Origin of the sequence: Phocaeicola plebeius DSM 17135, assembly GCF_000187895.1 — a bacterium.
Taxonomy (GTDB): domain Bacteria; phylum Bacteroidota; class Bacteroidia; order Bacteroidales; family Bacteroidaceae; genus Phocaeicola; species Phocaeicola plebeius.
Window position 1 is genome coordinate 519,043 of record NZ_DS990134.1, and the last position, 57,671, is coordinate 576,713.

Consider the following 57,671-nt stretch of genomic DNA (forward strand, 5'->3'; position numbering starts at 1 on the left):
AATAGTCGTGCCTTATCCATCATCCCCCGTTTTTCGAACAGACGAACCACTTCCTCCGTGTGACTTTCAGTGCGTGTGTAGGGAATATCGGCCGCGATGATTTCCTGCATTTTCTGTTTGATGCGCTGCACATCATCCAGTCCGATGGTACGGTCAATATGCAGTTTGCAGAAATATCCCTTTGAGATGGGATGTTCCAGCGAAATACTACCTTGCGGATAGAGTTCTTCTACCGCTTTGACCAGGATGAAAAAGAGCGAACGGACATAAGTTCGCATGCCGGAAGAACTGGTAATGTCAAGAAATTCAATATCTTTATTGTAGTACACCCGGAAGTCGAGACTCTCTACCTTATTGTTGACTTTGGCGCTGACCGGACCGTAGGGCATGGCCAGATTAAAACCGTTATAAATATCCAAAAGTGAGCTTCCCTCCGGGAATTCTCTTGTCGAATTATTATTTTTGCAATATATTTGTAGCATAAATGTAATATGTGTTACTAACCTTGTGAATAGGCAGTTAATTTACTCATTAAACAATTAAAAGCCTCTTTCCAACTTAACTAATTACAAATGGAATATTCTTTTTATGATTTTTTAGCGCTTCTTGGATCACTGGCGCTGTTCCTTTATGGAATGAAAATCATGAGTGAGGGACTTCAGAAGTTTGCGGGCGACCGCCTTCGTAGTATTTTAACCGCAATGACCACAAACCGTGTGACGGGAGTGCTGACAGGTATGTTGATTACCGCTCTGATTCAGTCCTCTTCGGCTACAACCGTAATGGTGGTCAGCTTTGTAAATGCCGGCTTGCTGACACTTTCTCAGTCTATCGGGGTGATTATGGGAGCGAATATCGGAACCACGGTGACGGCGTGGATTATTTCAGCTCTCGGTTTTAAAGTAGATATATCTGCATTTTCTCTGCCGCTTCTGGCGATTGGTATTCCACTGCTTTTCTCTCAAAAAAGTTCACGTAAATCTGTCGGTGAGTTCATCTTCGGGTTTGCTTTTCTGTTCATGGGATTAAATCTGCTGAAAAGCAATGCGCCCGATTTGAGTCATAATCCTGATATGCTGGCCTTTGTCCAGAATTATACGGACATGGGCTTTTTCTCTGTCCTGCTGTTCGTATTGATTGGTACGCTGCTGACCATGATTGTGCAGGCTTCGGCGGCTACCATGGCTATTACGTTGATTATGTGTGCCAACGGATGGATTAGTTTTGAACTGGGAGCAGCTTTGGTATTAGGTGAGAATATCGGAACTACCATTACGGCTAACCTGGCTGCGTTGACTGCTAATACGCAGGCACGCCGTGCAGCTTTAGCTCATCTTATGTTTAATGTTTTCGGTGTGCTTTGGGTACTGATTTTATTTAAGCCTTTCCTGTCGATGGTAGACTGGATTATTTCTGACTTTATGAACGTGAGCGAGGCAGACGGAGTGGCTGTATCTTTCAAATTGTCTGCTTTCCATACTTGCTTCAATGTGTGCAATGTGCTGCTTCTGATATGGTTTGTACATTTTATCGAGAAAACGGTTTGCAAAATTATTCCTCAGAAGGAGCAGGAAGAAGAATACCGTTTGCAGTTCATTACGGGCGGTATGCTTTCTACGGCCGAATTGTCCATCCTTCAGGCACGGAAAGAAATCAATCTGTTTGCTGAGCGTATACAGCGTATGTTCCGCATGGTACGTGACCTGTTGCATACGGAGAATGAAAATGATTTCAACAAGTTGTTCAGCCGTATTGAGAAGTACGAGAATATCAGTGACAACATGGAAGTGGAGATTGCCAATTACCTGACATTGGTATCGGAAGGTAGACTAAGCTCTGAAAGTAAGGTACAAATTCGAGGTATGCTCCGCGAAGTTACAGAGATAGAAAGTATTGGTGACAGCTGCTATAATTTGGCTCGTACCATCAACCGGAAGCGTCGTGGAAATGAGGACTTCACGAGTGCACAATATGAACACATCGCACAAATGTTTCAGCTGACAGACGATGCTCTGACACAGATGATTGCTCTGGTGAAAGATGTGCATCAGCAGGTAGATGTCAACAAGTCGTTTAATATTGAAACGGAAATCAATAACTATCGTAACCAGTTGAAGATTCAGAATGTGATTGACGTCAACGAAAAGAAATATGATTATCAGATGGGTGTACACTACATGGACATTATCGCCGAATGTGAGAAGTTAGGCGATTATGCAGTGAATGTGGTAGAGGCCCACCGGGATGTAAAGGAAAAGAAAGCCTGAAAAAAGAACCTCGACGTTCCCTAAAATTGGATAGGAACGTCGAGGTTTTTTGTATCAAATTGGAATATAAAAGCAAGGTTCCTGATTATTTAAAAACTTGCTTCATTGGGCGACCAATCCATGCTTGTGGCTGTTTGAGTCCAAAGATGTAGGCAATGGTAGAGGCCGTGTCGAACTGCATCATACATTCTTTAAATTCTCCGTATTGTTTTACATTCTTACCTGCAATGATAAAGGGGATTTCCATTTCTTGCAAGGTTTTTCCTCCATGTCCTTTCTTGATACCTCCGTGGTCGGCTGTGAGTATGATAATGGTGTCATCATAAATGCCGGCTTTTTTGATAGCTTCTACAATGCGTCCTACATAAGTATCCAGTTCCTCGAGCTTTTGATAATAAGCTGGAGTGTCGTGCCCGTCGTGGTGCCCTGTATGGTCAAGCTGATCAAAGCAAACAGCAAGGAAAGTTGGTTTCTTGTTCATAATATATGTTTCGGCCATACTGCATAGCAAGTCGGGTTGTTTGTCATATCCGATAGCCTGTGCATAATGAGTAATTGCCAATGTGTCAACCAGGTATTTGATACCTTCCCATTCATACATACATCCTGTTTCAGCGTTTGGCTTTGCTTCTCGCAGAACAGAGTATATGGTCGGAAAGATTCCGTGTTCGTTAGTAACCATGGATGGTATTTCGGGGGTGCGTGATCCCCATTCGGTGTAGCCATGGATTTCAGGGCCTGCTCCATTGAACATGGAAGCCCAGTTTACCGCAGAAGAAGATGGTAATACGGAACGTTTTTTTAGGGTGTAGCATCCTTTCTGCATCACCTCTTTAATGTGAGGAATAGAGGCTTTAGGTACACTGTAAGCACCCCATCCGTCAATGCCAATCATAACTACATGCTGAGCTTTCCATTTGGCAGCCTGGCATGGAAAAACTGCTGTAAAAATCAGACAGCTTAGAATAAAAAATAGTTTTCTTTTCATATTAAATAACATTATAATAATCAGATTCCCGTATCCACCGGATTCTTGTCTGGGAATAACGGACTGTATAGTATAGTACGTTTCAGTATTTGAAGTTTTCCATCCTTCACGAACTCTTCTCCGCGTTCAGACAAATGACTGATCATTGCCTGGCGAAGTTCCTGTAATTTTTTGCGATATTTCTTTTCATGTACCACATTCTTCAATTCATGAGGGTCATTTACCAGGTCAAACAGTTCTTCTTCTCCGGTATGGAAACGCCATACATATTTTATTTTACCGTCAGTCAGGGCACACCAGTAATTATCCGGACTATAGCAAGTGGCATGTTCCAGGTCGATGTATGTACGCCATGTTTCCCCTTTCATCAGACGGAACAGAGATTGTCCGTCCATGTCATTAGGAACTGTACCACCGGCAGCTTCCAGAAAAGTGGGAAGTAAATCGCGAAGTTCAACCGGTGCATCTATTTTTCCTCCTTTATCAAACTGATATCCAGCGGGCCATTTCACAATATAGGGGATGTGTACGGAACCTTCATAAGGATAAGTCTTGCGCCAGTGGAAATGGTCGCCCAGCATATCGCCATGATCTGATACGTAACAGATGAGTGCATTGTCATACATACCTTCTTCTTTCAAGGCTTCGATTACTTTCCCGATTTCTTCATCAATGAAAGTCACATTGGCGTAATAGTGACGGCGTGAGTTCTTTGCATATTCTTCACCAAAGTTTCCGAAGGCAGCATCCTTGGGGGTATCTTCTACTTTTGTCAGACGGGCATAGTCTTTCTTTTTGCACCACTCTCCAATGAATGGAGCCGGTACGTCACGTCCTTTGTATAAATCAGACAGACGCTGGGGCGGATCATACGGACTATGCGGGCGGGCAAAAGAAACCTTCAGGAAAAGAGGCTGTCTGTTGCCCTTCTTATGGTTATGAATCATTTCACAGGCCATCTCTCCGGTCCATACGGTAGGATGAAGTTTTTCGGGCAGTTTATATTCTGCTGCGCCATGGTCATTCCATCCGATACCTGTACTGTCTGGGTTAAGTCCCGGAGCCTGCATCTGAAACCACAGGCGGTAATCGCTGATAAAGTCTTTTGTTTCTACGCGGCCGCTTTCATCGACGAGTGTACCATGGAATCCATGTAATGCTTTTTGCGGGAACCAGTGCATCTTTCCGATGCCGAAAGTAAAATAATTCAAGTCGCGTAACATTTGGGGCATTTCATAACGGTACTGGCTGCCTACTCTTCCATATCCCAGCATGCCATGATGCCAGGGAGACAGGCCTGTGAGCAGACCGGAACGGGCCGGTGTACTGCTGGGAGCAGAGGAGTAGCCGTTAGTAAACAAGGTACCATCTTGCGCCAGTGCATCCAGATTCGGGGTGATGACGGAGGGATTACCCATGCAGTTCAGGGCGTCACCTCGATGTTGGTCCGATATTATCAGGATGATGTGTGGCTGTTGCTGGGCCATAAGGGCATGAGGAAGACTGCATGCTCCTGTGCCCAGTATGATTGCGGAAGAGAAAATTCGGTTCATAATGGATTGGTGAAGTCTTTTTATGGTATAAAGATAATAAAATGAGGCTGCACTTCAAAACTTTCATTTGTAAGTACAGCCCCTATAAAAATAAAATGTAGATATCAGATTGCATGGTCTGCTTCTACTTGTTCTCCATTCCATGCTTTTAATGAAGTCCAGGGGGTAAAGTTTGCGCTCCAGAATGAATCTGTAGATGGTAAGCCTAATGCTACAAATCCAAATGTACATAAGTAAGTGCTTCCTGTATTGATGTATGTTTCAGACATTCTGATTTGACTTCCTGCGAACCCAATACGTAGCCATCCTTTGGCATCAAATGTATGTGGGGCGTTGAACTGGCGTTTAATAACTGTAGTAAGTGCACATCGTACTTGTGCAGGTGTTACAGTTTTAGGAAGTTTATGTAATAATGCAGCATGGGACAATGCGTGGAAAGCTCCTACTCTGTAAACAATGGAGCGTCCGATAACAGGATATGCTCCTTCTGGTGAGATTAATCGTTCTTGTTGTTCTGCGTAGCGGGTGAAACGTTTTATTTGTGTGGGTAGGAATTCGGCTCCTTTTACGTGGTGTTTTTCCATGATAAGGAGTGTCTCGGTCAGCATGGGGTGAATGACAAAACTGTTGTAATAATCTGCATGATATTGTGGCCCATCTCCATAAGTTCCGTCTCCTACGTACCATTTGTCACGAAATGTTTCTACGCCGTGTAGTAGCCTGTCTAGTTCACATTCTCCTGTAAGCTCAAGTAAAGTAGCTTCTATCGTGGATGCGAAAAGTAGCCAGTTGCTATTGAAAGGTTTAATACAGCGTGTTCTTTTTAACTCAGTTATTAAGTTGGTCTTTGTCTCTTTATCTAGATTTCCCCATAGCTGGGTTGGAGCTCTTAATATGCCTAGGGCTAGAAAAGCTGCATCTACTAGAGGCTGATAGGGAGTTTTAAAATTTAGGTAGTCAGCTGACTTTGGATTAACGGCATTCGATAAGGCCTTGAGTGTAAGGTTTATATATTTGCTTCTTAGTTTCCCCTCTTCTGTATTGTCCGGTCCTAGTTCCAGCCAGGGAGCAATACCACATATAGTTCGGCCGAAAGCTTCTAGATGAGAAAACTGATGTCCTCTTTTAGGATCCAGTGATTCTTGTGGCATATTGGTCTTCAATGTTTCATTAGCTAGATTAGTCAGTACTGGATCACAGATTTTAACTAATGTGTTGACCCATATCTTTCGTTCCTCATTTCCAGATTGTGATGATGAGTCGTAAGATGCATGTACGGATGATGTAAAACATCCTAACAGGAGAAATAAGAATAATTTGAATTGATTAGTCATGTAGCTGCAAAAGATTAATGTTTGATTATAGACTAAAAAATCTCCTTACAAGAAATTTCCTGTAAGGAGATATTGATAGAAGTATAGTGATTAATAACCTGGATTTTGAGGGAATTCAGCTCCTGTATTTAGGTCTATGATATACTGAGGAATTGGGAGAAGTAGATGGTGCTCATCCATGTGAGCAGAATAGCTGTTGTATTTCTTTACCCGTTCCAGCCATTTACCTGTTCTAGCCAATGTGAATCTGCGTAATTCTTCTCCAACAAGTTCACGTATGCGTTCGTCTAGTAGGAAATCCATGGTAGCCTGACTTTCGGAAATTTCTGTAGCGCCTGCACGTTTTCTTACTGCATTGATGGCTTCTTTAGCTCCTTTAGTATCACCTAACTGGATACAAGCTTCTGCTTTCAGCAGATAGGTTTCAGCTAAACGGAATTTCATACGGTCTTTATTGTTTCCTTCGTATGTTAAATTATCTGCTTTTCCATAAAAGAATTTGGTTATTACTGGATAAATTTGATTTTTTTCTCTTGTTTCTTTTGTAATAGGAGCCTCTTTTCCCACTTTATCAGGGTATTGAGGGTCATTGTAGTACCAATGACGTTTAATATTATATTCTGAATTACGAATGTCATTTGCATCGTAAAAGTCAGTTTGATCTTCAATCCACCAAGTTAGTGGAACTATTTGTGCTAGTCCACGCCCACCTAAAGAGTCTGCTAGAGTGAATCCTTCTAATTTATCCCAGTATCTTGGATTCCATGCACGACGTGTCCAATCATCATAAGCACCACCTCCTCCATCTGTTTGATATTCATATTGCATTACCCAAATAGACTCCATGTTACCGGAAGTCCTATTTTGATTATTTTCAATAAACATGTCATGGAAAACATCTCCTGGCTTATCTTTTTCTGCTCCGAAACGTTCATTCTGTTGCATTAAGTGGAAGTATGGGCTTGTTATGACCTCATCGGCTTTAGTTTTAGCTTCCGTGTATAGCCCTGCCATCAGATAGACTTCGCTTAACAGATGTTTTGCTGCCCATGTAGTAAGTTTACCAGTTTCTACCTTGTCTGGGTTTTCAGGTAGATTTTCTTCTGCGAACTTCAGATCATTAATCATCTTTTCCAATACCTCAGCTTTGGGAGTGCGGGTAAAGTCTGTACGATAGTTAGTTTCAATGGTTTCTACATAAGGAACGTCACCATAAAGATAAACTAAATATCTGTAAGCATATGCTCTGAAAAATCGGGCTGTAGCTTGATACAGCGCTTTGTCTGTATCATTATCCCAATTTGTATTGATATCTGCATATTTTAATAACTCATTGGCAGATGAAATCAAGCCATATCCCCAGTTCCAATATGATACAACGAATGTTGTAGAAGGGGTGTAAGATAAAGATTCAAAAGGCTTTAATGAACCATCCATCTGTTGGCCTTGATGTACTATATCAGTAGCGATTTGGAACATTTCGTAAGGGCATGCTTGACCCTGTGAAGTTGTAGCTTCTCCCCAGGTGTTAAATTCAGAACGAGCCCATCCGTATAGTCCTGTAGCAGCAAGCTCAAAACCATAGCTACTAGTATATGTATTATCTGGACCTAATGTGCTTTTCATTTCTTCATCTAGAAATCCAGAACATCCTGTACTTATTAGTGTGACAGCGGATAAAGCCGCTGATATAATAATATGTTTCATGTGTTTTTGGTTTTTAGGTTTAATAAATTAGGTTAGAAAGTTACGTTTAATCCAAGCATGTATGAACGGGCGGTAGGATAACCAACGACAACTCCTTTTTCATCGTCATTTGCTTTGGCATTATCGTAATTTAATGCATTTTTTATGTTGCTGAAAGTACAAACATTATTAACACTGACATCTACACGTGCTGAAGTGATGCCCAGTTTCTGTGTAAATGTTTTTGGAATGTTATATCCAATAGTAATGTTTTTTAGTTGTACGTAATTCATCTTTTTATAGAATGAGTGTTTTTCGTATGGTACGTAGGATGGAGAAGTCATTTCATTGGTTGGATTACTTTCTGTCCAATAATTCATACCACTTAAGTAATTGAACTCAGGCATCCATCTATCAAAGTTTTGGTCATGCATTTGTCTCCATTGCCCGAAAACACCGTTCAATACAAATGACATATAGAAATCCTTATAAGTAAAGTTGTTTGTCATTGACATAAGGAAGCTGGGCAACTTGGATCCAATGATTTTTTTATCATCAGCTGTAATAACTCCATCTCCGTCCACATCTTCCAATTTTGCTGAGCCTGGTTCTGCTCCTTTCTGAATTTCTTTCCAGTCATCAGTATAATAGCCCCATTTTTCACTGATAATGTTTCCTGCATTATCCTTTTCTACTAAACATTTCCAACGTGGATCATCCGTTTGCCATGTACCAATTACATTGTAATCATAGTAAACGTTGGTTGGTTCTCCAATAAACCATTTGTTAGTTATATCATCTTTCCCGTTTTCTTGTAATTTGATAATCTTATCTCGGTTTAGAGAGAAATTGACATTTGTTTTCCATAAAAAATCTTTTGTTTCAATATTTATTGAATTTAATGCAAATTCTACTCCCACATTACGAGTTTGTCCGATATTGTCAAGGATACTTCTATATCCATTCATATAAGGTACGGTTCGGTTCATCAACAAATCTTTGGTGTTTGCGATATAGAAGTCAATGTTACCACTAAGGCGTCCGTTAAAGAGACCAAAGTCAATACCAGTATTGAATGTATAAGTCGTTTCCCATTTTAGATTGGGATTTCCTACTCCGTTAGTAGGTAGATATACTCCATTGACTGTGTTGCCTCCATCTCCCCAGATATATTGTGTCAGGCTCAGGCGGTCTAGGGTTTGGTATGCGTTGATACCTTGATTACCGTTAGCACCGTATGATACGCGTAGCTTCATCATGTCCAGCCAGTTGCGGGTGTTTTCCATAAATTCTTCTGAAGAAATATTCCATGCAGCAGCGGCAGATGGGAAGAAGGCATATTTGTTGTTGGCTCCAAAAGCAGAATATCCATCGGAGCGTCCGGTCAGAGTTAACAAATATTTGCCTGCGTATGCGTAGTTCAATCGGATCATGTAAGAGAGTAGTGCTGTTTCTGTGAGCGAAGAGGATAGTGATTTATTTTTTTCTCCTCCAGCCATATTGTGATAGCCTCCTTCATCGTTAACGAAACTTTCTGCAGATTGTTTGGAATATTGTTTACTCGTTTCTTGTATGGAGAACAAGCCGGTAGCATCGATTTTGTGTTTTCCGAATGTATTTTCATATTTGAGAATGTTTTCCCATGTATAATCCCAGTAATGTGTATTTTCAATGGAAGCAGCTCCATCTACTTTACTACCAGTAAGAGTATTTCTTCCATAATATGTGCCGACAAAATTGTTGCGATAGTTGTATCCAAAGTTTGTGCGGAAACTTAACCCTTTTACAGGGAGGGTTATGTCAGCAAAAGTTGAAATAAATACGTTTCGGTTTGTCTTGTCTTCTATGGCATCACAATCTGACATAGGGTTATAGAATAAAGTATTGCGGCTCATCGGGTAATATTCCAGGTTACCTTCCTCATCTGAATATGTACCAAATGGGCTCATTTTAAGACCTGCTTCCAGATAAGGAAGTTCTCCTCCATATTCTTTTTGTATGGCTTGCATACTCATACCGATTTTCAACCATTTGCCTAAATTCTGGTTAATGTTAAGTGAAATGTTGGTACGTTTCATGCCAGTGTTCCGTACAACTCCATCTTGGCGCAAGCGAGAAATTGAGGCCATATATGTGGTGCTTTCTGTTCCTCCAGTTAGAGATATTTGATGATTAGTCACCAAAGCTTGGCGGAACATTTTGTCTTGCCAGTCAATAGTACGTCCAGCTTTGTAATTTGCTAATTCATCTGCTCCTAGTACGCTCTCAGGAGTGAGTTGGTCGTAGGGAATCCCATTTTTTAAATGATTATAATCATAAAGGTATTGTAAATACTCATCTCCACTCATCATGTCAAGACGTCGCTCAGTTTCAGCCATACCAACCTGTCCTTTATAGGTGACAGTAGCTTTACCTTGTCTTCCTTTTTTAGTTTGTATTAAAATAACTCCATTAGATCCTCTTGAACCATAGATAGCGGCAGAAGATGCATCTTTCAATACAGACATACTTTCAATAATGTCCGGATCAATATCACCTAACGAACCACTATAAGGGATACCATCCATTACAATAAGAGGGTCATTACTAGCCGTTAATGAGTTATTTCCTCGGATGCGCAAAGTTTGGTCTTCTCCAGGTTGAGCATTACCAGTTGAGATATTTAATCCGGGAATTTGTCCGGCTAATTTATCCATCAAGTTATTGGTGGATACCAATCCGAGTTTGTCTTCTCCAACAGCAGTTACACCACCTGTTAAATCAGATTTTCTTTGCGAACCATATCCTACAACCACAACTTCCTCTAGGGATTGAGTATCTTCATCTAATTGTATATGTAAATTGTTATTATTTGAGATTTTTATTTCCTTAGTGGAATACCCTATAAATGAAACTTGAAGGATATCTCCTTTTTTGACATTTTCAAGAGTAAAATTTCCATCAATGTCTGTAATGACTCCATTTGTGGTGCCTTTTATAATCACATTGGCTCCGATAATAGGACCTGTTTTGTCAGAAATTGTACCCTTTATGGTTAGATTTCCTTGGTTTGTACGTAAAACAGATAATGTTTCATTGATTGCATTATTAGTGCTTTCAGCCATAGCATTCAAGCTTGTAAATCCTATGGCAGAGCATAGCAATACATGATTTAATTTTAGGTAAGCAATAGGTTTTTTCATAGATTTAGACATTTAATTTAATGTATAAAATCGTTTTTTTCTCTAGTGGCGAAAATATGTACCCCAAACAAAATCTCCAATTATAGAAGTCTTATTTGCGGTAGGTAAATGTGTATATGGAAAATCCTACCACCTTACTAGGACATTTTTACCCTATTTCTCTTTCTTGCTTCGTATACTTTGAGGAGCTACGCCAAAATATGCTTTATATAATTTACTGAAATAACGGGGAGAAGAAAATCCTAATTGGATAGATATTTCAGATATATTGAATTCTGGATGTTCTTTTAAGAGTTTCATGGCTTCCTCCAGTTTGATTTTTAGGATGAATTCGTTTGGGGGGATTCCTACTAGTTGCTTGAATTTTGTGTACAGCTTGCTTCTGCCCATGCAAAGATGATTCGCTAAAACCATTACATCAAACTCTGGGTTAGTAAAATTCTCACGTATAATGTCTATGCATTTTTTTAATAGTTTTCTATCAGCTTCACTAATCGCATCCGCTTCTGTTGTTACGGGAACAGAAGGATTATGGGTGTAATAATCCTTCAGGCGCTTTTTGTTCTTTAACAAACTACGGCAGCGAGCTAAAAGAACTCTTATGTCAAATGGTTTAATAATATAATCGTCTGCCCCAAACATAAATGATTCTATCATGTTCTCAACAGACATTTGTCCAGTCATTAAAATGATGGAAATGTGGGATAGTTCTATATTATTTTTAATCTTGTAACAGAGCTCTTTCCCTGATAAACCGGGAAGTAGGAGGTCACTAATTATTAAATCAGGATTGAGTTCCTGAGCTAGGTTTAGAGCTTCTTGTCCGTTGTGTGTAATATGTAGTTGGTATGTATGTTGAAGCACTTCTTTTAAGATGTTACATAATTCTTCATTATCTTCGACCAAAAGTAGGACAGGGTTGTTTATATTTTCTTTTTCTTGCTTTTCTTCTATTTCGATTTCTTCGTCTTTTTCAGGAATGTAGAATGTTGAAAGCCTAATTTCTGAATCTGTAGGTAAAATAGCTTCAGTTTGACTCGCATATGTTAATATTTCTTCTTTAAAATGTTGTTTTCCAAGAGGGAGTGATACTGTGAAACGAGTGCCCTTCTGTAAAGTGCTGTGAACTATAATATTGCCGTGATGTAGTTCTACAATATTTTTTGCAATAGAGAGCCCGATACCAGTACCTGGAGTTAGTGAGTTCGGCTGAGATTCTACTTGGTAAAACTGATTGAAAATTTTCTGTATATCTTTTTCTGAGATTCCAATACCTGTGTCAGACACTGTTATTATCGCATCTTTATTGTTCGAATAAATTTCTATGTTTATGCAGCCATGTGTGGGAGTATATTTAAAAGCATTTAATAAAAGATTAGAGAATACTTTGTGCATTTGCAGTTCATCAAACCAGACTGGCAGATTTTCCGTTGAAGCTTGAAAATGGTATTCAATCTCCTTTTGAGATGCGATTTCGTGGAAGGAAGTATATATTTGATGGACAAAACTGACCATATTATGCTCTTCTACTTTTAATTTTAGACCTCCTTCCTCTTGCTTTTGGAAGTCAAGCAACTCTGAAATTAATTTTCTCATATTCCATGCGTTTTTATATATACGCAAGATTCGGTTATGAATGGCTGTACTTAAATAATCAGTTTGTAGCAATGTTTCCAACTGGCTTAAGATAAGGGTTAGAGGTGTGCGAAACTCGTGTGAAATATTTGTGAAAAAATTTATCTTTAGTTGATTTAATTCTTCTATTCTTTCTTTTTCCTTTCTTTCGAATTTTAATGATGAGCGTAAAGACGTTTGTTTGATTATGAAATTAATAATCACTAAAATGACTCCTAATGTAAGAAGAATATATATGGTATATGCCCATGAACTTGCATAAAATGGTGGGGCTATATGAATGTTTAATTGTGCTTCTTGTATTGTTGACTGATTTTGAGCAACAGGACGTAGCCTTAGTTTGTAATTTCCTGGGGGGAGGTTAGTATAAGTAATATTTCGTCCATGCGTCTGATTCCAGCTGTTATCAAAGCCTTGGAGAAAATATTCAAATGATTGATATAAATCGTTGAAGTGATTAAATGTTGAAAATTCAATAGTGATATTATTTTGATTATATGAAAGGTCTAACGTATTTGTTTTGTTTAATATATGTGATAATATCTTTGTACTGTCACCTGGAAATACTTCTTGATTATATACAAATAATCTGTCAAAAGAAACAGTTTGTGATTGTGGAGTATTGTCGAGAGTTTGTTGTTGAATAACAGCTAATCCATTAGTTCCACTTATATAAAGTCTACCTTTGGAATCTTTAAATAGGCTTGAGCCTAAACTGTAGGTCTGATTAAAAAAACGGAATGTGTTTTCTGTTTTTCCGCTTTGTGTATTAAATATAGATAATCCTTTCCCGTGAATCAGGTACAAATTATTGGGCTTATTTGAATTACATAGATAGTAGCAAAAATTATTAGGTATACTTTGGTTGCCAACATTGTATGCTTCAAAAAAGTTTTTATGGTTTAGATAATGAAATATACCTGATCCAATAGTGCAGATATAGATTTCTCCTTGAGAATCTTCAAAAATCTGTGACACGCCACTTTGTTTGAGTGAATCAAGCTTATAATAAGTTAATTGGTTGTTTCTGAGGTTGATAGATGTGACTCCTCCTTTTACATGTCCTAACCATAATCGTTCTCTGCTATCAATTAGGAAAGTTTCATAGGCAAACTTTTGGTTTAATACTTGATTTATTTGGGGGGCGTTTGAGAGAGGAAGGAACTTTTCATTGTGAATATCCATGAAGGTAACCCCTCCTTGTGTTAATACAATGAGTCCATCTTTATATTTTTGAATTTCATTGACAATGTCGTAAGGTAGTGATTGTATATCATCGGTTTTATGAGTAAGACGATGTCCTGTTTGAGTCTTTAAATCTAAGATGTACATTCCTCCTAAATGAGTTCCTATATATAGTTTTTCATTTTGGGTATTATATAATATTGATTTTAGGTTGTTGCTTCCCAAACTTTGATTATTTCCTGATTGATGGGTATATTGTGTGAATTTTCCTGTGGTACGGTTCAAGCTATGTAGCCCTCCTCCTTCTGTACAGATCCATAAGTTCCCTTTTTTGTCTTCTGCCATTTTCCCAGTTACAGGAAAGTTAAGCCAGTTCTTTTTTAAAGGATCTGCATGGTAAAAGTAGTCACTAGACGGATTGGGGTTAAATACATTGACACCTCCATAATACGTTCCTGCCCAGATATTACCTTGTATATCTTTACATAATGAAAGTATAGAGCAATGGCTTAGTGTATTGGGAGATACTCCATATTCTGTGTAATGTGTCCAGAATTTAGATTCTGGGTGGAAACAATCGATTCCTTTGAAGGAACCAATCCATATATTCCCATAATTGTCTTCAATAATATCACGTATTTGGTTATGTGATATTGTTTTTGGGGTGTCATTACTTGTGTAATGAATCAGAGTTTGTGAGGGGGTGAAACGGTATAATCCATTCCATCCTCCAATCCATATATTATGTTTTTTGTCTACAAAAATGCAACTCCCATTATTAAAGTCTGCAGCTTTTGTTATATCATTAGGATTCTTTCTTGAAATACGATATAGTGCTGTTGAATTGATAGCCCATATAGTATCATTGTCAATATATAAATTGGTTATTTTATTAGGTTTCTGAGTAAATAAAGAAAGTTTCTTTTCTTGTTGTGTATAATAATATATGCCATCAGTACATGTTATCCATAATGTATCTTTTTCGCAGAAAAGATTATATACCCCTTTATCTCTTATTTTTTTTACTTTTTGAGTATATAAGTTAATATCGAGCAAGTCTCCTTCAGAGATAATATACAATGTCCCATTTCTATTGCCACTTATTCTCCCTATATTGCTGTTAAATATTTTTTTTTCAGCATTAGTCAAGGGAAAAGCTAATACGTTATTTCCATTATAACGATTTAGCCCTTCGCTTGTACCAATCCATACAGCTCCGAATTCGTCTTGAAAGATAGTATGTATACAAACCTGAGACAATCCATCTGGAATTCCGAGGTGTTTGAAGTATAAATCTTGAGCTTGTATTGTTATGTATGCAATGAAGCAGAAAATAAGAATGGCAAAGTTTCTCATATATTTAGTAATTTTCTAGGTACAAAAATAGAGAAAAAAACGAATGGACTATTGTATTAAATGGCAAATACGTCCGAATAAAGTGTACAAATCTTCCAAAAAGAGAATAGGTGGAGGATTGAGAACTAGTGATAATATGTGGATTTATATATTCCTTCTATTTTTGTTACAACTAAAAAAATTATATTATGAGAAACCGAATATTAACTTTCGTATTATTATTGGTTGCTTGTGGCAATTTATGTGCTCAGCAAAAAAAATCATCAGATTTGTTACCTGCAGAACAGGAGATAATGCTTAAATATGGTGCAGATCGTTTAGGCAAACGTCACGATGCGGCAATGGAACGTTTTCGTAGTCATCGTTTGGGTGCTTTTATTCATTGGGGATTATATGCTATTCCTGGAGGTGAATGGAACGGAAAGGTCTATAATGGGGCAGCAGAATGGTTAAAGAGTTGGGCAAATGTTCCTTCTGAAGAGTGGATGAAATTAATGAATCAATGGAATCCCCAAAGATTTGATGCTACTAAGTGGGCTAGAATGGCTAAAGAAATGGGAGTAAAGTATGTGAAAATTACAACTAAGCATCATGAAGGATTCTGTTTATGGCCTAGTAAATATACTAAATATACAGTGGCAAATACCCCTTATAAAAAAGATATTTTAGGAGAACTGGTAAAAGCTTATAACAAAGAAGGCATTGATGTGCATTTTTATTTCTCAGTCATGGATTGGAGCCATCCTGATTACCGTTATGATATAAAGTCAGAAGATGATGAGATTGCTTTTCGACGTTTTCTCGAGTTTACAGATAATCAATTGAAAGAATTAGCAAGTCTTTACCCTACTGTGAAAGACTTCTGGTTTGATGGTACATGGGATGAAAGTATCAAAAAAAATGGATGGTGGACAGCTCATGTAGAACAAATGTTGAAAGAGATGCTTCCCGGGGTTACTATTAATAGTCGTTTGCGTGCAGATGATTATGGTAAGCGTCATTTTGATAGTAATGGCCATTTGATGGGGGATTATGAGTCGGGGTATGAACGTCGGTTGCCAGATCCGGTAAAAGATTTAAAAGTGACAAAATGGGACTGGGAGGCATGTATGACTATTCCTGAAAATCAATGGGGGTATCATAAGGATTGGTCATTGAGCTATGTAAAGAACTCTGTAGAGGTGTTGGAACGAATTGTACATGCTGTATCTATGGGCGGTAATATGGTCGTGAATTTCGGCCCGCAACCTGATGGTGATTTCCGTCATGAAGAAAAAGAGTTGGCTGAGGTTGTTGGACGTTGGATGAAAAAGAATGGTGAGTGTGTTTATGGTTGTGACTATGCAGGCTTAGAAAAACAAGATTGGGGGTACTATACCCGTAATGGAAATGATATCTATATGGTTGTATTTAATCTGCCTTTCTCAAAATGGTTGACAGTGAAGACACCAAAAGAATTAAAGCCGGTAGAGGCTGTTACACTAGATGGGCAGAAGGTGAAAGTGGTGGAAACTACAAATAATGAATATAATGTTAAAGTACCAGAGAAGATAATAGGTGATCCATTCGTCATTAAATTAAAAGTAGAAATAGTAAATGGCTCTGTGGATAAATATAAGGCTGCTTTGACTTAATCATAGAAAGAAAAACTATGAAACATTTTTGGATGTGTGCCTGTCTGTTGTTTTCAACCCTCACAGTCTGGGGACAGACGAATTTCAGGAAATCGGAAATAAAGGAAGTTATGAAGCGTGTGGCCGATTGGCAAATTGCTAATCCGGACAAACGCCATGAGCATGGTGACCTGGACTGGACCAATGCGGCGTTGTACATGGGTATGATAGACTGGGCAGAACTGGCAGAAAAGGAGGATGGTAACCGGGCATATTATGACTGGCTTCTGAAAATCGGAAGACGCAATCATTTTCAGATGGGGAAATGGATGTACCATGCCGATTTTATAGCCGTGGGGCAGCCTTTTATTGATTTGTATCAGAAATATAAGGAACAGAAGATGATTACACCTGTAATGGCACGAGCCAACTGGGTGGTAGAGAATATGCCAATGGCTTCCATGCAGTTGGATTATGGCAAGATGGAAACCTTGACACGCTGGTCATGGTGTGATGCGCTGTTTATGGCGCCTCCTGTGTATGCCAAGCTTTACGGGCAGACTTTAGACAGAAAGTACCTTGATTTTATGAACCGGGAATACAAGGCTACCTACGATTTGCTTTTTGACAAAGAAGAAAATCTCTTTTATCGTGACACTCGCTATATAGGTAAACAGGAAGCAAACGGGAAGAAGGTATTCTGGGGCCGTGGAAACGGATGGGTACTTGGCGGATTGGCTGAAATTCTGAAAGCATTGCCTGCGGATGAGCCTTCCCGGAAATTTTATCAGGAATTATTTGTGACACTGGCTACGAGAGTAGCCGAATTGCAGAGTGCTGACGGTTACTGGCATGCCAGTCTGTTGGATCCGGCATCTTATCCTTCACCGGAAACCAGTGCGACAGGATTCATCGTATATGCACTTGCTTATGGGGTAAACCAGCATTTGCTGGACAGAGATGCTTTTTTGCTGGTTTTGGAAAGGGGCTGGAAAGCTTTGACTGATGCGGTAGAAAAGAATGGGAAGTTGGGATATGTACAGCCTATTGGCGCCGACCCCAGGAAAGTGACTCGCGACATGACGGAAGTGTATGGCGTGGGAGCTTTCCTGATGGCCGGATGTGAATTGTATAAAATGTCAGAAAAATGAAACTACATAAGATTATAGGAGCGTGCCTGTTGTCTGGTCTGTGTGCGACAGGCGCTTTTTCAAGAGAGGTAATCAGCTTTAATGATGGCTGGTTGTTTAAAAAAGGGCCGTTTGCAACAGACGTGATGAAGGCAGCTGCCCAGTGGGAGAGTAAATGGACAGAGGTGACCATCCCTCATACCTGGAATGCGCAGGATATGCAGGTGAAGACAAACTCTTTTTATGAGGGAGCGGCTTATTATCGTAAGACTTATGTGATTCCCGAGACCATGAAGGGGAAGCGTTTGTTCTTGCGCTTTGAAGGTGTGGGGACTTGTACGGAAGTGTATGTCAACGGTTATCTGGTGGGTACACACAAGGGAGGATATTCCGCCTTTGTCTGTGAGATTGGTGAGCAGGTAAAATATGGGGAGAGCAATGAGATTGTAGTGAAGGCTGACAATACAGCTCGTCCGGATGTCATTCCGGTGAACCATAGCCTTTTTGGAGTATACGGAGGTATCTATCGCCCGGTGTCGTTGGTAGTGACAGAGCCTTGTCATATTGCGGTGGAAGATTATGCTTCTCCAGGGGTCTATATTACCCAGAAAAATGTGTCGAAAAGTGCAGCGGAAGTAAATGTGAAGGTGAAACTGGACAACGCTTCCTTGCAACCGGAAACACTGGAACTGGAGAATGCAATCTATGATGCGGAAGGCAAACTGGTGAAGAAGCATGTACGCAGTTTGGAACTGACTCCGCAAGGAATGCAGTCGTATACGGCTTCTTTCCAATTAAAACGTCCGCATTTGTGGCAGGGACGGAAAGATCCTTATTTATATAAGGTAGTATCCCGTCTGAAGCAGGAGGGACGGGTGATTGATGAAGTGGTACAGCCGTTGGGTATCCGTAAATATGAAATTGTGGCCGGGAAAGGCTTCTTCCTGAATGGAGAGAAATATCCTATGTATGGAGTAACTCGCCATCAGGACTGGTGGGGAAAAGGTAGTGCGTTGACAAATCAGGAACATGACGCGGATTTAGCCATGATTATGGATATTGGAGCTACTACCATTCGCCTGGCACATTATCAGCAGGCAGAGTATATGTATGCTAAATGCGATAGTCTGGGACTGATAGTCTGGGCTGAGATTCCTTTTGTAAATCGGGTGACGGGGCAGGAATGGGATAATGCCCATCAGCAGATGAGAGAATTGGTTCGACAGAATTTTAATCACCCTTCCATTTATATTTGGGGAATTCATAATGAGGTGTATCATCCGCATGGTTACACAGCTGCATTGACCCGTTCGTTGCATGATGTATGTAAGACGGATGATCCGGACCGTTATACGGCTGCTGTAAACGGGTATGGACATGCTGAACATCCGGTGAACCAGAATGCAGACGTTCAAGGGATGAACCGCTACTTTGGCTGGTATGAAAGGAAGATACAGGATATCAAACCTTGGGTGGAAGGTTTGGAAAAAAATTACCCCTGGCAGAAACTGATGTTGACAGAGTATGGGGCGGATGCGAACTTGGAGCATCAGACTGAATATCTGGGAGATGCCTTGAATTGGGGAAAACCTTTTTATCCTGAGACTTTCCAGACAAAAGTACATGAGTATCAGTGGAGCGTGATTGCTGAACACCCTTACATTATTGCTTCTTACTTGTGGAATATGTTTGATTTTGCTGTGCCTATGTGGGAGCGTGGAGGAGTTCCTGCACGTAACTTGAAGGGAATGGTAACTTTCGACCGTAAGATTAAGAAGGATTCCTATTATTGGTATAAAGCTAACTGGAGTAAGGAACCTGTACTTTATCTGACACAGCGTCGTAATGTGGACAGAGAAAGAAAAGAAACTTCGGTAACCGTGTATTCTAATATCGGAACTCCGGTGGTATATCTGAACGGGAAACCTTTGGAAGGTATCCGTAAAGGATATACAGAGGTGCACTATGTATTTGATAAAGTGACGCTGGTTCAGGGAAAGAATATATTGAAGGCTGTAGTCAGCTATCAGGGAAAAGAGTACGTAGATGAGATAGAATGGAACTATACTGGTGAAAAGAATAGGGGGACTGTCGTGCATGAGAATAAGAAGGAGCATGCAGGATGGTAATAAAGAACGGGGCTTTTAAGGCCCCGTTCTTTTTAATGCTATTCGGTAATTTCTACCCGGTTTACTTTTTCCAGTAAGAATCGGTTTTGGTTCCAGTGAAAAGGTAGGTAGGCGTTATTTGTTGTAATCTTGTTTTGTTTAAAGATTAGTCCGTCTACAGACTTGGCATATAGAATAGGTGCATCGAATGTGTCAAATTCATTGTCTGTAATCTGGATGGCACCTGGTTTCCCTCCGTGGAAATATTTTACCTGATGCTCCAAATCGGGAATTTCCGGATAAATGGAAATCACGGCGTTGGTAAACTGGAACATATTGGTCAGTGCATTAATGAACCGATTGTGACGGATGATTACTTCCTGGCAGGCACCGGTTTCATACCAGCCGTTGCAGTCACCACACAACAAAATAGCTGTTCCTGAAGTATGGTCAAACAGGTTGTTTTCTACGATTGTTTTTTTAGGTGTGCTGAACAGAGAACCTCTGGCGCGGTTGTTGCGGATGGTATTACCGGCAAAATAAACCTCAGGTGTCCATGTCAGGTTTTCAATCCCGAAATCAGTCTGTTCGGCTAAAGTTTCAGGAAGTGGCTGAGTGAAACGGATGATAAACTCACGGGCACCGTCTGCTGTCGGTTTGTCTGAGGCTGTAATGCGTTCTATACAATTCTTTCCATCCAGCAGTTCCATGGTTCTTGAACGGATGAACTGTACGCTGTCGCCTGGGAATCCCCAGTCAAATCCCCAAGCTTGGTCGTGCATATAGCGGGCTTTGAGAGTATGAGTGTCAATTTGTTGGAGCACTTTCAAGTAGGTTCCGTGCACATTGATGGCATCGTCCATCATACCTTCATACAATCCGTTGACAGAGGTGATTTTTCCTTTACACTGAGAAAAATGGGTTGCATCGGCCTGAGTAGTGAAATAGCGGGAGTCGTTTTCTCCTTTCAAACATACACCAAAACCATCCATCGTGATGTCATCGCATAGCTGGGCTAACAGTCCCATGCCTTGTGCATAGTGTACCTTGACATTCTTTATTGTGGTTCGGGTATTATGTGACAGGAAGATACCGGGAGTCGGACGGTCCCATGAGCGCATGGCGACAATAGTCCCTGCCGGAAGTCGTTTGTCTTTCCATTTAGGGGCATGTATCAAATTCTTTCCTACCAGGGAACAGCCTTTGGTCGGGCAGCTGATATCGCTGGTGTTGTATACAATATGTCGGCTGGCCTTTTCAAAAGCTATACCCGACATCGGGCGAAGTTTCCAACCTTCTCCCTTTGTTTCGAAAACAGAGTCTTTTGTCAGGTGGTACTCTACCCATGGAGCAGGTTGAAAGGTGATTCCTTTTTCTCCTTCATTTTTTATAATTTCCACTTGAGCTATGTGTGGATTGGCAAAATCGATGCTGAAATTTTGCAAGGTACAGTCTGTACTTCTAAGCAGAGATATCGGAATCATTTGTCCATGGAAGATAAACTCTGCTCCGTTTCCTTCTATTGTCAGCGATTTCATATCCTCCAGTGCCAGACCTACTTTTTTAGGATTATCCTGGTCGTGGTTGGAAATGTAGTAAGTGCGTTCTGCAGCTCCTTCAGGATAGAAATGATAGGTTCCGCTTTGAAAGCGTAAGGTTACTGCTTCGCCTTCTTTTACTTCTTTTTTAATTTTTGCAAGTACCTTTTCCATTCGGGCAGACATGTTGCTTTTCTTTCCTGGTTGAATACCGAAATGAGACATGTCATACACGTGTTGTGCGCATAGAGGAAGACATAATGCGGCAAACAATGCCAGGCATTCTAGTTTCATTTTCATAGTTTGTGAATTAAGTGTTTAGAAATGATGATTGATGACAAAGGTAAATGTTTTCTGCTTTTATTGTGAATTTTCGTGGGATAGTTTATTGGCATGGTGGGAAAGATATGAGTGATTTCTGTTATAGTTGATTGACTTTTAGGCTTGATAGAAGAGTGCATAAATAGTGATGGATAATAAATTATTTCACTAATTTCATTTGTAATACATGCTTGAAACAAAATAGAATAGTTAAATATTAAAATGTTTTAGAGTTATTATGGAAGTATTTGATTTTTTTCTATAAATTTGCGAGGATTAAATATAAGTCTATTCTATTAATCTCAATTTTAATATTATGAAAATGAGAAAAACAAACAATGTTAGCCGGCTGATGGTGTTAGCAAGTGCTTTATATTGCGCATCTCTTCCAACATTTGCAACATCCACTGTACCGGAATCAATGGCTTCAGTTGTTCAACAAACAACGAAACTTAAGGGTGTTGTATTAGATGCAAAGACAGGTGAGCCGATTATCGGAGCAAATGTGTTGATTAAAGGTACGGCTGTCGGTACAATTACTGACTTTGATGGAAATTATGAGTTTGAAGGTACGGTAGGTGCCAAACTGGTTATTTCTTTTGTGGGTTACAAATCCATTGAAGTGACAGCGACGGCTCATAACCAGACTATTAAATTGAGTGAAGATTCGGAAGCACTCGATGAAGTAGTAGTTGTGGGTTATGGTATGCAGCGCAAAAGCTCTATCACTGGTTCTATTTCTTCTGTTAAAGCGGATAAATTGAAAGACATTACTACACCGAGTGTAGCTAATATGCTACAGGGTAAAATTGCCGGTGCGGTAGTAGTTCCTACTTCTGGTCGTCCGGGTGACGGAGTGAGCATCCGTGTGCGTGGTATTGGGTCTATCCGTGGTAATGTAGAGCCTTTGTGGGTAATTGATGGGGTTGTGGGAGCTTCTTCTGCCGATTTGAACCCCAATGATATTGAATCTATTTCTATTTTGAAGGACGGTTCGGCTACGGCCCTTTATGGTTCGCGTGGTGCTAACGGTGTTATTCAGGTGACTACCAAACGTGCCACTTCGGGTCCTTCACAGATTGATTTGTCTGTTAAGTTCGGTGTATCTCAGTTGCAGAAAGGTAATTTGGAGATGATGTCTGGTGCTGAATATTACGATTATGTGCGTACGGCTTACGAAAATGCTGGAACACTGGATGCACAGGGATGGTTACAGCCTTATCTGCGTAACCGAAACTTCGATTGGTGGGATTTGGCTACTCAGAATGCTTTGACACAGAATTATAACATCGGCTACCGTTATGGTAATGAAAAGATTAAGGCATATTTGTCGGCCGATTATTATTCTGAAGAAGGTACCATCAAAGGATTCGATTACGATCGTTTCACCATCCGTTCGAATACTGATTATGTGGTTAATGACCGTTTGACTTTGAAATCTAAGATTTCTGCCAGCTACAAGGAAACTAACAATCAGGAATATTCTTTGGCACATACTAGCTATACGCCGTGGGATACTCCTTGGGACTCACAAGGAAACCTGAAGGATGGTACGCAGGGTGTGCCGACAGCTGCAGATGCTCCAACTGCTAACCCGGATGACTACTGGTATTCCGATGGAGGTTCCAACTTCTTATACGATAGAGCCTTGAACTGGGGAAAGACTCGTAGCAACGGTCTTGATTTGGGACTCGGTCTTGATTTCAAGATTATCGACGGATTGACTTTTGAATCAAATAACCGTGTTGGTTTCAGCAATAACTATTCTAATTCCTACGTGGATCCTAACAGCCGTTCGGGTGCGGGTACCAGTGGTTCTTATTACGACGGACAGTCAAATACCCGTTCTATTTACACCAGTCAGTTGCTTCGTTTCCTGAAGACTTTCGGCGAAAAACACGAAATCAATGCTTATCTGGGTTATGATTACGATGAATATCGTTACTGGGATCTTTCGGCTACGGCGTATAAGATTTTCCAGGGAGCCGAGATTATTAATGCTGGTGCAGACGATCCTACCGCCAGTGGTACGAAATCAGAATCGAAGAATGCGGCTATTTATTTGAATGTCAACTATTCGTTCGACAGCAAATATTTGATTCAAGGTATGGTTCGTCGAGACGGTTCTTCTAAGTTCGGTAGTGACAAGCGTTGGGCTACATTCTGGTCTGTCGGTGCCGGATGGAATATGCACAAGGAAAAGTTCCTCAGCCAGGTAGAATGGATTAATGAGTTGAAGCCGCGTGTGTCATACGGTATCAGCGGTAACCAGCCGGGCGGTGCTTACGAGTGGGCTACTATTTTTGGCTATACTTCTCAGTATGCGAACGAAATCGCATTCTTGTCCAACTACCAGGGTAACCCTGACTTGTCTTGGGAGGAAACAGCTAACTTCGATGCTGGTATTGATATTCGTTTATTCGACCGTGTGAGCATCACTCTCGATTACTATTTGAAGAAAGTGAAGAACTTGATTTACCTGCGTCACTTGCCTGCTGTAACAGGCTTCAACCGTCAGACGGCTAACAACGGTAAGATGGAAAACTCTGGTGTGGAATTAACTATTACTCCTGAATTGATTAAGACCAAAGACTGGTACTGGGATATTAGCTTCAACATGGGTTATAACCGCAATGAGGTGACTTATCTGCCCGATGGTGATGACTTGACTATGCAGGCGGTTGCTGTAGGCTATCCATATATGAACTGGTATATGAAAGAATGGGCTGGAGTAGATACCATGACGGGTACACCGCTTTGGTTCAAGGTAGATCCTGATACTGGTGTGAAGACCGTGACAGGTAATTACAATGAAGCAACGAATGTGCTGCTTGATGCTTCGCCTACTCCGAAAGTGACTGGTGGCTTGAGTACTAATCTCAGTTGGAAGGGTTTGTCATTGAACGCTAATTTTACTTTCAGTGCTGGGGCCAAGATTTACAACAGTATGCGTGCCGGTGCTCTTGACCGTGATGCAGAACGTCCTTCTCAGCCAGCTATGAAATTGCCTGATGGATGGAGCCGTTGGGAAAAACCTGGTGACATCGCTACGCATCCTCAGTTGAGAGCCGGAGGTAACAATGGTGCTTCGAACACTTCTACCCGTTACCTGGAAAATGGTGACTATTTTAAACTGAAGACTTTGACCTTGTCGTACAGCCTTCCTAAAAAATGGTTGCATTCGTTGAAGATTTCGGGAGCTAATATCAGTGTGAGCGGAGAAAATCTGTTTACGATTACTAAATTCTCTGGTCAAGATCCTGAAATTCTGTTGTCCTCTTCTTACAATGGTAATGCCAGTGGATTTGGCTATCCTACCGTAAGACGTTTCTCTGTAGGATTGAATGTTAACTTCTAAGTACTGATAAAACAATAAGATAAAATTATGAAACTGAAATATACATTAGGAGCCTTGGTGGCTGCGTTTGCATTGGCAGGCTGCAGCTTGGACGTGAATATGTACGACGGTGTGACGGGTGAGGACGTAACAGCCCGTAACATTGTGGAATTATCGCAAGGCAGTTACAGCATGTTGAAATACGATGGCGGACTGATTGATTATGGATATTATTTCTGGGCTTATGGTGCTGACGACCTTTCATGGGGTGGTACTTCTACTGACGAGAAATTCGATATCTACGACTATAGCCGTAAAATCACCAGTTCAGTTACGGAATATGCTTGGGAGTTGGGTTATCGTACTATCGGTAACTGTAACAGGGTGATTGAGATGGGAGCCGAACTGGGTGCGGACATCACTGACGAGGAAAAAGTCATTGTCGGTGAGAATTACTATCTCCGTGCCTTGTCTTATTTCCTGTTGGTGAACGAATTCGCCCAGCCTTATTCCAATAATCCTACGCAAAATCCGGGGTTGCCATTGAAGCTTACTAGCGATCCGAACGACTTGCCAAAATTCCGTTCTACGGTAGCCGAAATCTATGATCAGGTTGTGAAGGATTTGAAGGATGCCATTACTTATATGACTTTGCCGTCAGGGCTTAGACCGAAAAATAGTTGCTATGCTACCAAAGAAGCAGCTCAGGCATTATTGGCCCGCGTGTATTTGTACATGGAAAATTGGGATGGTGCTTGGGATATGGCTAATGAAGTTATTAATTCTGGTCGTTTTAGCTTGCTTCAGGGCAATGATTATAAAATCTATTCTCAGTTTGCTCCTGAAGATAATTCTGAAACCATTTTTGCTGTACGTCGTACAAAACTGAAAGACGATGGAGGATCTGGAAGAATGGGAGGTCTGTACATTCAGGTAGACAATAATGGCTGGGAGGAAATGTATGCTTCTGCTCCTTACCTGAATTTGCTGGAGTTGTATTTGGATGAACAAGGTTATCCTAAGGATTTGCGTAGTAGCTTCATTACCAAACGTTATGTAGAGGACGGAACGGATACCTCCAAGTATCCTATCACCGGTAATCCGGAACGGAATTATCAGGACTGGACCTTTGTGTATGCAGCTAAGCAGGCAGGTGCTAACGCCAATTATGAATACCGTCAGATTTCTGTCACCAAGCAGAACGACGGAACCTATGCCATGAGTGCGGACGATGCTGCTAATTTCCGGAGTGCAACTATCCAGTCGGAACCTTATAACCTGGGAACTCGCTATTATGTACAGGCTTCGGACGGTACAAAGTATGTAGGCCGTATCGAGCCGCGTGTGTACGATGCCAAAACGCTTCGTCAGAAGGAGGCTATGTTCCTGGTATATGCCATCAATAAATGTTCTTATCAGGAGCAGTATTATCATTTGTGGTCACCCATTATCTCTCGCTTGGCTGAAATGTATCTGATTCGTGCTGAGGCTAATCTGGAGAAAGGTGGAGATACACAGACTACTCTTGATGATGTGAACGTGATTCGTAGCAGAGCCGGTATTCCTGAATGGACACTGGAAAATATCCAGACTGCTGAAAACGGCCAGCCGAAGGATATACATAAGATTATTGAAGAAGAACGTATGCTGGAATTTGCATGGGAAGGTCTCCGTCGATTCGACGTGTTCCGCTGGCGTCATACGCTCGACCGTAAATATCCGGGTGGACATACGTTAAGACAAGGTGACCGCTACCTGGAGATCCCTTATAATTCTCCTTCTGTATGCGAGTACATTCCACAGGCTCAATATGATGCATATCCTTACGATTTAGGACAGAATCCCTAATGAACATAAATAGGAGGATTTAGAAATAGGACTACCTGCCTTTCCCTCAGAGAGGCAGGTAGTATTTGGGAATCATAATTTTTTATACATAACAGAAACTGTAAAATGAAAAAAATATCATATTTTTTGTCGCTTCTCTTACTGGCCTTGTTCTGTGGCTGTAAGGAACAAGAACAACCTTATGTGGGTTACATTATCATTGAACGGGCCGTGCTTGACGCAGCTGAAGGTTCTACTACTACGTTGACGGCCGATACGGATATTCCTTCTGAAATGATTTTTACCATGGAAGACGGAGTGGACTGGTGTACAGTATCAGCGTCAGGTAAAGAGATTACCGTAAAAGCAACTAAGGCCAATCCGGATCCTTCGAATTTCCGTACTGCTACTATTCAGGTGAGATGTGGCTATCGTACAACTTCTTTCACGGTGTTACAGAAGTATGAAGGTCAGACTACATTGCAATATGACTGGACTAAATGGACAGCTACAGGCTCTGACGTAGAAGCGGGCGACGGAGGAGGTTATCCCAGTCTGTTTACCGATGACCGTACCCAATTCTGGCACAGTGCTTATTCCGGTGGAAATGCACCGCTTCCTCATACGCTGGTCATCGATATGCAGGAAGAACTGGAATGTATCAGTTTTGCTATTGGCCGTCGTGCATACGGGGAAAATAATTATCCTACAGTAAAGACCTTGCAATTGTGGGTTAGCACCGACAATGAGAATTTCACTCAAGTGGGTGGATTTACATTTGCTTTGCCATGGCAAGCTCCTGATGGTACAATCGTAACAGGAAACAGTCCGTTAGTTCCAGCTGAAGAGGTTATTTCATTGGCTGAACCTGTGCTAGCCCGTTATGTCAAACTGATCATCACAGAAACCAATAATGATACCGGAGTTTGTCAGGTATCTTACTTTAAAGCATACGGAAAGATTTAACTTCCTGTTTTCAGTTGTCTCCCTGAGGGGAGGGTTGACAGAAGAATATCTCTTTATACAGAAAGGCTATCCTCAGAATGAGGATAGCCTTTCTTGTGTTGTATATCCTCTTGGAAAGAAAAGAAAAATCCCCCGCTTGTCACTTTTCAGAGCAAGCGGGGGATTTCCGAAATATATACGGGGAAGTGTATTATTTCTCGATATCTACCAATTCTACTTCAAAAATCAAAGTAGAGAAAGGTTTGATTTTACCAGCTTCCTGTGCACCGTATCCCAGTTCCTGAGGAATATACAATTCCCATTTAGAACCTACCGGCATCATCTTCAGTGCTTCAGTCCATCCCGGAATTACGCGGTTAACGGCCAATGTAATAGGCTCTTTAGAAGAGTCGAATTCAGTACCGTCAATCATTGTACCTTTGTAGTTTACTTTTACGCGTGAAGTATCAGCAGGCAAAGCTCCTGTACCCTTAGTGATAATTTTGTACTGCAAACCGCTGGCAGTTGTCTGAATACCTTCTTTGCTCTTGTTGTTAGCCAAGAATTCTTCATTCTGTTTCTTGTAGTCTGCATATTTAGCTTCCAATGCTTTTGATTTGATCAGTTCTGCTTTCAGACGTACATAAGCACTTGCAGAGTCTGTAGTTACGATGCTCTGTTTCTTTACAGCTGCGATGAAGCCAGCCAAGAAGTTATCTTTGTTCAGTGACTGAACAGAGTCCTGTCCGAAAATCTGACGGTTGTTATAGTCGAACATGTCACCGCTTACCTGCTGGCCAATCTGCATACCTGCCAAATAAGCTTTCTGCTTAGCGTCAGTTTCCTTGCAACCTTGTTCCAGACCTTTGATGAAGTCTGCTACATATGCTGAATCTACTCCCAGACGACCCTGTACATATTCCATCAATCCCTGAGTGTTTGTAACACCCATCATATAAGACAAAGAGTCTACATCACTTTTCAGGTTTGCTTTCGGTCCCTGTGCTGTACATGATGCCAGGCTGGCTGCAGCGGCAAGCATCATAAAGAATGTACCTTTTTTCATTTGCTTTATTTTTTATAATACTTCAATTAATTCTACTTCGAAAATCAATGTGCTGTGCGGCGGAATCATTTCGCCTGCACCCTGTGCACCGTATGCCAGGTCGGACGGAATATAGAGTTTCCATTTAGCACCTTCTGACATCAGTTGCAGTGCTTCCACCCATCCTTTGATTACCTGGTTCACGCCGAATACAGCCGGTTCACCACGTTTGATAGAACTGTCGAACAATGTGCCGTCAATCAATGTTCCTTCATAATGGCAACGTACACGGTCAGTTGCTTTCGGTTTTTTACCGTTTCCTTCAGTGATTACTTCGTACTGCAATCCACTTGGCAAAGTTACGATATGCGGGTTTTTCTTGTTTTCTTCTAAGAAAGCCTTTCCCTTTTCTATATTTTCTGCGTTTATTTTCTCTTCTAATTCTGTGAAATATTTGTTGACGATTTCACGTGCTTCATTGTGAGAAATTGCAGTTTGGTTTCCTTCCAATACGTCTTTGATAGCCTGTGCAAAGTCATTTACATCAATTGAACGAGCACCCATGCTCAATAGATTTTGGCCAATCCCCAGACCAATGGCGTAGCTAAATTTATCCATAAACAGATTTTGTATTAATAAATGATTAACGGGGAGCAAAGGTATCTTTTTTCTGTGAATGTGAGGAATTTTGATTGATAAAATTTCTTATTTTTGGACGATGAAACTTTTTAATGATAATGTATCTAAAATCAGGAGGATAAGAAGATGAAAAATCTGGTAGTATTGACAGGAGCCGGCATGAGTGCGGAAAGTGGAATCAGTACGTTTCGTGATGCAGGAGGGCTTTGGGACCAGTATCCGGTGGAGCAGGTGGCTACCCCTGAAGGATATGCTGCCAATCCGAAGCTGGTGATTAATTTTTACAATGAACGCAGAAAACAGCTGCTTGAGGTGAAGCCGAACAGAGGACATGAACTTTTAGCAGAGCTGGAGAAATATTTTCATGTGACCGTGATTACCCAGAATGTAGATAATCTGCATGAACGTGCAGGGAGTACGGAAGTGATTCACCTGCATGGAGAACTAACAAAGGTGACTTCCAGCTTTCAGCCCAATAATCCACGTTTTATAAAAGAGCTTAAGCCGGAGGAATATGAGGTGCGGATGGGAGACAAGGCCCCCGACGGTTCGCAGTTCCGTCCTTTTATTGTCTGGTTTGGAGAAGCGGTGCCCATGATTGAAACAGCTATCGACTATGTGGATAAAGCGGATATATTTGTGATAATCGGTACTTCGCTGAATGTATACCCTGCTGCCGGTTTGTTGAACTATGTACATCCTGGGGTACCAGTTTATCTGATAGACCCTAAGGAAGTGCGCATTGCTTCCGGACGCGCGGTACGTGTGATTCAGAAAGGGGCTTCCGAAGGAATGGAAGAATTGAAAAAAATGTTATTGGAAATACGAGATTAAACAAATTCTTTCTATATTTGTTATCATTTTAAACTGAGAATAGATACTAATTATTATTTTAATAAACTGACTGATTATGAAAAAGTACATTTGCACAGTATGTGATTGGGTTTACGATCCGGAAGTAGGGGATTCAGAAGGTGGAATTGCTCCGGGTACAGCTTTTGAAGATATTCCTGAAGACTGGGTTTGCCCGGTTTGCGGAGTTGGAAAAGAAGATTTTCAGGTAGTAGAAGATTAATAAACTTTTCTTGATAAGGACGGCCTTCTAAAAAGTATGCCATATACTTTTAGAAGGCCGTTTTCATATCTTTTATTCTTGTAGAATAATGCCCATTTTTTTCATCAGAAAACAGGCGTTCATGTTTTGAGCCACTCCTTCACGCAATTTATAGGAAAAGGTGAGCTCATTATCTTTTATATCGGCTTCGAAACAGTAATTCCGTATTTCTTCAGGAAACTGTTTGATGAGGCTTCCTAACAGAAGATCGTGTGTGGCTATAATGCCGTTGGCTTTCAGTTGCATAAACTGACGAATCAGGTCAAAAGAGCCTTTCTGTTTGTCCATGGAGTTGGTCCCTTTCAATATCTCATCCAGAATAATAAATAGTTGTTGTCCTTGATTCAGCAGATCGATAATGCGTTTCAACCGCTTCAGTTCAGCGAAGAAGTATGATTCATTGTCGGAAAGTGAATCGGAGGTGCGTAGACTGGTAATGAGTTGGTTAGGGTGAAGCTTGAGCTTTTCGCAGCATACAGGGGCTCCGACGCAGGCCAGCAGGTAATTCACGCCGATAGTTCGCAGGTAAGTGCTTTTCCCGGCCATATTGGCTCCGGTAATAATCAGGAAAAACGGACGTGACGGAATGGTAGCATCGTTTTTCACGCATTGGGAAGCTGGCATAAGGGGATGCCCCATTTGTGTGGCCAGAAAGCAGAAAGGCTTTTCTGTCAGTTCCGGGTAGGTATATTGCGGATGGTTGTAGGCAAAAGTACCTAGTGAACATAAGGCATCCAGTTCACCCACAGTTTCCAGCCATTCGCTGATATACTGTCCGTAGCGTACTTTCCATCGTTCTATGCGGACAATTTCCTGAAGCTGGAAAAAGATGCTTCCTTCCAATAACACATAAAGGAACTGGTTGTTGCGTAAATCAAGTCGGTCGAGTTCTTTGGATAATTGTTGCAGAGCCTGTACAGGTGACTGCCCGTTCAGGTTGAATCGCTCCATCAGTTCCAGCATATCAGCTGACTTCCAGTCTTCTGCTTTTGCCAAGGCGATGAGCCGAGCATATCCGTTCAGGCTTTTCAACTGCTTTCCGTAAGTCTCCTGTATGTAGGTGGCCCGTTTGATAATTCCAAAACTGAGAACCAGGAAGATACCGAATGAAAGTCCTAGACAGGAAAATGAAGTCCATCCGATAAGGGAAGTTATCAACAAGAGGCTGTTAATAACTGGTACTCCCCAGATAAAGGCTTTCACCCATCCGGCGTGCAGGTATTGTGCGGGACTCTGACTCCATGCTTGTATTTTTTCAGCATCGGATGACTGGCCGTGGTGCACCAGTCCTGCTACGCGGAACTGTTCGCGAAACAAGGTATGTTCGCTTATTTCCCGTACCATTTCCTGCCGTTTTTCGATGGAAGTTTTTTTGTGCAGATGGTTTTGCAGCCATTTTGCCAGACGGTCTTTTCCGAAAAAAGTACAAGTACGGTTGATTGACTGGAACAGGGAGCGTCGCCCGAATATATCCAGGTCGAATGAATAGGGATGCTCCGGATTGACGTATTCTTTCCCGTCCTCAAAAGAACTGTAATCACCGGAAAGGGCTTGCAGCTCTTCTTGTATGATACGTGCCTGTGTTTCCAGCCATTCTTTGCGGATAAAAAAGTGGTTGTGTATTTTTACCAAAATAAAGAGCGGAAGGAAGGTAAGACAGATACAGATAATTAGCAGAGGGGTTTGACTAAAGAAAAAGTAGATTCCTGCTACTCCTGCTACGAATAAGGCAAGGCGTAACATACTGATGCGGAAGATTTGCTTCTTTACCTGTTGTAATTGTCCTTTGGTAAGGGACAGTCTTTCGGTGTAGTGGTTTTCTGGATTCATGTTATTGTGTTTGTGTTAGTTGCGCAAAGGAACGAAAAACTCCAGATACATGACCGAAAAAACTGTTAAAAGAAGAAATCCATTTGTATAATTCATGAATAAATCCCTTCTTTGCAATGAAATCAAGAATATTTCTTATTAAAGTGTGCGCGGTAACGCGTTTTCTTTTTCAATAAATGCGTGTTCGCACACACGTGCCTTTGTGAAGTGCTATGCAGAAAAACAAAAACATACGTCTTACCGACATTGCCCGCATGGCAAATGTATCGGTCGGTACCGTCGACAGAGTGATTCATAACCGTGGACGCGTATCGGAAGAAAATATCCGGCGAGTGAAGGAAATCATGGAGCAGGTGGGGTATAAACCTAACCTGATAGCACGTTCACTGGCAGTGAAAAAGCCGTGCCATCTGGTGGCGCTGATTCCGGATTTCCGTCCGGGAGATTACTGGAGTGCGATGGAATATGGCATTCGTCGGGCAGAAGAGGAGTGGGAAAGCTATGGAGTGAAGGTTTCTGTGCTGACTTTTGACCAGTATAGTAAAGCCAGTTTTGACCAGGCTGTTTCCCGTTTGCAGGAGATGCCCGAAACGGTGGACGGAGTAATTGTCGGTACGCTTTTCAAGGAGGCTGTCATCCAGCTTTCCGAATATCTGGATGCGGGTGAGATTCCTTATGTGTATGTCGACTCGGATATAGAAGAGCAGGGCCGTCTGGCTTATTATGGCACGGATTCTGTGGCCGGGGGAGAGATTGGAGCCCGTATGCTATTGGCTTCCATGGCCTTTCAGGGAGATATTCTGGTCGCTCATATTCAGCACGATAAAGGCAGTATGTCCACGCAAGGGCAGAAACGCTATTCCGGCTTCCTGCAATACCTGAAACAACAGGGCTATGAGGTGAATCTGGTGGAGGTAGAATTATGGATAGGCGATGAGGATCACAACGAGCAGGTGCTGGATGAGACTTTACGAAATCATCCGGGCATTCGTGGAGCGGTTACATTCAACTCTTCCTGCTACATTTTGGGGGATTATCTGGAAAAGCGGCAGAAGCACGAAATTCGGCTGGTAGGCTATGATTTGATTGACCCGAATGTGCGGTTACTGAACGAAGGGTATGTGCAAGCACTGATTGCACAGCGTCCGGAATTGCAAGGCTATAACGGAGTGAAGGCATTGAGCAGACTGTTGCTGTTCGATGAAAGACCGCAGGTGGTAAATCTGTTGCCGATAGATATTTTGTTGAAAGAGAATTATCAATATTATAATAAAGTATCCAATTTATTGCTAATCTGATTATTATGGCAAACGAATTATTTAACGTGGCCGGCAAAGTAGTTGTTATGACTGGGGGAGCCGGTGTGTTGGGAAAAGGTATTTCCAAGTATTTGGCTGCACAAGGTGCAAAAATGGTCGTACTCGACCGTAGTGAAGAAGCTGGTAAAGCACTGGTAGATGAAATTGTAGCTCAGGGACATGAAGCTACCTTCCTCTATACGGACGTAATGAACAAGGAAGTGCTGGAACAGAATAAGAAAGATATTCTGGAAAAGTACGGACGCATTGACGTTTTGCTGAATGCTGCTGGTGGAAATATGGCGGGTGCAACTATTGCACCGGACAAGACTTTCTTCGACTTGCAGGTAGATGCTTTCAAGAAAGTAGTCGATTTGAACCTTTTCGGAACAGTACTGCCTACGATGGTCTTTGCCGATGTAATGGTGAAACAGAAAAAAGGTTCTATCGTAAACTTCTGCTCTGAATCAGCTTTACGTCCGTTGACGCGTGTGGTAGGTTACGGTGCAGCAAAGGCAGCTATTGCCAACTTTACAAAATACATGGCCGGCGAACTGGCTATCAAGTTTGGCGACGGCCTGCGCGTGAACGCCATCGCTCCGGGCTTCTTCCTGACTGAACAGAACCGCACGTTGCTGACTAATCCGGACGGCTCACTGACTGACCGTTCCAGAACGATTCTGGCTCACACTCCGTTCGGACGTTTCGGTGAACCGGAAGATTTGTATGGTACCATTCACTACCTGATCAGTGATGCTTCTAACTTTGTGACAGGTACGGTAGCTGTCATCGATGGTGGATTTGATGCCTTCTCTATTTAATTGAAGTATGAACCTTTAAAAAGAAACGTTATGTATTTATGTGAACAAACCTGGCGCTGGTACGGCCCGAACGATCCGGTGTCTTTGTGGGACATTAAGCAGGCAGGTGCTACGGGTATCGTCAATGCGCTGCACCATATTCCGAACGGCGAAGTCTGGACGGTAGAAGAAATCATGAAACGCAAGCAGATGATTGAAGAAGTCGGCTTGACATGGAGCGTGGTAGAGAGTGTGCCGGTGCATGAACATATCAAGACGCAGACCGGCGATTTCATGAAGTATATCGAGAATTATAAGGAAAGTCTGCGTAATCTGGCTAAATGCGGCATTTACATTGTGACTTACAACTTTATGCCGGTACTCGACTGGACGCGTACGGACTTGGCTTATACCATGCCCGACGGTTCCAAAGCTCTGCGCTTTGAACGTGCGGCGTTTGTGGCTTTCGACTTGTTTATCCTGAAACGTCCGGGAGCTGAAAAGGAGTACTCTGAAGAAGAAAAGGCCAAGGCAAAGGCACGTTACGAGCAGATGGACGAAGAAGAAATTCATCGCCTGACCCGTAACATGATTGCCGGATTGCCGGGTTCGGAAGAAAGCTTTACATTGGAACAGTTCCAGCATGAACTGGACCGTTACAAGGATATTGACGCAGAGCAGTTGCGTGCCAACCTGATTTTCTTCCTGAAAGAAATCTGCCCGGTAGCCGATGAAGTGGGTGTCAAACTGGTGATTCATCCGGACGATCCGCCTCAGTCAATTTTGGGCTTGCCGCGTATCATGAGTACGGAAGAAGATTTCCGCAAGCTGGTGGAAGCCGTACCTAATGAATCCAACGGTTTGTGTCTTTGCACTGGTTCACTGGGTGTCAGTGCTAAGAACGACTTGGCTGGTATGATGGAACGCTGGGGCGACCGTATCAACTTCGTACACCTGCGCAGCACACAGCGCGATGCAGAAGGCAACTTCCATGAAGCGAATCACCTGGAGGGTGACGTAGACATGTATCATGTAATGAAGAACTTCCTGCTTATGCAGCAGCGCCGCAAGGTGTCTATTCCGATGCGTCCGGACCACGGTCATCAGATGATTGACGACTTGAAGAAGAAGACCAATCCAGGCTATTCCTGTCTGGGCCGTCTGAGAGGGTTGGCTGAGCTGAGAGGACTAGAAATGGGTATTGCCAAGTCTATGGAAGAGCAAAATTAAGGAAGTGTATAGTGCATATTCGATAAGCTGAAATTGTCGAAGTGAAGGAATGGTTCATGAAGGAAGTTTTTCTGTTCATGGACCATTTTATTTTGTGTCTTTTATTCGTATTTTTATCGCCGGAAATAACAATTTATAGCATCATGAAAAGATTTTGTTTATTCTGTCTGTGTCTGCTTTGTCTCTCTGTGTGGGGAGCATCGGCTCAGGTAGTAGAAAAGGTACTTGATATTTTCGGAGCAGACAGTTTGTCCAATTCAAAAGTGGCTGTAACGGCAGATTCAGATTCGGTTCACTTGTCGACCGTGAAAAAGGAACTGGCGGCTGCCCGGTTGAATGAAGCCAATCTCCGGATGGAGATTGAACAGATGAAACTGGCTGCATATACGGCCGATTCGGTGAAACTGGCCAGTCAGAGACGGCGTATTGACTCCTTGCGTCATGAAACACGGGGTGTTCCGGTTGTGGTAGATGGGGATACGCTGTTTTATTTTTATGCCAAGCGAGGAGGACATACTCCCCAGCAGCGTGCAGAGAACGTGGCGAATGACATTACGGCCTTGGGCAAACGCTTTAACCTGAAGCCCGATTCTGTATACATTGAGACCAGTGACATCGTGACGGATGTGATGTATGATAATAAAGTTCTTGTTTCCTTTACAGACCAGGACGGCTTATGGGAAAGCTGTACACGCGACCAGCTGGCTGCGAAGAATCGGTTGGTCATTATCGAAAAATTGAAAGTGATGAAGGAGGAACACGGACTGATGCAGTTATTCAAGCGGATTGGTTATTTCGTGCTGGTGATTGTGGGGCAGTTCCTTCTGTTCTGGGGAACCAACTGGCTGTTCCGTAAGTTGAAGCTGCGTATTATGCGACTGGAAAAGACGCGGCTGAAACCCTTCTCCATTCAGGGGTATGAGCTGCTGGACACCAGGAAGCAGGTGAAACTGCTGATATTCCTGGCCAATCTGGTACGTTATGCGTTTATGTTCCTGCAGTTGCTGCTTACGGTTCCGCTGCTGTTCTCTATTTTCCCGCAGACTAAGAACCTGGCCTACCGGCTGCTTTCCTACATCTGGAATCCGGTGAAGAGCATTCTTACCGGAATACTCGACTACCTTCCGAACCTGTTCACTATCTTCGTGATTTACATGGCCATCAAATATCTGGTACGCTTCTTCCGTTACCTGGCCGAAGAAGTGCAGTCCGAACGGTTGAAATTGAGCGGATTCTATCCCGACTGGGCGATGCCTACCTATCATATTGTCCGTTTCTTGCTCTATGCGTTTATGATAGCCATGATTTATCCGTATCTGCCGGGTTCCAATTCCGGTGTGTTCCAGGGAATATCCGTATTTGTCGGTTTGATTGTATCGCTTGGTTCAAGTACGGTGATTGGCAATATCATTGCCGGACTGGTGATTACTTACATGCGTCCTTTCAAGATTGGCGACCGTATTAAGCTGAATGATACGATGGGAAATGTGGTAGAGAAAACTCCGCTGGTCACACGTATCCGTACCCCAAAAAATGAGGTGGTGACCATTCCTAATTCATTTGTCATGTCTTCGCATACGGTGAACTTCAGCCAGTCGGCTCGGGAATATGGACTGATTATCCATTCGGAGGTAAGCATCGGTTATGACGTGCCGTGGCGGGTGGTCAACAAACTTCTGATTGAAGCTGCCTTGAATACTCCCGGAGTGGTGGACGATCCGCGTCCGTTTGTACTTTCCACCTCGCTCAGCGACTGGTATCCGGTGTATCAGGTGAATGCGTATATCAAGGATGCAGACCGTCTGGCCGATATTTATTCGGCATTGCATCAGAACATTCAGGATCGCTTCAACGAAGAGGGCGTGGAAATTATGTCGCCGCATTACATGGCTGTACGCGATGGAAATGCATCTACCATACCTCCAAAGGAAGGTGCAGACAAGGAAGGATAATAATTTTGCATACATTTTCTATTTTACGATAAGGGCTGGAGTTTGGAGATAAACTTCAGCCCGTTTTTTATGTTTTCCAAGGCGAAAACGTAGGTCTCTGGGGGCGGAACCGTATGTTTCCGCCTGCGGAAACGTAAGGCTCCGGCGTGGGAAACATAGAAAGTGGGAATAGACTGTGATCTCTTTTCTGAGGCGTTTCTCTCTTGATGGAAAGCTATTCGTGTGATAAGAGACGATGGTAACGTAAGGGGATAAAAAGAACGCCCCGGCTTTGGAAACCGAGGCGTTACAGTGAGTCAGATATGTTATGCTGATTTATTCGTGTGCGATATAGCCTTTCACCGGAGTCATGATGAACGTAAATTCATAATCTCCGTAAGGAAGCATGTACTTGTCTTCCGGCAGGGCACCCCAGCTGTTGACACAACCTAAGCCCATCTGTGCCTTGTCAATCAACAGGTTGGTCAGGTCGGCTTCTTCTACTTCGAACGAGTGGCTCTGTTTCTTTTCAGTACCGTCGTCCAGTGAAGCGATGGTGTAGTGGAGAGCAGAAGCAGAGAACGGTGCTTCAGCTACGAACATCAGTCCGTTTCCAGCCATGTTTACCTGTTTCCACCAGCGGATGTCAGTCTTGTTGCCGTTTTCCTGCGGACGGATGTACGGATAGAACTGGTCGCTTACATTCTGGTTGTAGATTCCCAGGTCAGTGCAATGGTTACGGTCGCTGTAGTTTTCTATCGGACCGCGTCCGTAGTAAGAAATCTTTTCAAATGACTTCGGCATTACCATCTGCATACCGAAACGGAACATCGGTGATACCTTGGCATTCTTGTCGGCTACCATTTTCTGTGTCACTTTCACTGCTCCCTGGTTGTTGATCTGGTAAGTGAGATACAACTTGGCAGATACTTCCTTGAGGTCGTAAGTAGAGTTTACGATGGCCTGTCCGTTTTCTACCTTGTAGTTGAAGTCTGTCAGTTTGATGCCCGGGTTCTTCCATGCAGCATATTTGTTCTGCAGACCAGCACCGAAGTCGTTGTCGGTCGGGGCACGCCAGAAGTTCGGTGTCAGTGCTTCGCCTTCTTTCAACATGCTTACTCCGTTTACATCGTATCTGTCAAGATAACCGTTGCGTTTGCTGAATTCCAGATAGAATCCGTCGCCTTCTACAGTGATGTAGTCCGGATAGTTCGGGTTGATTTGCGGTTCAACTACCTGCTGGTTAGTTTCAACTACGTTCTTCAGTTCCATAGCCGGTGCTTTGTATGGATTCAGCACAAGCTGGTCTTTAGCTACTACAAAACCGGCCGGGATCAAACCTTCACGGTTCTTCTGGATGTATTTCACGTTGAGCAGCCATTCACCACACTGGCAAGTCTTGCCCAGATCAAGTTTCAGGCTGGCAGTCTGATGAGGTGCCACGTTCAGGTTTTCAATGCGTCCGCTACGGATAGCCTTACCATCTTTCAGTACTTCCCATTCCAGTGCGTATGCAGACAGGTCACGGAAGAAGTTTTCGTTGTATACCTTGATTTCTCCCTTTGCCAAATCGCCCGGAGTAGTCCAGATGTTCTGGTAGAAGTACTGTACTTCGTATGCATGCGGATTCGGTTTACGGTCAGGGCTGATAAGTCCGTTGTTACAGAAGTTCTTGTCGCCAGAATCATCCATACGGTTGAAGTCGCCGGCATAAGCATAAATCATCTTGCCGTTCTTTCCTGTCCAGCGGATAGACTGGTCTACGAAGTCCCAGATGAATCCACCCTGATATTTCGGATACTTGCGAATCAGGTCCCAGTATTCCTTGAATCCACCTTGTGAATTACCCATGGCGTGTGCATATTCACACTGAATCAGCGGTTTCTGGTATTTATCGTCCTTGCTGTATTCTTCGCACCATTTGTAGTTGGCATACATCGGGCAGTAGATATCAGTCTTTCCTTCGATGCGGGCCTGTTCGTATTGTACGGCACGGCTGGGGTCTTCTGCCTTGATCCAGTCGTAAGCAGCTTCGAAGTTCGGACCGTATCCGGCCTCGTTACCCAATGACCAGAAGATGATGCTCGGATGGTTGAAACCACGCTGTACGTTGCGCTGGTTGCGTTCCATGTGTGCCTTTTTATAAGTCGGTTCCTTGGCCAGTGTCTTGTCGCCGTATCCCATTCCGTGAGATTCGATGTTGGCTTCAGCCACTACATAAATACCGTATTTGTCGCAGAGTTCGTACCAGAAGTTGTCGTCCGGATAGTGACAGGTTCTTACGGCGTTGATGTTGAACTGCTTCATAATCTGAATGTCCTGAATCATGCGGTCGCGTGAAACTACGTATCCACCGTCCGGGTCCAGTTCATGACGGTCGGCACCTTTGAAAAGTACAGGCTGGCCGTTGACCAGAATCTGTGCGTTTTTGAGTTCAATCTTGCGGAAACCTACTTTCACAGGTACAACTTCGCTAGCCTGGCTACCGTCTTTCAGTGTAGCACGCAGTGTGTATAAGTAAGGAGTTTCTGCGCTCCATTTTTTCGGATTTTCTACCTGAAGTGTAGTAGAAACATTGCCTGAACCTTTTACTTCGGTAGAAGCTACGGTCTGGTTTTGGGCATCCAGCAGTTCCAGGCTGACATTGCCGCTTCCTTTCAGGTTCAGGTTGATGGCCAGTGAACCGTTCTTGTATTCGCTGTCCAGGTCGGGAGTCACGCGGATGTCATCGATACGTTTTTTGTTGCGGGTATAAAGATAGCAGTCGCGTGCTACTCCGGTATAGCGGAAGAAGTCCTGGTCTTCCAGGTATGAACCGTCACACCAGCGGAACACCTGGAAAGCAATCAGGTTTTTCTGTCCCGGTTTCAGGTACGGAGTCAGGTTGAATTCAGCTTCCAGCTTGCTGTCTTCGCTGTAGCCAACGAACTTACCGTTTACCCACAGGTACATGTTTGAGCTGACTGCACCAAAATGAGCGATGATGTCTTTGCCTTTCCAGTCGGCCGGAACCATAATTTCACGACGGTAAGAACCTACGTGGTTTTCTTCAGTCGGTACGTAAGGAGGATTGTTCTCGAAACGGCTGCGCCATCCGTAGCCTACGTTGATGTAGATAGGGTCGCCGTATCCGTGAGTTTCCCATACTCCCGGCACCTGAAGGTTGTCCCAACCTTTATCGTTGAAGCCGGTTTTCCAGAAATCCGTGGGGCGTGCATCTGCATTCCGCACCCAGAAGAATTTCCAGGTTCCATTCAGGCTCATAAAGTTCTTGGAGTCTTCCTTGACTGCTTTGGCAGCCATTTCTGCATTTTCGTACGCAAAGAAGTTTGCGTGCATCGGTGCCCGGTTGATGGCATTTATTTCCGGGTCTTGCCATTCTTTAAATGTCTGTGCATTGCCCGAAAGCACACAGGCACCTAAGAGTCCTAACACTAATTGTTTTTTCATGGATTAATGATTATAATAAAAAATGATAACTATGTGTCTTTATTCACTCACCCACGCGGGGTTATGAGGGTGTGTCACCCTCGGGTTGTAATACATCTCCGTAGAATCGGGGATGCGGATCTGGTATTCTTTTCCACCGTGGTTAGGAAGAGAACTTCCTCTGAGCCAGGGGTTCATACTTTTCAGTAAGCTGAAATTGATGCCCTGACCTTTGGCAAATCGTGCCAGATCGTCGATGTCTTCTGTCACTTTTATGGTGCGATAAGGAATAGGCGGATACAGGTCGCTGGCTCTCAGGTGAAAACCGAAACGGGCTGGGTCAGTAAGCAGAAGCTTGACTGCCAGTATACGGTATACGTAACGGGAAGTTTCCTCCACTAAATAAAGGTCGAGTGCATTGTCTGTATATTGTTTCTCCTGTTGCTGGCTGATTCTTCCTTGTCCGGCATTGTAGGAAGCTGCTACTGTTTCCCAGTTGCCGAATTTGCGGTAAGCTTGTTTCAGGTACTTGCAGGCAGCCACGGTAGATTTCTCTACATGATAGCGTTCGTCTACATGATGATTGACTTCCAGACCGAATTCACGGGCGGTACCACTCATGAACTGCCATAATCCGGCGGCTCCCGCTCCCGACCGTGCCAGTGGGTTTACGTTGCTTTCGATAACCATCAGGTACTTGAAGTCATCGGGTACGCCTTGTTCCTTTAAGATTGATTCAATGATGGGGAAATAGCGGTTGGCTCTTTTGATGATTTGCAGGGAAGTGCTGTGCATGTAAGTAAATGCCATCAGTTCCCGGTCCATCCGTTCGCGTCGGTCATAGCGCGTCAGGTCTATTTCCGTGCCGCAAAAATTGATACTTTTAGGGACTTCGATACAGCTGTAAGCAGGGGAAGAAGACGGGGTTGTTTCGGTCTGCGCAGTGCAGGAGGTGGAAAACCCGGGTAGCAAGAAACCGGTTACAAATAGAGCGGTTGTTAATGATAAGGTATATAAGCGTTTTGTCAATTTCATATTCAAGGTCTTCTTGTAACTGTCGGTTTCTTGTGAATCTGTGGCAAAAATAAGGACTTATTCATATAAGATAGGAGCACAAATTAGGCAAAAGTCAAGTAAAAATCGTTCAAAATAGCTTTGAATTTACTTAATTCCCCGTTTGGTTATGTGCATGCCTTTTCCGTTCTGAGCCTTTAAGGCACAAAAAATCAACAGCTTTTTGTTTAAAAATCGCTCTAAAATACGAAATAAACTTTTGGGAAACGCTACCTTTTTAATTTATTTCACAAAATCACATTCCGCTCAAAGATTATTCTTCCATGCGAAAACTTTTCAGGATAGTTTCAGGTGTTTTATCATTTTCCTGACGGTATACAATGGATATATAGAAGCCGCAGCTTCCGTCTTTTGCCAGCAGGTAACTGTAGACGCATTTCTCTTCTTCACAGTTTCCTTTGAGCTGCACGCCATGGAACTGGGGCAGCTCAAAAGGTTGTACGCTGCTTTGCGATGTCACTTCATCGTCTGTGGCAATAGCCTTTAATTCCTGTCCTAATTCTTCTTTTTTCAGACCTTCTCCTTCCAGTAGTTGGATAGTGAGGTAATAGGTATCGTTCCCGGCAATGTATCCTTCGGAAGAATCATCTTCTACTACTAAGTCGGCTGGAGCCTGGAAAGAAACTCCATACGAACTCCATGTGGTGGTTTTCAGGTTTTGTGCAAACGCGGGAAGGACTACTGAAAAAAATGCAATCAGGGTTAAGAATAAATGTTTCATACTTTTCGTTCGGCTACTACTTTTCGTGCATATATTTCTTCTTCCTTATTAACCAGCACGCATACGGAACCTCCTCCATAGGAAGAAGTTACGGCAGACAATGGCGTTTCATCTTTTAGCATGGCATCCACACCGGCAGACTTTAATAAGCCCTTTATCAATTCAGCTTCCCAGAGATCTCCTCTGAAAACTTCAGTCAATGAATCGTAATTTTTCGCTTCCATAGTCACATGTTTTAAGGGTTAATAAATCAGAAGTTTTCTCTCTCTCTTATTTATTTCAAAGATAAGAAACTTTCGGGAATAAATATTCAGTTTGGGGATATATTTCTTATGAAATGGCAGATTATTTTGGCGTTTGTGCTTTGAAACTTTGTGTGAAATTGTATTTTTGCGATAATTTGCAATCTGAATAAAACAATTATGAATCTGAATGAAACTTTTAAGGCGGTTCGGGCTGCATCTCGTAAGTTGGCGATGCTGGATGCGCAGACCATCAATACGGTGTTATGTGCCGTGGCCGATAAGATAGAAGAAAAAACGGATGTACTGCTGAAAGCCAATCAGGAGGACTTGCAGCGAATGGAGACGTTCAATCCGAAATATGACCGCTTGAAACTGACGCCGGAACGGCTGGAAGGAATAGCTGCCGATATGCGCCAGGTGGCTTCGTTGCCTTCACCGTTAGGAGTTGTGAGAGAAGCTTATACGGTGCCCAGCGGACTTCGTTTACAGAAGGTGAGCGTGCCGTTTGGGGTGATAGGAGTAATTTATGAGGCGCGTCCGAATGTCAGTTTTGATGTGTTTGCCTTGTGCCTGAAGAGTGGAAATGCGTCTATTCTGAAGGGTGGAAGTGATGCCGATGCCTCCAACCGTGCCATTGTGCAGCTGATTCATGAGGTATTGGATGAGTTTGGTATCGATTCGCACGTTGTGGAACTGTTGCCTTCTACCCGTGAGGCGACAGAAGCGCTTCTGCATGCAGAAGGTTGGGTAGATTTAATCATTCCTCGTGGCAGTAGCAACCTGATTCAATATGTACGTCATGAAGCGACCGTACCAGTCATTGAAACAGGAGCCGGAATCTGTCATACGTATTTCGACAAGGCGGGTGATTTAACCAAAGGAGCCGCCATTGTCAATAATGCCAAGACGCGCAGGGTAAGTGTCTGCAATGCCATGGACTGTCTGCTGTTGCATCAGGCACGTTTGGCCGATTTGCCGGTATTGTGTGCTCCCTTGATGAAGAGTAGAGTAATTCTTTATGCAGATGAACCGGCTTATCAGGCTTTGGAAGGAAACTATCCGGCAGAATTGTTGCAGCCTGCTACTTTGGAAAGTTACGGCACCGAGTTCTTAGACTATAAGATGGCCATCAAAACGGTGGATGATGTAGCAGATGCTGTAACGCATATTTATACATACGGTTCCGGACATAGTGAGTGCATCGTGACAGAGGATAAAGAAGCGGCTGCTTTCTTTACTCGGGCAGTGGATGCGGCCTGTGTCTATGTCAATGCGCCGACTTCGTTTACCGATGGGGCTCAGTTTGGTTTGGGAGCAGAAATAGGTATCAGTACCCAGAAACTGCATGCCCGTGGTCCGATGGGATTAAGGGAGATGACTACTTACAAGTGGATTGTGGAAGGTGACGGACAGGTTCGAAAAAAATGAATAAAATAAGCGGTGTGTTGTATTTTTATAGTATATTTGCGAGGAAAAATAAATTAATATACAATTTTGCGTATGAGAACTTATACCAATGTATTCGATTTGGGCGATTTAAAAACCGCCTTGGCAGAAGCGTTTGAAATCAAGAACGACCGTTATAAATATGAAGCGTTGGGCAAGCATAAGACTTGTCTGCTTATTTTCTTTAACAATAGTTTGCGTACGCGTCTGAGCACGCAGAAGGCTGCCCGTAATTTGGGTATGGATGTCATCGTGCTGGATGTGAATCAGGGTGCCTGGAAACTGGAAACTGAGCGTGGCGTGATTATGGATGGTGACAAGAGTGAGCATCTGCTGGAGGCTATTCCGGTAATGGCTTCTTATTGTGATGTGATTGGTGTACGCTCTTTCGCGCGATTTGAAAGTCGGGAAGATGATTATACAGAGAAGATTCTGAATCAGTTTATTCAGTATTCCGGTAAACCGGTTTTCTCTATGGAGGCGGCTACAGGACATCCTTTGCAGGCATTTGCTGATTTGATTACGATTGAAGAATACAAGCGTACCGAACGTCCGAAAGTGGTTTTGACGTGGGCACCTCATCCGCGTGCACTTCCGCAGGCAGTACCCAACTCGTTTGCTGATTTCATGAATGAGGCAGATGTGGACTTTGTGATTACTCATCCGCAGGGTTATGAACTCGATCCGAAATTCGTGCGTGGAGCAAAGGTTGAGTATGATCAGAAGAAAGCTTTTGAAGGTGCAGACTTTATTTATGCGAAAAACTGGGCTTGTCCGGGTGTGACTTGTCCGGAAGATTATGGAAAGATCCTGAGCAAGGACATGAGCTGGACAGTAGATACCGAACACATGTCGTGGACCAACAATGCGTTCTTTATGCACTGCCTGCCGGTACGTCGTAACATGATTGTAACGGATGATGTGATTGAAGCTCCGACTTCACTGGTGATTCCAGAAGCAGCCAACCGTGAGATTTCTGCTACGGTGGTATTGAAACGTATGCTGCAAAGTCTGTAATCAGATAGAGTTTACATAAAAATGCCGTGATATAGAGAGCAGGACTCTTTTATATCACGGTATTCTTGTTGTAAATAAGAAGGTTATTGTTCGATTTCTTTACCCAATTCTTTCCAGTTGTCGAAACCTTTGTCCAGGTTGTACACCTTAAATCCTTTTTTGACCAGTATCTTTGCGGCATTCCGGCTTCGGCGACCGCTTTTGCAATATACAGCAATGGTTTGTTCCGGGTTCAGCAACTCATCCGCATTGGCTGAGAAACTTTCATCCAGTACGTTGATGTTGAGGCTTCTGGGAATATGTCCTTCGCTGTATTCAGCTACGGTTCTTACGTCTACAATCTGTATCTGTTCATTTCCGATAAAGCCTTCGAATTCATCGGCAGATACGTTCTTGAAGTCGTCGTTTGATTTCCCTTTGCATGCCATCATGGCTACGGCAAACATGCATATAAAGAACATGAAGTAAATAGTCTTGATCATAAATGTAGTTTTAGTAAGTAAATTCATAGCTTACAAAGCCTTTTTCGTAGGTGTTGATGCGAAGCACAACTTTGTCGCCCTGAGTCAGTTGTCCTTCGTAGGCCCACAGAGGAATGGAAAGATAACTCTTGCGGGTGAATGCCTCATAATCTCCGTTTTGGTTGTGGTAGAGTGTCAGATGGAGTGTCCGGCTTCCGTCGCCGTTATCTGAGATACCTTCGTCGATGAAGTGAAAAATATGGCTTTTTTCTTTAGCCATAGGCAACAGAATCAGGTTGATATAGTTCCCTGATTTCCATACACTCTGAATATCCAACGGGTCAGTCTTGGCGGTCGCTTCCGGCAGTTTGTCCACTGTGACCGGTTTCACGGCAATAATAAGCTGGCAGGAATAGAGCAGGGCAGTCGCTTGTCCCTTATCTGCTGATTCTTTTGGCTCATAGATGGACACACTCCTGTAGATAGAGTCAGGAGTCAGGCCGTCCAGGCCTTCCCGATTGAGAATCTCCAGGCTCTCTCCTTTGTCTGTAATCAGTTTTTGTAGTGTACCGTTTTCATCTGTGGCCGCATCAATAAAAGTTGTGATTACATTGGGATAGACATATTCATCTTCTTTGCATGCCCCTAAAAGGAGTATGCAAAGAAGACTGTATAAGATGACGCCAAATTTTTTCATTGTGCGATGGCCTTCAAGTGATTGATAGCCGGATTGGCGTACATGGTCAGGATTCGCTGGCGCAGGAAGCCTTCGTCCTTATTCGGAAGCTGAATCAGGTCCAGCTTCTTTTGCAGGTAAGCTTCAAAGCGCTTCTTTTCTTCCGGAGTATATTTCTCGGCAAATGTTTCTGTGCCATTCAGTAGGTCGCAAGCCACATAATTACCCGGATAAAGTCGGTAGTTACGGTGGATATGCTTGTCAATCAGTGTAGAAACCTGAGTGAAAACTTCCGTTTTAGGCAAGCCTCTGAGCGCTTCCAGTTCTTCGTTGATGCAAGGTCCAGTCTGGAAGTGTACACGTCCCTTGTAACCGAAGATACCTGTTTGCATATTGGTCAGGTCGTCTGCCTGGCTCTTCTTGAATGTTTCCGAGTCTCTCTTCTGCTGCATCTCTTTGGCTTTCAGGAAATCACACGGATCGTATTCGTACGATAAGGCTACTGGTACGATGTGCAGTTCCTTCAGTCGGTCGATGATGTCGCCTTCCCCTCCCATGGCCAGCATTTTCAGTACGCTGTCCTGTGTGCGGTCGTTGGAGTCTTTCGCACGGCCTTCACGTTGTGCTATCCACACATTCTCCTGCTTTTGTGTTACGGCAAAGTGAATGTATCGTGACATGCGTGCAGATGATTCCAGCATTTGTCGCATGCTCAGAGCACGCTGTACGATGAACGACTTGTTCACTCGCACCAGTTTCTTTATCCACGGATAAATAAGCAGGTTATCTCCGATGGCGATTTCTACGGTGGTAGGGAAACCGTTGTCCAGCAAGCCTACTGAAAGAAATCCCGGGTCGAGTACAATGTCACGGTGATTGGAAATAAACGTATAGCTCTGGTTCTTGTCAGGAAGCGAAGAAGCATCCATGTCGAAACCGTCACTATGCTGTTGCATGATATCGTGCAACAGCTTGTGGAAAAACGCTTTCTGTACGTCCAGGTTAGTCTTGCAGTGGCGCAATTGTGCGGCAAGCATTTCCAAAGGAACATTCGGCATCACCGATTGGATGACAGCCTGAAAGTCTTTGTCAGAAAGTAATTCCTCGAATATCTGTGGAAGTTCTTCGGGGGTATACGGACGAATGTCGTCAAATTCTGCAGGTATGTTCATGATGTTGAGTGACTTTGTTCTTTCCAAAGATACAAAATTAATTGAAATGGTCTTCAATAATATCGGTCATAACGTCCTTGATATCCAGACCGGCAGCCCGTACCTGTTGCGGAATGAAGCTGGTGGCCGTCATTCCCGGAGTGGTATTGATTTCGAGCATATTGATTTTTTCACCTTCTGTGATGATATAATCCACGCGCACGATACCCTTGCATCCCAGTATGTCGTAGATGGCAGATGTCAGTTGCTGTACGCGGCTGGTCAATTCCGGACTGAGACGAGCCGGTGTGATTTCTGTTACTTCACCTTTGTATTTGGCGTTGTAATCGAAGAATTCATTCTGGCTGACCACTTCCGTGATAGGGAATACCACTTCATTTTTCTTTGTTTTGTAGCATCCGTTGGCCAGTTCGATACCGTCCATGAAAGCTTCAATCATCACATCATCCGACTCTTTGAAAGCTGCTTCCAAAGCCGGCTGAATCTGTTCCTTTGTTTTTACCTTTGTCACACCGAAGCTGGAACCGCTGGCATTAGGCTTGATGAAGCAAGGCAAGCCGATTTTTGCGATGACATCCTCATCACTGATGCCGTGACGTTTGTTTACCAGCATGGATTCAGCTACCCGTACACCGAATCCCTTCAGGTACTGGTTTAAGGTGAATTTGCTGAAAGTCAGTGCGGAAACCAGCACGTCGCAGGTAGAATAAGGAATACCTAACAGTTCAAAATATCCTTGCAGGATACCATTCTCTCCCGGAGTTCCGTGGATGGTAATATAGGCAAAGTCGGGTATGATTTTCTGTCCATGATCCATGAAACTGAAGTCATTCTTATCCACTTGTGCACGGCTGCCGTCGGAAAGAATCGCTTCCCAGCGTGCTTTAGTCAGTTCCACGATATAGAGGGTATATTTGTCCTGATCGATAAAAGAGTAGATACCCTCTGCACTTTTCATGGAGACTCCATGTTCAGATGAGTCTCCTCCTGCTACAATCGCAATTGTACGTTTCATAGTTGTTATTCTCTGTTACTGATATACGTTCTCCATCGTTCCAGCAGGCAGGTCATATCCTCGGGCAGTTCGGAAGTGAAGAACATTTCCTCTCCTGTGCGAGGGTGTACAAAGCCCAGTGTCTTGGCATGCAGTGCCTGACGGGGACAGATTTCGAAACAGTTGTTTACAAATTGTTTGTATTTGCTGAAATGAGTTCCTTTTAAGATTTCGTGACCACCGTAACGTTCATCATTAAACAAGGTATGACCGATGTGTTTCATGTGTACACGAATCTGATGGGTACGCCCGGTTTCGAGTACGCACTTTACCAGTGTGACATACCCCAATCGTTCCAATACCTGATAATGTGTTACGGCGTGTTTACCTTGTTCCGGGTCGGACATGACAGCCATCTGCATCCGGTCGCGCGGATTGCGTCCGATGTTGCCGGTAATGGTACCTTCATCTTGTTCTACAATCCCCCAGACCAGCGCGTTGTATTCACGCTTGGTTGTCTTGTTGTAAAACTGAAGTCCCAGACTTGTTTTTGCATCGGGTGTTTTGGCCACCACCAATAGTCCTGAGGTATCCTTGTCAATGCGGTGCACCAGTCCCACTTGCGGGTCATTCGGGTTATAGGTCGGGACGTCGCGCAGATGCCATGCGATGGCATTGACCAGAGTACCGTGGTAATTTCCACATCCCGGGTGTACTACCAACCCCGCAGGCTTGTTGATGACCATCAGGTCATCGTCCTCATATACAATATTTAGTGGAATATCTTCCGGAATAATGTCATTCTCATAGCGCGGGCGGTCCATCATAACGGTCAGCACATCCAGCGGCTTGACCTTGTAGCTGCTTTTCACCGGTTTCCCATTGGCCATAACAAAGCCGTTGTCGGCTGCCATCTGGATCCGGTTGCGCGACGCGTTGACAATTCGCTCAAATAAATACTTGTCGATGCGGACAGGAGCCTGTCCTTTATCTACCACCGTACGGAAATGCTCATACAATTCAGGCTCACCCTGAATCGGCTCGATATCGTCTGGCGCTTCTCCGTCCAGTTCGTAATCAATCAAATCCTCTGCCATCTTTGTTTAGGGGGTTAGATTTAGAACCAAGAGTCATCTACCTCTGCTTCACTGTTGGCAGACGAATTCATATCCATATTAATCAGTGTAGAATCCATGGCAAGAGAGTCACGAATTGCCGTGTTGCCTACACATAAAGTCAGCATGGCCTCGTGGGGAACTTTGTCTCCGCTAACCAGACTTCTTCCGCGGTATTTGATACCATAAATCCAGTCCTGCTCTCCCGAAACGTATTCCGGTTCTGTCAGTTTGAAGCCCATCGCTTTTAATTTGGCTTCCGCCTGACGCAAAGAACTGTTGTCTATCAAGTCCGGTAACTTTACCAAAGGAACCTTAGAAGTGGTGACGGTCAGGTAAATTGTTCTTCCCTCCTTCACGCGTGCTCCCCCTGCCGGGTTCTGCTCTAATACCATGCCGTCGGGCACACCTTTCACATAGCTGGAGTCGATAACCAGCCCTTTCAACTTTTGGTTGCTGAGAGCCTGCTGAGCTTCGTTCAATGTTTTGTTCTTCACATTCGGCACCATGTAAGCTTCTCCATGGTGTGTATAACTGTCCAGCCAGAGCAAAGTACCCCAGCATGCACCAATTATTACGACAATTATGGCTATGAGATTCAGCCAGAAAAAGCGGTTCTTTTTAAATGAAAAGAATTCTTTTAAAGTTATCATGTTGTGTCAAGTATATAATCGGAGCAAAGATACAACATTTTGTTGGAATACGGGGGAGTTGCGGGGGATTCCTATGTCTTTTTAACATGAAGTCTGTGATTGGAAAATGCTTTGTCATACGGGAAACCCACATTTCTTCTTTTCTTGGTGTGCGGATATGCTAATCGCATTTTCTTAATGCCCTTTAAAACCGGATGTGCACTTCTTAATCTATGTTATAAAACACATGTAAACGCACACAAAACTTGCATAATTCTAGAAAGTCCGTATCTTTGCATCGTGTTTTTCATAGTATTAGATTTAAGGTTAACAAAGGTTGGAGTTCAGCGGAACTCCTTTTTTTATGCCTTTATCTGAGCAAAAGAAAAACAACCCCTTGTTTACAGATAATAAAGAATAGAGAAATGGCAATACTTTCACCTGACACATGGCAGTTTATCTGTGCACATCGTACGGAAGATGTACGTGCATTAGCTTTGCAGGCCCGTAAGTATCCGCAGATAGATATGGCGGCGGCAGTAGTGCAGATTGCCGGCTGGCAGATTGCCGAGAAGAAGGTTCCTCTTTGGGCACAGACGGAAGGAGTGCAATATCCGGCTCACCTGTCTATGGAGCAGTGTTCTTCTGAAATCACGGCCCGCTACAAGGCATCGTGGCTGCAAGGTGATACGATGACCGATTTGACGGGAGGTTTGGGAGTGGACTGTTCTTTCCTGGCACGAAATTTCTGGAAGGTAGATTACGTGGAACGTCAGGAAGTGCTGTGTGAACTGGCTCGCCATAATTTCCCGTTGCTTGGCTTGCCGCAGGTAACGGTGCATTGTGCAGACGGAGTGGAATACCTGCAAAAGATGGAACCGGTGGATTGCCTGTTCTTGGACCCGGCCCGTCGCGACAGTCAGGGAGGAAAGACGGTGGCCATTGCCGACTGCGAACCCGATGTGCAGAAACTGGAGCCGTTGTTGGTAGAAAAAGGCCGGACGGTAGTGGTGAAGCTTTCGCCCATGCTGGATATTTTTTCTTCCTTACGGGAGTTGAAATACATCCGGCAGATTCATGTAGTAGCTGTGAATAACGAGTGCAAAGAATTGTTGGTTGTGCTACAAAAAGAGACGAAATCCCCTTCAGAAGGCTCTGGAGAGGTGTGGATAAGTTGTGAACAGGCTGTTAATAACTTTTTGACGGAACCGTTTGTTTTCACTTATTCACAGGAGAAAGAAGCACAATGCCCGTTGGCTGGCGAGGTAGAAAATTATCTTTATGAACCGGGCGCTTCCTTGCTGAAGGCGGGGCCTTACCGGTTGTTGGGCGCACGATTCGGTGTCAAGAAATTACAAGCAAACAGTCATCTTTATACTTCCGATACATTAGTTGATTTTCCGGGACGTCGTTTCCGGGTACTGGAAGTGTCAGGTTTCGGGAAAAAAGAACTGAAACAGTTGTTGCAGGGGGTAGATAAGGCCAATCTCACGGTACGTAACTTTCCGGCTTCGGTGGCAGAACTCCGAAAGAAGTGGAAACTGAAAGAAGGAGGAGACGTGTATTTGTTTGCCACGACACTGGAAGGCGACCGGCATGTGGTGATAAAGTGTGTCAAGGCATAGATTTTTATTGGAATATTGTCAAAAAATCATACAGCAGGTGTCTAATTTTTAGACACCTGCTTTTTTATGCAAATCTGATTTATATTGATAATCAGATGTTTAAAGTATTGGCATGGACTTTGTATAGAAATTGATGGAAATGAAAATCCGAAATGTAAAATACAAACTCTATAAAACAATACGATTATGATTAAGATTGAAAACCTGACAAAGACTTTTCGCACCACAGAAGTAGAGACACTGGCACTGAATAAAGTAAGCTTGGAGGTAAGAGACAAGGAATTTGTGGCAATTATGGGACCTTCCGGTTGTGGAAAGTCTACCTTATTAAATATTATGGGGCTGTTGGATAACCCGACTTCCGGAAGTTATTTTCTGGATGGAAAGGAAGTAGGCAGTCTGAAAGAAAAAGACCGTACGAATGTGCGCAAGGGAAATATCGGCTTCGTGTTCCAGAGCTTCAACCTGATTGACGAATTGAACGTGTTTGAGAACATTGAACTCCCGTTGACTTATTTGAAGATTCCGGCTGACGAACGGAAGCGTCGGGTGAATGAAATTATGCAACGGATGAATATCAGCCATCGTGCAAAGCATTATCCGCAGCAGTTGTCGGGTGGTCAGCAGCAACGTGTGGCCATTGCACGTGCCGTGGTTTCCGGACCGAAGATTATTCTGGCCGACGAGCCGACTGGTAACCTGGACTCCAAGAACGGACAGGAAGTGATGGAGCTGCTGACCGAACTCAACAAGGAAGGGACAACTATTGTGATGGTGACACACAGCCAGCGCGATGCCGGTTTTGCCAGTCGTGTGATTAATTTGTTCGACGGACAGATTGTGGCTTCTATTGCAGAAATGTAAAAATAGTACCTTATGAAACGTGCATTGAAAGGACTGTTTCGAAAAGGAGAGGCCAATGTGGTCAAGATTGTCTGCCTGAGTGTGGGACTGGCCATTGGCCTGGTCATGCTGGCGGAGGTCATTTTCGAACGGTCGTACGATAACTTCCTGCCGGGGTTGAAAGAAACCTACCGGGTGGAAGAACGCTACAAACAGAAAGACACCGACTGGAGAGAGCACGCGCAGACTCCCGGTGCCATCGGACCGGGGTTGCAGCGCTATTGTCCGGCGGTGGAAGTGGCCACCCGTTTTACGGGAATTGGGTCGATGACGCTGACGACGGAAGACCATAAAGAACTGGAGGGGCAGGCTTGGTTTTGCGACAGTACTTTCTTTCGGATCTTTCCGCGGAAATTGCTGATGGGCGAGGAGCCTTATACGGGGTTGGAAAAGGCCAACAATGCCTATATCTCTTCCAAACTGCTAGAGGTGGCAGGTGAACAGATTATCGGGAAAACATTGTCGTGGAAACAATATCCCGAGTTTCATGTGACCGTAGTCGGGGTGTTTGAGGCTTTTCCCGAGAATACCCATCTGCCACAGATGGATGTGCTCATTGCCCTGCCGACCATCGGGCAGGTGGCTTATGATGGAACGAACAACTGGTTCGGAAATGACCGCTACAAGACTTATGTCCGCCTGCGGAAAGGAAGTACTCCGGATGACTTGAAGGAAGGCATGGAGCGTATGCTGGAAGTGAATCATGTGACGGAAGAGATGGCTCAGTCTGGTACGGGTTTTGAACTCTCTCTCCGTCCGGTAGCCGAAATATTTACCTCGTCTGATTATAACCGCATCATGAACATCGTCTTTCTGAGTTTTGCGATTATCATGTTGCTGGTGGCTGTGTTGAACTATATCCTGCTGGTTGTTTCGTCCATGGTGAGCCGTGCCAAGGGAATTGCCACTTACCGTTGCTATGGCGCCGGAAGTGGCGACATTTACCGGATGATTCTTTCGGAATCTTTGTTGCACGGACTGATTAGTCTGGCGCTTGCTGTATTGATTATTTTCGGCTTGCAGGATTTCTTGCAGGAACAGATAGGACACAGCTTGGAGTCGCTTTTCCCCTTGTCTACTGTATGGGTTTGTCTGGCAGTGACGGCCGGAGTAATTCTGCTTTGCGGAGTGATGCCGGGTTATCTTTACACCCGTATTCCGGTGACTTACGCTTATCGTCGTTACACGGAAAACAAACGGAGGTGGAAACTGGGATTGCTGTGCTTGCAGTTTGCGTTGACCACATTCTTTGTCTGCCTGCTGACGGTCATAGGCTTGGAGTATAACACTTTGATGAATTTCAACCCCGGATTTGAATACCGGAACACTTTGTATACCAAATTGTCGGGCACCGAGATGGTGGAGCGGGAACGCTGTGTGCAGGAATTGAAAAAACTGCCGGAGGTAAAGGCTGTAACCTGGGGTTATCAGCTCCTGTCGGATCATTGCAGTGGAAACAATGTGTACAATCCCGAAACAGAAGAAGAATACATGAACATTGCCGATATGTATTATGTAGGTCCCGATTATCACAAGGCTTTCCAGATTCCGGTTATCGAAGGAAATGTGTTTACCCCTACGCTGACAGATTCCTTGTCGCAGCAGGTGATGGTGAGTCGTCGGTTCGTGGAGCGTATGAAAACACTGGCCGGATGGACAGGCTCTCCCATTGGGAAGACGGTATATATTACCGAACACGCGGATCACGGAACCATTGCTATTGTTTGTGGGGTGTATGAGGATATTCACTTAGGCTCTCAAGTGATGGAAGAGCATGACGAGCGTCCTACAGTGATGTTCTATAGGAGTAAACCTTGGGGCTATTTGTATGTAGCCTTGAATCGGATGTCGCCTGAAGCGATGAAAGAAGTACAGCAAGTAATTGACCGGACGGTTGCTTCTCAGCAGTTGAAGGTGTATAGCCTGTCGCTAGAGATGGGCAACTTGTACAATGGAGTGTTGCACGTGCGTAACAGTGTACTTTTTGCGGGCCTTTGTATCCTGATTATTGCTCTGACGGGACTTGTGGCATATGTGCGCGATGAAGTCTCACGCCGCCGTTCGGAAATTGCTATTCGCCTTATTCACGGAGCTTCCATGGCCGACGTACAGAAAATATTTCTGCTTGATTTGCTGAAGATAGCTCTTCCGGCTGTAGTGATAGGTGCTTTGTGCGCCTGGAAGGTAGGTGAACAGCTTTTGCAATTGTTTGCTGTCAAGATAGACCTCACGTGGTACCTGTTTGCCGGATGTATCCTTATCGTATGTCTGGTAGTGTGGTTGGTAGCCTTCGGGATGGTATGGAAAGCAGCACGGGCTAATCCGACTGAAAATCTGAAAATAGAATAATAGAATGTATAACTATAAAAATAAAGGAGATAGAATAATGAAAACCAGAATGAACATACTCACATTGGCTTGTGCCTTGACCTGTTTCAGCTGTGTAGGAACTGCTCATACTATTCAGCCAAGTAAAAACTACCAGACGGAAAAACGTTCCCTGGGAGATATACGGGAAGTGTCTACACTTTCTTCCATTGATGTGGTGTATCACCAGACCTCCGGCAGTCCGTATGCAGAAATTTATGCTTCAGACAATGTCATGCCCTATGTGGTACTGAAAGAGTCAAAAGGTGAACTGAGGGTTTATTATCAGGACGGTACCAGCATCCAGGGTGAGAATCGTTGCCGGGTAGATGTATATGCGCCCTCTGTCAGTCGCTTTACCACGATGGCTTCCGGTGATATATCTATTCCCAAAGGATTGAAAACACAGGGAGACATACGTTTCCAGACGAATGCCAGCGGTGATATTGAATGCCCTACGGTACAGTGCAATAGCTTGCAGGCTGAAATCAATGCCAGTGGTGATATTGATGTACAGCAGGTCAACTGCCAGAAGTTACAGGCCAGTATCAATGCCAGCGGAGATATGACAGTTCACAAAGCTGTGTGTCAGCATGCGTCTTTGACCATCAATGCATCCGGCGATTTGGTGGTGCCTAATCTGCAATGTCAGGACATCGTGAAGGCTACGGTCAATGCCAGTGGCGATATGGTTATAAAAGGCAGCTGCCAGGAAGCCGTACTTCGTGACAATGCCTCCGGTGATTTGGCGGCAGATAACCTGAAAGCCGTTAAAGTCGATGCGGCTGTATATGGTTCGGGTGATTTGTCTTGTCGTGCTTCCCGTTCTATTACGGCAAGGACGTATGGCAGCGGAAGTATTAGCTATATCGGTAACCCCTCTCAGGTAGTAACCGAAGGAAAACACATCTATAAAAAATAAAATCTCTCTTTTTAATGGGCAGGGTGAAAAGGCTGTGAAGTTTTTTCACCCTTTTTTGTGTAAGGTAAAATCAGAATGGCTACCTGATTTGTAGATGCGTAGGCTTTGTTTGAGACAATGTAAGGGAAGTAATTGAACAACGTTTTTGTATGTTTTATGTTTCTCTCGGTAGAACCGTATGTTTCCCTGACGTGAAACGTACGGTTCTACCGAGAGAAACATACGTTTCACGTCAGGGAAACATAAAAAAGAAAAGTATATGTAACTTTCTTTGTAGGCACGTTCTTGACTTTTGTCCAGAAGATGATTTATTCTCCCACTTCCTCAATTCCCATTACTTCCATTACGCCTGCATACTCAGCTGCAAAACCCTCGGAAGAAGGGCCCTGGATGCGGACTTTCAGTTTGGCAGGTATGGCTGTATAGGGTTTTGCATCGGAAGGAAGAGTTGCTTCATAGCGCTTCTTCAGCTCGCCCGACTTATCAACAACCCAATAGGCTGTAGTGTCTGCATCGGGAGTGAAGCTGTAGGCTTCGTGTCCCATGATAAGTTGTCCGTGGAGTACCTGAATGGAGTCGAATAGCTGGATGCTCTGCTCATCAAACAAAGGCATATCTTGTCCCACCTCAACGAAGACTGCTTTCTGGGGATGGGTGTGGAATACCTCGAAATAACGTGCTCCGCTGTTGCCTACTCCCCAGCCATGGCAAGTAAAAGGCACGGGTTCGTGCTGACCGCGGTTAGCCAGCTCTTTCGCTGACTTCCCGGTAGGCTCCAGGATGTAGCGGGTTACTCCGGTGCGGTTGGATTTTACTTCACGGAAATCGCAGGTCAGGCTGTCCGCCCAGTTCTTATCTATGAGAATACGTGGGTGAGACTGCAGGAACGGGATAAGTGAATGGATGTCCTTGCCCGGTATATCCAATATCTGAATAACCGGGTCCGAAGTTTGTTTGTGGCCATTTTCCATGCGTTCTAT

Annotated in this window: 41 protein-coding genes (2 of these 41 only partly in view); 19 read left to right on the plus strand and 22 right to left on the minus strand. The window is 43.4% G+C overall.

Annotation, left to right across the window (positions count from 1 at the left end; all coding sequences use genetic code 11):
- Positions 1-491: the beginning of a nucleoside kinase gene (locus BACPLE_RS16985; protein ID WP_185150565.1), read on the minus strand. 1,183 nt of this gene lie to the left of the window's left edge; 491 of the gene's 1,674 nt are visible here — the first part of the coding sequence; it begins with the start codon at positions 489-491; the stop codon falls past the left edge of the window.
- Between the two features lie 81 nt (positions 492-572).
- On the opposite strand from BACPLE_RS16985, the gene BACPLE_RS16990 reads away from it, so the two are divergent.
- A complete protein-coding gene (locus tag BACPLE_RS16990) occupies positions 573-2,267 on the plus strand; it encodes a Na/Pi cotransporter family protein (RefSeq protein WP_007564203.1) in 1,695 nt (564 codons plus the stop codon).
- Between the two features lie 85 nt (positions 2,268-2,352).
- Here BACPLE_RS16990 and BACPLE_RS16995 read toward each other — a convergent pair whose 3' ends face one another.
- The 6 genes from BACPLE_RS16995 to BACPLE_RS17020 form a co-directional block, all read right to left on the minus strand.
- Entirely contained in the window at positions 2,353-3,255 is a 903-nt protein-coding gene (locus tag BACPLE_RS16995; protein ID WP_040313368.1) for an alkaline phosphatase, read from the minus strand.
- Positions 3,256-3,275: 20 nt separating this feature from the next.
- A complete protein-coding gene (locus tag BACPLE_RS17000; RefSeq protein ID WP_040313369.1) occupies positions 3,276-4,808 on the minus strand; it encodes an arylsulfatase in 1,533 nt (510 codons plus the stop codon).
- 104 nt (positions 4,809-4,912) lie between these two features.
- Entirely contained in the window at positions 4,913-6,142 is a 1,230-nt protein-coding gene (locus BACPLE_RS17005) for a DUF2264 domain-containing protein (protein WP_007564209.1), read from the minus strand.
- Positions 6,143-6,232: 90 nt separating this feature from the next.
- Entirely contained in the window at positions 6,233-7,849 is a 1,617-nt protein-coding gene (locus BACPLE_RS17010) for a RagB/SusD family nutrient uptake outer membrane protein (RefSeq protein WP_007564210.1), read from the minus strand.
- Positions 7,850-7,881: 32 nt separating this feature from the next.
- A complete protein-coding gene (locus BACPLE_RS17015; protein ID WP_007564212.1) occupies positions 7,882-11,010 on the minus strand; it encodes a SusC/RagA family TonB-linked outer membrane protein in 3,129 nt (1,042 codons plus the stop codon).
- 153 nt (positions 11,011-11,163) lie between these two features.
- Positions 11,164-15,186: a hybrid sensor histidine kinase/response regulator transcription factor gene (locus BACPLE_RS17020; protein WP_007564214.1), complete on the minus strand. Its 4,023-nt coding sequence runs from the start codon at positions 15,184-15,186 to the stop codon at positions 11,164-11,166.
- Between the two features lie 188 nt (positions 15,187-15,374).
- On the opposite strand from BACPLE_RS17020, the gene BACPLE_RS17025 reads away from it, so the two are divergent.
- Genes BACPLE_RS17025 through BACPLE_RS17035 form a run of 3 tightly spaced genes read left to right on the plus strand, consistent with a single transcriptional unit; the run spans position 15,375 to position 20,058 of the window.
- Positions 15,375-16,820 carry an alpha-L-fucosidase gene (locus BACPLE_RS17025; RefSeq protein ID WP_040313371.1) on the plus strand — a complete coding sequence of 482 codons (1,446 nt, stop codon included), beginning with the start codon at positions 15,375-15,377 and terminating at the stop codon, positions 16,818-16,820.
- A 17-nt stretch (positions 16,821-16,837) separates the two neighbouring features.
- Positions 16,838-17,950: a glycoside hydrolase family 88/105 protein gene (locus tag BACPLE_RS17030; RefSeq protein WP_007564220.1), complete on the plus strand. Its 1,113-nt coding sequence runs from the start codon at positions 16,838-16,840 to the stop codon at positions 17,948-17,950.
- Positions 17,947-20,058, plus strand: a complete 2,112-nt coding sequence (locus BACPLE_RS17035; RefSeq protein ID WP_007564222.1) for a glycoside hydrolase family 2 protein — start codon at positions 17,947-17,949, stop codon at positions 20,056-20,058. The genes BACPLE_RS17030 and BACPLE_RS17035 overlap by 4 nt, the downstream gene beginning before the upstream one ends.
- A 38-nt stretch (positions 20,059-20,096) precedes the next feature.
- Here BACPLE_RS17035 and BACPLE_RS17040 read toward each other — a convergent pair whose 3' ends face one another.
- Entirely contained in the window at positions 20,097-21,875 is a 1,779-nt protein-coding gene (locus BACPLE_RS17040; protein ID WP_007564224.1) for an alpha-1,3-galactosidase-related protein, read from the minus strand.
- A gap of 343 nt (positions 21,876-22,218) precedes the next feature.
- Between BACPLE_RS17040 and BACPLE_RS17045 the strand changes: the two genes are divergently transcribed.
- From BACPLE_RS17045 to BACPLE_RS17055, 3 genes are all read left to right on the plus strand, one after another.
- Positions 22,219-25,254, plus strand: coding sequence for a SusC/RagA family TonB-linked outer membrane protein (locus BACPLE_RS17045; protein WP_235777946.1), 3,036 nt, complete (start codon positions 22,219-22,221; stop codon positions 25,252-25,254).
- A 27-nt stretch (positions 25,255-25,281) separates the two neighbouring features.
- Complete coding sequence (locus tag BACPLE_RS17050; RefSeq protein ID WP_007564227.1) at positions 25,282-27,081, plus strand: RagB/SusD family nutrient uptake outer membrane protein; 1,800 nt, start codon at positions 25,282-25,284, stop codon at positions 27,079-27,081.
- Between the two features lie 105 nt (positions 27,082-27,186).
- A complete protein-coding gene (locus tag BACPLE_RS17055; protein ID WP_007564230.1) occupies positions 27,187-28,026 on the plus strand; it encodes a discoidin domain-containing protein in 840 nt (279 codons plus the stop codon).
- A gap of 190 nt (positions 28,027-28,216) precedes the next feature.
- On the opposite strand, the gene BACPLE_RS17060 is transcribed toward BACPLE_RS17055, so the two are convergent.
- Together BACPLE_RS17060 and BACPLE_RS17065 are read right to left on the minus strand one after the other, a co-directional pair.
- The gene (locus tag BACPLE_RS17060) at positions 28,217-29,071 is read right to left on the minus strand and encodes an FKBP-type peptidyl-prolyl cis-trans isomerase (RefSeq protein ID WP_007564232.1); all 855 of its coding nucleotides are present in this window, start codon (positions 29,069-29,071) and stop codon (positions 28,217-28,219) included.
- A gap of 12 nt (positions 29,072-29,083) precedes the next feature.
- A complete protein-coding gene (locus tag BACPLE_RS17065) occupies positions 29,084-29,668 on the minus strand; it encodes an FKBP-type peptidyl-prolyl cis-trans isomerase (RefSeq protein WP_007564234.1) in 585 nt (194 codons plus the stop codon).
- Between the two features lie 147 nt (positions 29,669-29,815).
- On the opposite strand from BACPLE_RS17065, the gene BACPLE_RS17070 reads away from it, so the two are divergent.
- Positions 29,816-30,523 (plus strand): SIR2 family NAD-dependent protein deacylase, encoded by a 708-nt coding sequence (locus BACPLE_RS17070; RefSeq protein WP_007564236.1) that lies wholly within the window; start codon positions 29,816-29,818, stop codon positions 30,521-30,523.
- 76 nt (positions 30,524-30,599) lie between these two features.
- On the plus strand, positions 30,600-30,764 hold the full coding sequence (gene rd, locus BACPLE_RS17075; RefSeq protein WP_007564238.1) for a rubredoxin: 165 nt from the start codon (positions 30,600-30,602) through the stop codon (positions 30,762-30,764).
- A gap of 72 nt (positions 30,765-30,836) precedes the next feature.
- Here rd and BACPLE_RS17080 read toward each other — a convergent pair whose 3' ends face one another.
- Positions 30,837-32,633 (minus strand): MutS family DNA mismatch repair protein, encoded by a 1,797-nt coding sequence (locus tag BACPLE_RS17080; RefSeq protein ID WP_007564239.1) that lies wholly within the window; start codon positions 32,631-32,633, stop codon positions 30,837-30,839.
- A gap of 212 nt (positions 32,634-32,845) precedes the next feature.
- Here BACPLE_RS17080 and BACPLE_RS17085 point away from each other — a divergent pair, with 212 nt between their 5' ends.
- The 4 genes from BACPLE_RS17085 to BACPLE_RS17100 all read left to right on the plus strand — a co-directional run bounded on the left by BACPLE_RS17085 (position 32,846) and on the right by BACPLE_RS17100 (position 37,913).
- Entirely contained in the window at positions 32,846-33,931 is a 1,086-nt protein-coding gene (locus BACPLE_RS17085) for a LacI family DNA-binding transcriptional regulator (RefSeq protein ID WP_007564240.1), read from the plus strand.
- A 5-nt stretch (positions 33,932-33,936) separates the two neighbouring features.
- Complete coding sequence (locus BACPLE_RS17090) at positions 33,937-34,752, plus strand: SDR family oxidoreductase (protein WP_007564241.1); 816 nt, start codon at positions 33,937-33,939, stop codon at positions 34,750-34,752.
- A gap of 30 nt (positions 34,753-34,782) precedes the next feature.
- Entirely contained in the window at positions 34,783-35,961 is a 1,179-nt protein-coding gene (uxuA, locus tag BACPLE_RS17095; RefSeq protein WP_040313426.1) for a mannonate dehydratase, read from the plus strand.
- A gap of 143 nt (positions 35,962-36,104) precedes the next feature.
- Positions 36,105-37,913, plus strand: coding sequence for a mechanosensitive ion channel family protein (locus BACPLE_RS17100; RefSeq protein WP_040313427.1), 1,809 nt, complete (start codon positions 36,105-36,107; stop codon positions 37,911-37,913).
- 315 nt (positions 37,914-38,228) lie between these two features.
- Here BACPLE_RS17100 and lacZ read toward each other — a convergent pair whose 3' ends face one another.
- From lacZ to BACPLE_RS17120, 4 genes are all read right to left on the minus strand, one after another.
- Positions 38,229-41,342: a beta-galactosidase, LacZ type gene (gene lacZ / locus BACPLE_RS17105; RefSeq protein ID WP_007564244.1), complete on the minus strand. Its 3,114-nt coding sequence runs from the start codon at positions 41,340-41,342 to the stop codon at positions 38,229-38,231.
- Between the two features lie 39 nt (positions 41,343-41,381).
- Positions 41,382-42,356 carry a lytic transglycosylase domain-containing protein gene (locus tag BACPLE_RS17110; protein WP_040313373.1) on the minus strand — a complete coding sequence of 325 codons (975 nt, stop codon included), beginning with the start codon at positions 42,354-42,356 and terminating at the stop codon, positions 41,382-41,384.
- Positions 42,357-42,648: 292 nt separating this feature from the next.
- On the minus strand, positions 42,649-43,116 hold the full coding sequence (locus tag BACPLE_RS17115) for an amidohydrolase family protein (protein WP_007564246.1): 468 nt from the start codon (positions 43,114-43,116) through the stop codon (positions 42,649-42,651).
- Positions 43,113-43,340, minus strand: a complete 228-nt coding sequence (locus tag BACPLE_RS17120) for a DUF2007-related protein (RefSeq protein ID WP_007564247.1) — start codon at positions 43,338-43,340, stop codon at positions 43,113-43,115. The genes BACPLE_RS17115 and BACPLE_RS17120 overlap by 4 nt, the downstream gene beginning before the upstream one ends.
- Before the next feature lie 198 nt (positions 43,341-43,538).
- On the opposite strand from BACPLE_RS17120, the gene BACPLE_RS17125 reads away from it, so the two are divergent.
- Both BACPLE_RS17125 and BACPLE_RS17130 read left to right on the plus strand, forming a co-directional pair.
- Entirely contained in the window at positions 43,539-44,789 is a 1,251-nt protein-coding gene (locus BACPLE_RS17125; RefSeq protein ID WP_007564248.1) for a glutamate-5-semialdehyde dehydrogenase, read from the plus strand.
- Between the two features lie 72 nt (positions 44,790-44,861).
- Positions 44,862-45,824, plus strand: coding sequence for a Rossmann-fold NAD(P)-binding domain-containing protein (locus BACPLE_RS17130; RefSeq protein ID WP_007564249.1), 963 nt, complete (start codon positions 44,862-44,864; stop codon positions 45,822-45,824).
- Positions 45,825-45,907: 83 nt separating this feature from the next.
- Here BACPLE_RS17130 and BACPLE_RS17135 read toward each other — a convergent pair whose 3' ends face one another.
- Genes BACPLE_RS17135 through BACPLE_RS17160 form a run of 6 tightly spaced genes read right to left on the minus strand, consistent with a single transcriptional unit; the run spans position 45,908 to position 50,895 of the window.
- On the minus strand, positions 45,908-46,306 hold the full coding sequence (locus tag BACPLE_RS17135; protein ID WP_040313374.1) for a rhodanese-like domain-containing protein: 399 nt from the start codon (positions 46,304-46,306) through the stop codon (positions 45,908-45,910).
- Between the two features lie 10 nt (positions 46,307-46,316).
- Positions 46,317-46,982, minus strand: coding sequence for a NigD1/NigD2 family lipoprotein (locus BACPLE_RS17140; RefSeq protein ID WP_007564251.1), 666 nt, complete (start codon positions 46,980-46,982; stop codon positions 46,317-46,319).
- Complete coding sequence (locus BACPLE_RS17145; RefSeq protein WP_007564253.1) at positions 46,979-48,133, minus strand: 1-acyl-sn-glycerol-3-phosphate acyltransferase; 1,155 nt, start codon at positions 48,131-48,133, stop codon at positions 46,979-46,981. Before BACPLE_RS17145 ends, BACPLE_RS17140 begins: the two co-directional genes overlap by 4 nt.
- A 37-nt stretch (positions 48,134-48,170) precedes the next feature.
- Positions 48,171-49,148, minus strand: coding sequence for a D-alanine--D-alanine ligase (locus BACPLE_RS17150; protein WP_007564255.1), 978 nt, complete (start codon positions 49,146-49,148; stop codon positions 48,171-48,173).
- Positions 49,149-49,153: 5 nt separating this feature from the next.
- Positions 49,154-50,224: an RluA family pseudouridine synthase gene (locus BACPLE_RS17155; protein WP_007564257.1), complete on the minus strand. Its 1,071-nt coding sequence runs from the start codon at positions 50,222-50,224 to the stop codon at positions 49,154-49,156.
- Between the two features lie 20 nt (positions 50,225-50,244).
- Positions 50,245-50,895 carry a PASTA domain-containing protein gene (locus BACPLE_RS17160; RefSeq protein ID WP_007564259.1) on the minus strand — a complete coding sequence of 217 codons (651 nt, stop codon included), beginning with the start codon at positions 50,893-50,895 and terminating at the stop codon, positions 50,245-50,247.
- A gap of 404 nt (positions 50,896-51,299) precedes the next feature.
- Here BACPLE_RS17160 and BACPLE_RS17165 point away from each other — a divergent pair, with 404 nt between their 5' ends.
- The 4 genes from BACPLE_RS17165 (at position 51,300) to BACPLE_RS17180 (ending at position 56,691) form a co-directional block, all read left to right on the plus strand.
- Positions 51,300-52,499, plus strand: a complete 1,200-nt coding sequence (locus BACPLE_RS17165; RefSeq protein ID WP_007564264.1) for a THUMP-like domain-containing protein — start codon at positions 51,300-51,302, stop codon at positions 52,497-52,499.
- Positions 52,500-52,685: 186 nt separating this feature from the next.
- Positions 52,686-53,363 carry an ABC transporter ATP-binding protein gene (locus BACPLE_RS17170; protein WP_007564268.1) on the plus strand — a complete coding sequence of 226 codons (678 nt, stop codon included), beginning with the start codon at positions 52,686-52,688 and terminating at the stop codon, positions 53,361-53,363.
- Between the two features lie 12 nt (positions 53,364-53,375).
- Complete coding sequence (locus tag BACPLE_RS17175; protein WP_007564270.1) at positions 53,376-55,751, plus strand: ABC transporter permease; 2,376 nt, start codon at positions 53,376-53,378, stop codon at positions 55,749-55,751.
- A 37-nt stretch (positions 55,752-55,788) separates the two neighbouring features.
- The gene (locus tag BACPLE_RS17180) at positions 55,789-56,691 is read left to right on the plus strand and encodes a GIN domain-containing protein (protein WP_050792110.1); all 903 of its coding nucleotides are present in this window, start codon (positions 55,789-55,791) and stop codon (positions 56,689-56,691) included.
- Between the two features lie 308 nt (positions 56,692-56,999).
- On the opposite strand, the gene BACPLE_RS17185 is transcribed toward BACPLE_RS17180, so the two are convergent.
- Positions 57,000-57,671: the 3' portion of a hypothetical protein gene (locus BACPLE_RS17185; protein WP_007564275.1), read on the minus strand. The gene runs 246 nt beyond the window's last position; only the last 672 of its 918 coding nucleotides appear in the window; the start codon falls outside the window, past its right edge; it ends in the stop codon at positions 57,000-57,002.

Bases quoted from the DNA above. Each gene is read 5' to 3' on its own strand.
- BACPLE_RS16990 (WP_007564203.1), top strand. From the start codon at position 573: ATGGAATATTCTTTTTATGATTTTTTAGCGCTTCTTGGATCACTGGCG.
- BACPLE_RS16995 (WP_040313368.1), bottom strand. From the start codon at position 3,255: ATGAAAAGAAAACTATTTTTTATTCTAAGCTGTCTGATTTTTACAGCA.
- BACPLE_RS17000 (WP_040313369.1), bottom strand. From the start codon at position 4,808: ATGAACCGAATTTTCTCTTCCGCAATCATACTGGGCACAGGAGCATGC.
- BACPLE_RS17005 (WP_007564209.1), bottom strand. From the start codon at position 6,142: ATGACTAATCAATTCAAATTATTCTTATTTCTCCTGTTAGGATGTTTT.
- BACPLE_RS17010 (WP_007564210.1), bottom strand. From the start codon at position 7,849: ATGAAACATATTATTATATCAGCGGCTTTATCCGCTGTCACACTAATA.
- BACPLE_RS17015 (WP_007564212.1), bottom strand. From the start codon at position 11,010: ATGAAAAAACCTATTGCTTACCTAAAATTAAATCATGTATTGCTATGC.
- BACPLE_RS17020 (WP_007564214.1), bottom strand. From the start codon at position 15,186: ATGAGAAACTTTGCCATTCTTATTTTCTGCTTCATTGCATACATAACA.
- BACPLE_RS17025 (WP_040313371.1), top strand. From the start codon at position 15,375: ATGAGAAACCGAATATTAACTTTCGTATTATTATTGGTTGCTTGTGGC.
- BACPLE_RS17030 (WP_007564220.1), top strand. From the start codon at position 16,838: ATGAAACATTTTTGGATGTGTGCCTGTCTGTTGTTTTCAACCCTCACA.
- BACPLE_RS17035 (WP_007564222.1), top strand. From the start codon at position 17,947: ATGAAACTACATAAGATTATAGGAGCGTGCCTGTTGTCTGGTCTGTGT.
- BACPLE_RS17040 (WP_007564224.1), bottom strand. From the start codon at position 21,875: ATGAAAATGAAACTAGAATGCCTGGCATTGTTTGCCGCATTATGTCTT.
- BACPLE_RS17045 (WP_235777946.1), top strand. From the start codon at position 22,219: ATGAGAAAAACAAACAATGTTAGCCGGCTGATGGTGTTAGCAAGTGCT.
- BACPLE_RS17050 (WP_007564227.1), top strand. From the start codon at position 25,282: ATGAAACTGAAATATACATTAGGAGCCTTGGTGGCTGCGTTTGCATTG.
- BACPLE_RS17055 (WP_007564230.1), top strand. From the start codon at position 27,187: ATGAAAAAAATATCATATTTTTTGTCGCTTCTCTTACTGGCCTTGTTC.
- BACPLE_RS17060 (WP_007564232.1), bottom strand. From the start codon at position 29,071: ATGAAAAAAGGTACATTCTTTATGATGCTTGCCGCTGCAGCCAGCCTG.
- BACPLE_RS17065 (WP_007564234.1), bottom strand. From the start codon at position 29,668: ATGGATAAATTTAGCTACGCCATTGGTCTGGGGATTGGCCAAAATCTA.
- BACPLE_RS17070 (WP_007564236.1), top strand. From the start codon at position 29,816: ATGAAAAATCTGGTAGTATTGACAGGAGCCGGCATGAGTGCGGAAAGT.
- rd (WP_007564238.1), top strand. From the start codon at position 30,600: ATGAAAAAGTACATTTGCACAGTATGTGATTGGGTTTACGATCCGGAA.
- BACPLE_RS17080 (WP_007564239.1), bottom strand. From the start codon at position 32,633: ATGAATCCAGAAAACCACTACACCGAAAGACTGTCCCTTACCAAAGGA.
- BACPLE_RS17085 (WP_007564240.1), top strand. From the start codon at position 32,846: ATGCAGAAAAACAAAAACATACGTCTTACCGACATTGCCCGCATGGCA.
- BACPLE_RS17090 (WP_007564241.1), top strand. From the start codon at position 33,937: ATGGCAAACGAATTATTTAACGTGGCCGGCAAAGTAGTTGTTATGACT.
- uxuA (WP_040313426.1), top strand. From the start codon at position 34,783: ATGTATTTATGTGAACAAACCTGGCGCTGGTACGGCCCGAACGATCCG.
- BACPLE_RS17100 (WP_040313427.1), top strand. From the start codon at position 36,105: ATGAAAAGATTTTGTTTATTCTGTCTGTGTCTGCTTTGTCTCTCTGTG.
- lacZ (WP_007564244.1), bottom strand. From the start codon at position 41,342: ATGAAAAAACAATTAGTGTTAGGACTCTTAGGTGCCTGTGTGCTTTCG.
- BACPLE_RS17110 (WP_040313373.1), bottom strand. From the start codon at position 42,356: ATGAAATTGACAAAACGCTTATATACCTTATCATTAACAACCGCTCTA.
- BACPLE_RS17115 (WP_007564246.1), bottom strand. From the start codon at position 43,116: ATGAAACATTTATTCTTAACCCTGATTGCATTTTTTTCAGTAGTCCTT.
- BACPLE_RS17120 (WP_007564247.1), bottom strand. From the start codon at position 43,340: ATGGAAGCGAAAAATTACGATTCATTGACTGAAGTTTTCAGAGGAGAT.
- BACPLE_RS17125 (WP_007564248.1), top strand. From the start codon at position 43,539: ATGAATCTGAATGAAACTTTTAAGGCGGTTCGGGCTGCATCTCGTAAG.
- BACPLE_RS17130 (WP_007564249.1), top strand. From the start codon at position 44,862: ATGAGAACTTATACCAATGTATTCGATTTGGGCGATTTAAAAACCGCC.
- BACPLE_RS17135 (WP_040313374.1), bottom strand. From the start codon at position 46,306: ATGATCAAGACTATTTACTTCATGTTCTTTATATGCATGTTTGCCGTA.
- BACPLE_RS17140 (WP_007564251.1), bottom strand. From the start codon at position 46,982: ATGAAAAAATTTGGCGTCATCTTATACAGTCTTCTTTGCATACTCCTT.
- BACPLE_RS17145 (WP_007564253.1), bottom strand. From the start codon at position 48,133: ATGAACATACCTGCAGAATTTGACGACATTCGTCCGTATACCCCCGAA.
- BACPLE_RS17150 (WP_007564255.1), bottom strand. From the start codon at position 49,148: ATGAAACGTACAATTGCGATTGTAGCAGGAGGAGACTCATCTGAACAT.
- BACPLE_RS17155 (WP_007564257.1), bottom strand. From the start codon at position 50,224: ATGGCAGAGGATTTGATTGATTACGAACTGGACGGAGAAGCGCCAGAC.
- BACPLE_RS17160 (WP_007564259.1), bottom strand. From the start codon at position 50,895: ATGATAACTTTAAAAGAATTCTTTTCATTTAAAAAGAACCGCTTTTTC.
- BACPLE_RS17165 (WP_007564264.1), top strand. From the start codon at position 51,300: ATGGCAATACTTTCACCTGACACATGGCAGTTTATCTGTGCACATCGT.
- BACPLE_RS17170 (WP_007564268.1), top strand. From the start codon at position 52,686: ATGATTAAGATTGAAAACCTGACAAAGACTTTTCGCACCACAGAAGTA.
- BACPLE_RS17175 (WP_007564270.1), top strand. From the start codon at position 53,376: ATGAAACGTGCATTGAAAGGACTGTTTCGAAAAGGAGAGGCCAATGTG.
- BACPLE_RS17180 (WP_050792110.1), top strand. From the start codon at position 55,789: ATGAAAACCAGAATGAACATACTCACATTGGCTTGTGCCTTGACCTGT.